45 protein-coding genes (1 of these 45 cut by a window edge) are annotated in these 48,117 nt (G+C 68.1%); 25 read left to right on the forward strand and 20 right to left on the reverse strand.

The genetic code is table 11. From position 1 onward, the window contains the following. Nucleotides 1-198 carry the end of a bifunctional 3-(3-hydroxy-phenyl)propionate/3-hydroxycinnamic acid hydroxylase gene (locus D5S19_RS31335; RefSeq protein ID WP_120026956.1) on the forward strand. The gene continues 1,332 nt to the left of window position 1, outside the view, so the window shows 198 of its 1,530 coding nt (coding positions 1,333-1,530); the start codon falls outside the window, past its left edge; it ends in the stop codon at nt 196-198. 320 nt (nt 199-518) lie between these two features. Here D5S19_RS31335 and D5S19_RS31340 read toward each other — a convergent pair whose 3' ends face one another. The 4 genes from D5S19_RS31340 to D5S19_RS31355 all read right to left on the reverse strand — a co-directional run bounded on the left by D5S19_RS31340 (nt 519) and on the right by D5S19_RS31355 (nt 4,667). Then, complete coding sequence (locus D5S19_RS31340; protein ID WP_120026957.1) at nt 519-1,448, reverse strand: quinone oxidoreductase family protein; 930 nt, start codon at nt 1,446-1,448, stop codon at nt 519-521. Nucleotides 1,449-1,502: 54 nt separating this feature from the next. Then, entirely contained in the window at nt 1,503-2,504 is a 1,002-nt protein-coding gene (locus D5S19_RS31345) for a fumarylacetoacetate hydrolase family protein (RefSeq protein WP_120027002.1), read from the reverse strand. A gap of 27 nt (nt 2,505-2,531) precedes the next feature. Beyond that, the gene (locus D5S19_RS31350) at nt 2,532-3,503 is read right to left on the reverse strand and encodes an aldo/keto reductase (RefSeq protein ID WP_120026958.1); all 972 of its coding nucleotides are present in this window, start codon (nt 3,501-3,503) and stop codon (nt 2,532-2,534) included. Between the two features lie 186 nt (nt 3,504-3,689). After that, complete coding sequence (locus D5S19_RS31355) at nt 3,690-4,667, reverse strand: LysR family transcriptional regulator (protein ID WP_120026959.1); 978 nt, start codon at nt 4,665-4,667, stop codon at nt 3,690-3,692. 127 nt (nt 4,668-4,794) lie between these two features. Between D5S19_RS31355 and D5S19_RS31360 the strand changes: the two genes are divergently transcribed. The 5 genes from D5S19_RS31360 (at nt 4,795) to D5S19_RS31380 (ending at nt 12,070) form a co-directional block, all read left to right on the forward strand. After that, on the forward strand, nt 4,795-6,294 hold the full coding sequence (locus D5S19_RS31360; RefSeq protein WP_120026960.1) for a CoA-acylating methylmalonate-semialdehyde dehydrogenase: 1,500 nt from the start codon (nt 4,795-4,797) through the stop codon (nt 6,292-6,294). Between the two features lie 5 nt (nt 6,295-6,299). After that, nucleotides 6,300-7,466, forward strand: coding sequence for an iron-containing alcohol dehydrogenase (locus D5S19_RS31365; protein WP_120026961.1), 1,167 nt, complete (start codon nt 6,300-6,302; stop codon nt 7,464-7,466). A 321-nt stretch (nt 7,467-7,787) separates the two neighbouring features. Continuing rightward, nucleotides 7,788-8,834: an amidohydrolase family protein gene (locus D5S19_RS31370; protein WP_233574279.1), complete on the forward strand. Its 1,047-nt coding sequence runs from the start codon at nt 7,788-7,790 to the stop codon at nt 8,832-8,834. A gap of 959 nt (nt 8,835-9,793) precedes the next feature. Beyond that, nucleotides 9,794-10,933, forward strand: a complete 1,140-nt coding sequence (locus D5S19_RS31375) for a cytochrome P450 (protein WP_199730810.1) — start codon at nt 9,794-9,796, stop codon at nt 10,931-10,933. A 9-nt stretch (nt 10,934-10,942) separates the two neighbouring features. Continuing rightward, nucleotides 10,943-12,070, forward strand: a complete 1,128-nt coding sequence (locus D5S19_RS31380; protein ID WP_120026964.1) for a type III polyketide synthase — start codon at nt 10,943-10,945, stop codon at nt 12,068-12,070. Nucleotides 12,071-12,185: 115 nt separating this feature from the next. Here D5S19_RS31380 and D5S19_RS31385 read toward each other — a convergent pair whose 3' ends face one another. Genes D5S19_RS31385 through D5S19_RS32235 form a run of 3 tightly spaced genes read right to left on the reverse strand, consistent with a single transcriptional unit; the run spans nt 12,186 to nt 15,293 of the window. Beyond that, complete coding sequence (locus D5S19_RS31385; protein ID WP_120026965.1) at nt 12,186-13,529, reverse strand: MFS transporter; 1,344 nt, start codon at nt 13,527-13,529, stop codon at nt 12,186-12,188. Between the two features lie 49 nt (nt 13,530-13,578). Next, on the reverse strand, nt 13,579-14,346 hold the full coding sequence (locus D5S19_RS31390) for an MBL fold metallo-hydrolase (RefSeq protein WP_158605690.1): 768 nt from the start codon (nt 14,344-14,346) through the stop codon (nt 13,579-13,581). Beyond that, nucleotides 14,343-15,293 (reverse strand): MBL fold metallo-hydrolase, encoded by a 951-nt coding sequence (locus D5S19_RS32235; protein ID WP_158605691.1) that lies wholly within the window; start codon nt 15,291-15,293, stop codon nt 14,343-14,345. Before D5S19_RS32235 ends, D5S19_RS31390 begins: the two co-directional genes overlap by 4 nt. Before the next feature lie 484 nt (nt 15,294-15,777). Between D5S19_RS32235 and D5S19_RS31395 the strand changes: the two genes are divergently transcribed. The 7 genes from D5S19_RS31395 to D5S19_RS31425 all read left to right on the forward strand — a co-directional run bounded on the left by D5S19_RS31395 (nt 15,778) and on the right by D5S19_RS31425 (nt 21,727). Beyond that, complete coding sequence (locus D5S19_RS31395) at nt 15,778-16,776, forward strand: amidohydrolase family protein (RefSeq protein ID WP_199730811.1); 999 nt, start codon at nt 15,778-15,780, stop codon at nt 16,774-16,776. Continuing rightward, nucleotides 16,773-17,105 (forward strand): NifU family protein, encoded by a 333-nt coding sequence (locus tag D5S19_RS31400; protein WP_120026968.1) that lies wholly within the window; start codon nt 16,773-16,775, stop codon nt 17,103-17,105. The genes D5S19_RS31395 and D5S19_RS31400 overlap by 4 nt, the downstream gene beginning before the upstream one ends. Further along, nucleotides 17,095-17,529, forward strand: coding sequence for a GlcG/HbpS family heme-binding protein (locus D5S19_RS31405; RefSeq protein ID WP_120026969.1), 435 nt, complete (start codon nt 17,095-17,097; stop codon nt 17,527-17,529). Before D5S19_RS31400 ends, D5S19_RS31405 begins: the two co-directional genes overlap by 11 nt. A 91-nt stretch (nt 17,530-17,620) precedes the next feature. After that, nucleotides 17,621-18,430, forward strand: a complete 810-nt coding sequence (locus tag D5S19_RS31410) for a Crp/Fnr family transcriptional regulator (protein ID WP_267901185.1) — start codon at nt 17,621-17,623, stop codon at nt 18,428-18,430. 52 nt (nt 18,431-18,482) lie between these two features. Next, a complete protein-coding gene (locus tag D5S19_RS31415; protein WP_120026971.1) occupies nt 18,483-19,682 on the forward strand; it encodes a CaiB/BaiF CoA transferase family protein in 1,200 nt (399 codons plus the stop codon). 16 nt (nt 19,683-19,698) lie between these two features. After that, entirely contained in the window at nt 19,699-20,607 is a 909-nt protein-coding gene (locus D5S19_RS31420; protein ID WP_120027003.1) for a hydroxymethylglutaryl-CoA lyase, read from the forward strand. A 406-nt stretch (nt 20,608-21,013) separates the two neighbouring features. Continuing rightward, nucleotides 21,014-21,727 (forward strand): tyrosine-type recombinase/integrase, encoded by a 714-nt coding sequence (locus tag D5S19_RS31425; protein ID WP_120026972.1) that lies wholly within the window; start codon nt 21,014-21,016, stop codon nt 21,725-21,727. A 203-nt stretch (nt 21,728-21,930) separates the two neighbouring features. On the opposite strand, the gene D5S19_RS31430 is transcribed toward D5S19_RS31425, so the two are convergent. The 4 genes from D5S19_RS31430 to D5S19_RS31445 form a co-directional block, all read right to left on the reverse strand. After that, nucleotides 21,931-22,377: a DUF1636 family protein gene (locus D5S19_RS31430; protein ID WP_120026973.1), complete on the reverse strand. Its 447-nt coding sequence runs from the start codon at nt 22,375-22,377 to the stop codon at nt 21,931-21,933. A gap of 49 nt (nt 22,378-22,426) precedes the next feature. Continuing rightward, nucleotides 22,427-23,713, reverse strand: a complete 1,287-nt coding sequence (locus D5S19_RS31435) for a metal-dependent hydrolase family protein (RefSeq protein WP_120026974.1) — start codon at nt 23,711-23,713, stop codon at nt 22,427-22,429. 104 nt (nt 23,714-23,817) lie between these two features. Beyond that, the gene (locus D5S19_RS31440) at nt 23,818-24,579 is read right to left on the reverse strand and encodes an alpha/beta fold hydrolase (RefSeq protein ID WP_158605693.1); all 762 of its coding nucleotides are present in this window, start codon (nt 24,577-24,579) and stop codon (nt 23,818-23,820) included. Between the two features lie 49 nt (nt 24,580-24,628). Beyond that, complete coding sequence (locus D5S19_RS31445) at nt 24,629-25,513, reverse strand: fumarylacetoacetate hydrolase family protein (RefSeq protein WP_120026976.1); 885 nt, start codon at nt 25,511-25,513, stop codon at nt 24,629-24,631. A gap of 183 nt (nt 25,514-25,696) precedes the next feature. Between D5S19_RS31445 and D5S19_RS31450 the strand changes: the two genes are divergently transcribed. From D5S19_RS31450 to D5S19_RS31490, 9 genes are all read left to right on the forward strand, one after another. After that, nucleotides 25,697-26,359, forward strand: coding sequence for a FadR/GntR family transcriptional regulator (locus D5S19_RS31450; RefSeq protein ID WP_158605694.1), 663 nt, complete (start codon nt 25,697-25,699; stop codon nt 26,357-26,359). A gap of 622 nt (nt 26,360-26,981) precedes the next feature. Further along, entirely contained in the window at nt 26,982-27,137 is a 156-nt protein-coding gene (locus D5S19_RS33460; protein WP_233574280.1) for a DNA methyltransferase, read from the forward strand. Further along, nucleotides 27,134-28,180, forward strand: coding sequence for a DNA-methyltransferase (locus D5S19_RS31460; RefSeq protein ID WP_120026978.1), 1,047 nt, complete (start codon nt 27,134-27,136; stop codon nt 28,178-28,180). The genes D5S19_RS33460 and D5S19_RS31460 overlap by 4 nt, the downstream gene beginning before the upstream one ends. 128 nt (nt 28,181-28,308) lie before the next feature. Beyond that, a complete protein-coding gene (locus tag D5S19_RS31465; protein WP_120026979.1) occupies nt 28,309-29,124 on the forward strand; it encodes a DNA-methyltransferase in 816 nt (271 codons plus the stop codon). Next, the gene (locus D5S19_RS31470) at nt 29,121-29,348 is read left to right on the forward strand and encodes a MerR family transcriptional regulator (protein WP_120026980.1); all 228 of its coding nucleotides are present in this window, start codon (nt 29,121-29,123) and stop codon (nt 29,346-29,348) included. Before D5S19_RS31465 ends, D5S19_RS31470 begins: the two co-directional genes overlap by 4 nt. A 152-nt stretch (nt 29,349-29,500) precedes the next feature. Beyond that, nucleotides 29,501-29,869, forward strand: coding sequence for a hypothetical protein (locus D5S19_RS31475; RefSeq protein WP_120026981.1), 369 nt, complete (start codon nt 29,501-29,503; stop codon nt 29,867-29,869). Continuing rightward, nucleotides 29,869-30,201 carry a hypothetical protein gene (locus D5S19_RS31480; RefSeq protein ID WP_120026982.1) on the forward strand — a complete coding sequence of 111 codons (333 nt, stop codon included), beginning with the start codon at nt 29,869-29,871 and terminating at the stop codon, nt 30,199-30,201. The genes D5S19_RS31475 and D5S19_RS31480 overlap by 1 nt, the downstream gene beginning before the upstream one ends. Then, complete coding sequence (locus D5S19_RS31485; RefSeq protein WP_120026983.1) at nt 30,195-31,013, forward strand: site-specific integrase; 819 nt, start codon at nt 30,195-30,197, stop codon at nt 31,011-31,013. The genes D5S19_RS31480 and D5S19_RS31485 overlap by 7 nt, the downstream gene beginning before the upstream one ends. Before the next feature lie 320 nt (nt 31,014-31,333). After that, nucleotides 31,334-31,972, forward strand: a complete 639-nt coding sequence (locus tag D5S19_RS31490; protein ID WP_120026984.1) for a hypothetical protein — start codon at nt 31,334-31,336, stop codon at nt 31,970-31,972. Nucleotides 31,973-32,286: 314 nt separating this feature from the next. Here the strand turns inward: D5S19_RS31490 and D5S19_RS33690 are convergent, their stop codons facing one another. Continuing rightward, a complete protein-coding gene (locus D5S19_RS33690) occupies nt 32,287-32,418 on the reverse strand; it encodes a hypothetical protein (RefSeq protein WP_267901186.1) in 132 nt (43 codons plus the stop codon). On the opposite strand from D5S19_RS33690, the gene D5S19_RS34285 reads away from it, so the two are divergent. Then, nucleotides 32,356-32,559 carry an IS3 family transposase gene (locus D5S19_RS34285; protein ID WP_407641806.1) on the forward strand — a complete coding sequence of 68 codons (204 nt, stop codon included), beginning with the start codon at nt 32,356-32,358 and terminating at the stop codon, nt 32,557-32,559. The genes D5S19_RS33690 and D5S19_RS34285 overlap by 63 nt on opposite strands. Here D5S19_RS34285 and D5S19_RS31500 read toward each other — a convergent pair. The 8 genes from D5S19_RS31500 to D5S19_RS31530 form a co-directional block, all read right to left on the reverse strand. Continuing rightward, a complete protein-coding gene (locus D5S19_RS31500; RefSeq protein ID WP_233574281.1) occupies nt 32,549-34,708 on the reverse strand; it encodes a DEAD/DEAH box helicase in 2,160 nt (719 codons plus the stop codon). The two genes, D5S19_RS34285 and D5S19_RS31500, sit on opposite strands and share 11 nt — an antisense overlap. A 4-nt stretch (nt 34,709-34,712) precedes the next feature. Then, on the reverse strand, nt 34,713-36,053 hold the full coding sequence (locus D5S19_RS31505; protein WP_120026987.1) for an ATP-binding protein: 1,341 nt from the start codon (nt 36,051-36,053) through the stop codon (nt 34,713-34,715). Further along, the gene (locus tag D5S19_RS31510) at nt 36,050-38,413 is read right to left on the reverse strand and encodes a tellurite resistance TerB family protein (RefSeq protein WP_325050338.1); all 2,364 of its coding nucleotides are present in this window, start codon (nt 38,411-38,413) and stop codon (nt 36,050-36,052) included. Before D5S19_RS31510 ends, D5S19_RS31505 begins: the two co-directional genes overlap by 4 nt. Before the next feature lie 129 nt (nt 38,414-38,542). After that, a complete protein-coding gene (locus D5S19_RS32240) occupies nt 38,543-38,710 on the reverse strand; it encodes a hypothetical protein (protein ID WP_158605695.1) in 168 nt (55 codons plus the stop codon). 59 nt (nt 38,711-38,769) lie between these two features. Beyond that, nucleotides 38,770-40,116 carry an AAA domain-containing protein gene (locus tag D5S19_RS31515; protein WP_120026988.1) on the reverse strand — a complete coding sequence of 449 codons (1,347 nt, stop codon included), beginning with the start codon at nt 40,114-40,116 and terminating at the stop codon, nt 38,770-38,772. Beyond that, nucleotides 40,106-41,638 carry a hypothetical protein gene (locus D5S19_RS31520; protein WP_120026989.1) on the reverse strand — a complete coding sequence of 511 codons (1,533 nt, stop codon included), beginning with the start codon at nt 41,636-41,638 and terminating at the stop codon, nt 40,106-40,108. Before D5S19_RS31520 ends, D5S19_RS31515 begins: the two co-directional genes overlap by 11 nt. After that, nucleotides 41,635-42,774, reverse strand: coding sequence for a hypothetical protein (locus D5S19_RS31525; protein ID WP_120026990.1), 1,140 nt, complete (start codon nt 42,772-42,774; stop codon nt 41,635-41,637). The genes D5S19_RS31520 and D5S19_RS31525 overlap by 4 nt, the downstream gene beginning before the upstream one ends. Nucleotides 42,775-42,812: 38 nt before the next feature. Further along, nucleotides 42,813-43,667 (reverse strand): hypothetical protein, encoded by an 855-nt coding sequence (locus D5S19_RS31530; protein ID WP_120026991.1) that lies wholly within the window; start codon nt 43,665-43,667, stop codon nt 42,813-42,815. A 124-nt stretch (nt 43,668-43,791) separates the two neighbouring features. Here D5S19_RS31530 and D5S19_RS31535 point away from each other — a divergent pair, with 124 nt between their 5' ends. Both D5S19_RS31535 and D5S19_RS31540 read left to right on the forward strand, forming a co-directional pair. Further along, nucleotides 43,792-45,114 carry a metallophosphoesterase family protein gene (locus D5S19_RS31535; RefSeq protein ID WP_120026992.1) on the forward strand — a complete coding sequence of 441 codons (1,323 nt, stop codon included), beginning with the start codon at nt 43,792-43,794 and terminating at the stop codon, nt 45,112-45,114. After that, on the forward strand, nt 45,111-48,050 hold the full coding sequence (locus D5S19_RS31540; protein WP_120026993.1) for an AAA family ATPase: 2,940 nt from the start codon (nt 45,111-45,113) through the stop codon (nt 48,048-48,050). The genes D5S19_RS31535 and D5S19_RS31540 overlap by 4 nt, the downstream gene beginning before the upstream one ends. Nucleotides 48,051-48,117: the final 67 nt, after the last annotated feature.

Raw genomic sequence — 48,117 nt, forward strand, 5'->3', positions numbered from 1 at the left:
GTGGTCAGTGCCTCCTCCGATGAGTTCGCGGCATGGCTCTCGCGGCTCGGCGTGGGCGCGGTCCTGATCCGGCCCGATCGCTATGTGTTCGGTACTGCGAACAGCCCGGCTGAGGTGCGAGCATTGATTTCGCGCCTTGAGGCGCTCATTCAGGAACCGCAAGCCGCGCTCTTTGCCGACGTCGACTCGGCCACCTGAAGTCAGCGTGGCGTCGCGGGTCTCACCGGGACCGGATCGCGGTGAGACCCGTTGGCCGGTGGGCGTTGCGCGGTGCCGTCGTGCGTGATCGGCGCACTCCGACCGCAACGACAACGAATCCACCACGATCAGGATCATCGCTCACCGGCGACCGATCACAAGACGGGCCTGCCACCTCACCGAGCGCGGTGAGGCGGCAGGCCCAGCTCTGTGGGGAGAGCAGCTCTTCCGACGCCGCGCCAGCCGGTCCGCAACGCCATATGCGGGCCGGATCGCCGAAGACGAAGCGATCCGGCCCGCATATCGCGGCGTTCCGGCATTCAGAAGGTAATGACGAGCCGTCCGCGGAGGCCGCCGGAGTCCATGCGCTCGTAGGCCTCCTGGGCGCGTTCCGGCGGATAGGTGCCCGCGATTCGCGGTACCAAGCGCCCGGCTGCCGCCTCGGTGGAAATCAGCTCCAGCCAGTCGGTGTTGGGCAGCGCCGTGGTCACCCTTACGGGCAAGACGCGAACCCCGCGCTCCGGGTCGTCGCCGTCGTCCCAGCCGCGCACGACGGCGATCCCACCGCCGTCGCGAACCGCCGGTAGTGCTGCGCGGGTCAACTGCGCGGTGTCGAACACCGCGTCGACGCCCTCGGGGACCAGCCGCCGCACATCGGCGCCGAAGCCGCCGCCGCGCGAAACCACATGATCGGCGCCGAAACCGGCCACCAGTGCCGCATCCTCGGGCTTCGCGTCCGCGATGACCACCAGGCCCTGACGTTTGGCCAGCGGGATGGCGTAGGACGCCAATTGTCCCGCGCCACCCGTCACCGCGAGCGTCGCGCCCGGCGGCAGGTCGAGCAGACGCAGTCCCTCGAGTGCGGTGAGCCCGTTCATGGGCAGGGCCGAGGCCGCTGTCGGAGCGAGCCCGTCGGGGATGGGCACGACGGAACAGGCCGGGACGACGACAAGCTCGGCCTGAGCGCCGCCCTCGGGCAGGCGTGCGTTGATCGCAGCCATTACCGCGTCCCCGACCGAAAGCCGGTCGACGTCAGGACCGATCGACTCGACAGTCCCCGCCGCATCCATTCCCGGAGTAAGCGATGACTGTGGTCCGGCGGGGGCGAATGTCCGCCACATGAGGGTGTCGATGGGATTGACCGCGGCCGCGCCGACGCGGAGCCGGATCTCTCCCGGACCGGCCGCGCGGACCTCCTTGTCCTGCACGGTGATGGGACCGCCGGCCTCATGGATGGTGACTCCGCGCATCTGTGCTGCCTTTCGCTCTCTCGCGTTTTCGACCTGCTCGCGGCAAAAGTTGTTCTAGCGCAAGGCTTCGACGTCGATGACGCGGGTGGGACCGGCACCCTTGCGGCCCACCCGGTTGCGCAGGACGCCGATGCCTTCGGCTTCGAGTTCGACCACGCACCCCTCGGTGATCCAGCGGTCCATCTCGGCGCCACAGCCTCGCCCGACCGTGCCGCTCCCGAGCAGGTCGCCCGGCCGCAAGGTCTCCTCCTGGCTGGTCCATTCGATGATTTCCTCGAAAGAGAAGTGCATCGCGCCGAGCACGCCGCTCGACCACACCTCGCCGTCGATTCTGGCTTCCAGATGGGCGGTGTCGCGGTCGAACTCGTCGGGCGTGACAATGCAAGGCCCGATGGAGCTCCCGAAATCCTTGCAGATGCCCGGACCGGTGCCGATGCTCATCTCCCTGGCCTGGAGATCGCGCGCGCTCCAGTCGTTGTACAGGGTGTACCCGAGGATGTGCCGGCCCGCGTCCTCGGCCGAAATGCGTCGCCCGGGGGTCCCGATCACCGCGCAGATCTCGAGTTCGTAGTCGAGTTTGTCGGTGTAGGCCGGCCACGGCACCGTGTCGTCCGGACCGTAGATCTCGTCGACGTTGCCCTTGTAGTGCGCCGGGATGTGGTACCACTCGTCGGCGATCGAGTCGATCAATCCGGCCGTGACACAGTTGCGGAGATGTTCCTCGACGACCAGATAATCACGCAGGCTGTTGGGCCGGGGCAGTGGTGACACCAGCTGCACTTCACCGGCCGGGTGGATGATCACGTCATCACCCTGGTGTTCATCGCCGGCCGCGACCGCGTGCTCGGTGGCCGCACGCGCGATCTCCATCGCACGGTCTCCCGCCCGGATCAGCGTGAGCAGCTGTGAACCGCCGTCGGCGGAGCTACCGGCGAGCGGCTCGCCCCCGCGCGCCGCGATGGCATGGTCGATGTCGACCACCACACCGTCTCCCAGAACCCCGGCACGCAGTACGGGCCGGCCCGGCCGATTGGCCGCAAAGGTCACGAATTTCATGCCCACCTCGCGGGACTGATGGATCGTTCAGAATGGATTTTCCTCGCTGGCGTCACCGGAACCCGCGGCGAGCCTGCGCTTCGCCTCGGCATAAAGCTCGGCCGGAAGCGGACCCCGCGACGCGATCTCGGCGTTGCTCAGGAAATGCGCGAAGCTGCTCGTGCCGACGATGGCACTCGACAACGCCGGATGGCTGAGCGTGAAACGCAGAAGGAATTCATGGCGGCTCATGTCGCCGGGAATGATGTCGTCGAGCCCGGCCGCGTTCCAGACGTCCTTTGCCGGTGCTTTGGCGCCGCTCAGGCTCAGCGGCTCGACGCTCCAGCTCTTGTCCTCCGACGCGGTCCCGCGGGCCGTCCCGCCCCGGATGAGGATGCCCGCACCGGCCTGCGCCGCCCGCACCATGTAGGGCTCGTGCTCGTCCTGGAGTGCCGAGTAAGGGATCTGGAATACGTCGAAGACGCCCATAGCGATGTGATCCGGAAGGTGGGGAAGAATGCCCGACATTCCGATGAACTGGACTTTTCCTTCAGCACGGAGCTTCTCCAGCTCCTCGATCGTGCCATCCGATTCCAGCCGCGTCCTCGCCGGGGACATATGCACCTGGAGCAGATCCAGGTGGTCGGTCCGAAGGCGGCCGAGACTCTGCTCGACACCTGTCCGTATGCGGTCCGCGGTGTAGTCGTGCGCGGCGCCCACGGCCGGCGGATCCCAGCCAGGCTCGATCGTGAGCGGACAACCGCATTTGGAGGCCAGGAAGAACTCGTCACGCCGGGAGCCGAGATATCGTCCGAGGAGCTCTTCGCTACGGCCATAGTCAGCCGAGGTGTCGATGAGGCTGACCCCGGCGTCGAGCACCTCGTTCAGGAGCCGCCCCGCGTCCTCGTCGCTGATCGCCGGCCCTCCCATGGCATCCGGCCCACGCAGTTCCATGGAGCCGTACCCGAGGATGGACACCTCGACGCCGGTGCGCCCGAGGACTCTGGTGGGGATCGTCATTGAGTATCTCCGTTCTCGGGCGTGCCGGCGGGATCCGCACCGCGGTGCGTGGCCGCTCTTCGACCAGGCGGCGCGCTGTCGGCGGGCACGGCGAACGCGGCCGGTTGCACGGCCTCAGTATCGACGTCACCCGATTCCCTCGACTACGTCCTGACGAGACCAAGAATCATGAGATCGGCTGTCCCGTCACGACGAGGACGTTCTCTCGGTGTGGGGGAGCGACCCCAGGCCCAGTGTTCGCCGCAAAGTACCTGGCGCCGGCGGCGTTCCCAGGGCGCCCAGGAGGTCGTGGTGTCGTGCGGCCACGATCTCTTCGAGGACGTCGACGACGGCGCGCACGCGGTCGAGCCGGGCCAGTTCGCGGGGGACGGCGAGCCAGTAGCTGCGGCTGAAGGTGAGGTCGTGGGAGAGCACCGGCACGAGGCGCCGGTCCTGGCTGCCGAGGTAACGGGGAAGCAGGGCTATCCCGAGTCCGGCGACGGCCGCTTGCCAGTGACCGGTGACGCTGTTGGCCTGGATCGAAACCCGTTGGTCGGGGAGCAATTCGTTGAGCAGGCGCAAGGGAGCGATGTCGAGGAGATCGTCGACGTACCAGATCAGCGTCTGGTCGCGCAGATCCTTGCGGCGCTCGACGGGCCCCTTCTCTGCCAAGTAGGACCGGCTGGCGTAGAAGCCGAGGATGTAGTCGGTGAGCTTGCAGTACAAGGCGTGCCGTCGTCGCGGTTCTTCGAGGGTGACCGCGACGTCGAACTCGCGCATGCCCAACGGGACGTTTCGGGTCGACGTGACGATCTGCACGTCGAGACGGGGATGCCGGTCTCGCAGCGGCCCCAGTCCTGGTGCGAGCAGGAAGGCGCCGAACGCATCGGGCGTGGCGATGCGGATGGTGCCGTCGAGCTGCCCGGTGCCGGCCGCACCGAGTCCCGAAGCGGCGGTGACCGCGGCCTCGACGGCCTCGGCGTGCGGCAGGAGCCGGTGGCCGGCCTCGGTGAGGGTCCAGCCGGAGGGGTTGCGGTCGAAGAGCCGGTGGCCGAGGGCGCGTTCGAGCTTGCCGACCTGGCGGCCGACCGTCGTGTGGTCGACCCCGAGGGCGTCGGCCGCGACGGTGAGCCGCCCCCGCTTCGCCACCTGCAGGAAATAGCGGAGACCGTCGGCGGATGTCATGGTCCCGACCCTACAAAGGTAAGTGCAGATTTGCACACATGCCTGCGCGATTGGTCCTTGCCTGTGCGTTTCTGCGGGGCGACGCTCGTAGCCGATCCCCCTGTGACCTCGCGAAGGAGCCTCACCGTTGAGCAAGCGCATCACCCATTGGGTTGGCGGCAAACCGTGGACCGGTCCGGCTCATCGCCAGGGAGAGGTGTTCGATCCCGCGCTCGGCACGGTCACCGCCCACGTCGATCTGGCTTCCGTCGAAGAGGTGGATGCGGCCGTTGCCGGCGCGGCCGCCGCGTTCACGACGTGGCGGTCTTCGACGCTCGCCAAACGCACGCAGATCTTGTTCGACTTCCGCACGATTCTCCGGCGCCGTCGCGACGAACTGGCCGCCGCGATCACGGCGGAGCACGGCAAGGTGCTCGACGACGCCGCCGGGGAGATCGCCCGCGGGCTCGAGGTCGTCGAGTACGCCTGCGGCCTGTCCGCACAAGTGAAAGGCGGGTTCTCGGAATCGGTCTCGACCACCGTCGACGTCACCGCGATCCGGCAGCCGGTCGGGGTGTGCGCGGTGATCACCCCGTTCAACTTTCCCGCGATGGTGCCGCTGTGGTTCACGCCGATCGCCATCGCCTGTGGGAACAGCGTGGTGCTCAAGCCGAGTGAGAAGGTCCCCTCGGCCGCGCGGCTGCTGGCCGAGTGCTGGGCGGAGGCGGGGCTTCCCGACGGGGTGTTCACCGTGGTCAACGGAGACGCGGTCGCGGTGAACCGCCTGCTGGAGCATCCCGAGGTAGCCGCGGTCAGCTTCGTGGGCTCGACGCCGGTGGCGCGGCACGTCTACGAAACGGGTACCCGCAACGGCAAACGGGTGCAGGCGCTCGGCGGGGCGAAGAACCATATGGTGGTGCTGCCCGACGCGGACCTCGACGGCGCCGCGGACGCGGCCGTGTCCGCCGGGTTCGGTTCGGCCGGGGAACGGTGCATGGCGGTGTCGGTGCTCGTCGCCGTCGACTCCGTGGGAGATGCGCTGGTTTCGCGCATCACCGAGCGGATGGCGGCACTGCGGTACGGCGACGGCCGGCGCGGCTGCGACATGGGCCCGCTGGTGACCCGCGCCCACCGCGATCGCGTCGCCTCCTACCTCGATGCCGGGGTCGAGGCCGGAGCCAAGCTCGTCGTCGACGGAAGGCAAGGCCGGCCCGACGGCGAGGACGACGGCTTCTGGCTGGGCCCGAGCCTGTTCGACGAGGTCCCCACCGAGTCCTCGATCTACCGGGACGAGATCTTCGGGCCGGTCCTGAGCATCGTCCGGGTGCCGACGTTCGACGACGCGCTCGACCTGGTCAACGCCAGCCCGTACGGCAACGGCGCGGCCCTGTTCACCGAGCACGGCGGCCTCGCCCGGCGTTTCCAGAACGAGGTACAGGCCGGCATGGTCGGCATCAATGTGCCGATCCCGGTGCCGGCCGCCGCGTACTCGTTCGGCGGGTGGAAGGCTTCGCTGTTCGGCGACACCCACGCCTATGGCGATGAGGGCGTGCGCTTTTACACCCGCGGCAAGGTCGTCACCAGTCGCTGGCCGCAACGCTCGGCACCCCGGGCCGGCGTCGATCTCAGCTTCCCGGGCCACGGGTGAGTCCGATGACCGACACTGCTTCCGTTGCCCTGCCCCGAATTCTCCGCGTCGGCGGTGGCTGCTCGATGGAGTTGGCCGAGGTGCTGGAGTCAGCCGGGCTCGCCCGTCCCCTGATCATCACCGACCCGTTCCTGGCCGCCCAGCCGTTCCTGGCCCGGATCACCGCCCGGCTGGCCGAAGCCGGGATCGAGGCCGAGGTGTTCTCCGAAGTGCGCCCCGACCCGACCACCGACTCCATCGACCTCGGCGTGCGCGCGCTGCGCCGGGGCGAGTTCGACTGTGTCGTCGGCATCGGCGGCGGCAGCCCGATGGACACGGCGAAGGCGGTGGCATTGCTGGGATCGCGCGGCGGCGCCATGCGCGACTACAAGGCACCTGCCGTCACCGACGCGCCGACGCTGCCCGTCATCGCCATCCCGACCACGGCCGGATCGGGATCGGAATGCACCCGCTTCACGATCATCACCGACAGCGCGACCAATGAGAAGATGCTCTGCGCCGGCCTGGCATTCCTGCCCGCCATCGCCTTGATCGACTACACGCTCACGATGCGGATGCCGCCCCGGCTCACCGCCGACACCGGTGTCGATGCCCTCGTGCACGCGGTCGAGGCATACGTCAGCCGCAAAGCCAACCCCTTCACCGACGCCCTCGCGCTGACCGCCATGCGGACGCTGTTCGCCAACCTGCGCGTCAGCTATGCCGAGCCGGCCAACGAGCAGGCGCGTGCGCAGATGATGATCGCCGCGACGCAGGCCGGTATGGCGTTTTCGAACTCCAGCGTCGCACTCGTGCACGGGATGAGCCGCCCGATCGGCGCGCACTTTCACGTCGCGCACGGCCTGTCCAATGCCATGCTGATGCCGACCATCACCGCGTACTCGGTGGACGCCGCCCCCGACCGCTACGCCACCTGTGCACGCACGGTCGGGGTGGCGAGCGCGGACATGACCGACAGCCAGGCCGCGCGACGACTGGTGACCGCGTTGCACGACCTCAACGCCGATCTGGAGGTCCCCGGCCCGCGCCGGTACGGCATCCCCGAGGACAGCTGGCGGGAATCGATTCCGGTCATGGCGAAACAGGCCAAGGCCTCGGGTTCGCCGGACAACAACCCTCGTGTCGCCTCGATCGCCGAGATCGAAGATCTCTACCGGTCGCTCTGGAAATGACCGCGGGTACGCGGCCCTGTCCTGGCTCGCCATGAACCAGGTGCTGGCTCTTTCCCGGGTTGTCGACGATGCTCGTCCCGACGACTGGCCCGGCCCCGACCCGTGCCGAATACTGCCTGATCAGGAGTGAGAGCGATGGCCTACGAACCCGAGGTGATCACGAGGACCTATGACCTCGTGATCCACAATGCGCACGTCTTCGACGGCCACAAGGTCCACACCGGGCTGCGCGATGTCGCCATCAACGGTGGCGAGATCGCCGCCGTCTCGGCGGAACCACTGAGCGGCACAAAGGAGGTCGACGCGGCCGAATCCTGGGTGATGCCCGGCCTGATCGACACGCACCTGCACTTCTACGACGTCCGTGCGGTGTCCGATCCGGAATCGATGCGGGCGTTCGAGGAGAACGAGCTTCCCGGACGGCTTGACTTGTTCCTTCAGCACGGGGTCACCACCATCAAGTCGGTGGGCGATCCGACCGGGGGAATACTGGAGACGCGCGCCAAGATCGCCGCGGGCGCGCTGCGGGGCCCCCGGCTGCTGGCGACCGGTTGCGGCATCACCGTACGCGACGGGCATCCCGCGTCCACCATCTTCAGCGGCAATGCCTGGGCACGTGCCCGGTTCACCGGCGAGATCGACAGCGTGCAGCAGATGCGTGATCTGGTGCATCATCTGGCCGACCGGAAGGTCGATGCGATCAAACTCCTGTCGGAAGGCGCTTGCGCGTCCCACGGTTCGCCGAAGTATGTCTGGCACAATGCCGCCTTTCCGGATCCTGTCGAGCTTGTGCGGCTACCCCTCGATTTCCTTCGGGCGGGCATCGAAACCGGGCACGAGCGAGGTCTCAAGGTGACCGTTCACACGGCCCAGCAGGACGCGGCACGGGAAGCGCTCGAGGCCGGCGCGGACGGCCTGGAGCATGGTGTCACCGTCGAACCGATTACCGATCACGCGCTGATCGATCTGATGCTCGAACGCGACATCGTCTACACGCCAACGCTCTGGATTCACGACGCGATCCATCCGGACGCCCGCGGCAACGTCAAGAAGGTCGCCGACGCCGGGGTGCGCATCGCGCTGGGCAGCGACACCTTCTGCGGCCCGGGCCGGTTCGGGGCGAACACGCTGGCAGAGGCCGAGTTGATGGTCGCGGCGGGGATGACACCCATCCAGTCGCTGGTCGCGGCCACCAGCGGCGCGGCGCGGCAGTGCGTCCGCCCCGACCTCGGCACGGTGGCGCCCGGCAAACGCGCCGACCTGATCATGCTGGCCGCCGATCCCACCCAGGACATCGGCAACCTCCGCGAACTCGGCATGACGATCCTGAATGGCGAGATCGTCGTCGACAGGCGCCACAAAGGGTGAACGACCAGCTGGCTGCTCAGCCCCGTCGGCCGCCCAGTGCGTCGAAATCGATGTCATCCTCGTGAACATCAATCTTCGCTTCGGGAACCAGTCGTGACCTATTGTGCCCGAGCATGATCCGCTGCGGTAAGCACGGTCATGGAATACTCCCTTTTTTCTGTTCGTGCGCTCTTCGTCGAGGCTGTGCAACGGTTCCGATGTCGCCCGTTGCATTCGGACTGAATTGTCCCCCAAATCATCGGGAAATCGCACAGGCAGCGCCGCCACTCCGATTCCCCGCCGGCGCGCGAAGATCACCATCCTGTTGACCCGTCACTGACCGCAAGTGAACGACGCTGCACCACGGCTCGGCCCCCACCGGCGGTCACCCCATCTGTCACCGCAGACGAGGCCCTGAGCGCGAGCCGTCGCACGGATCGCGGTGCCGGCAATCGCAGTGCGCCCGTACCACGACGCGCTCAGAAGACGCCCGAACGAGGCGAACAGCTCACACCGAGCCGGTGAGCGGTGGCGTGTCCGGGAGGACCGCACAGGCCTTGGCGGTCGGTAGTCAGGGCTTGCCCCTTTCGGACTGCGCGATCACCACTCCGCGACAGCATCCGCAGCGAACCGGGCACGCATCGTAGGATCGCCCGAATCAGGATTCCTCCGTTCGTCCGTTTCACCTGCGGGACGGGAAGGGCGCCACGGATTCGCGGACCGCGAATCGTAAATGCGGCGTAGCGCTGAGGGAAGTCACGCCCGAATGGTGATGGCGGGCGTGCGGACCGGCGCCGCCGAATGCGTGGGCACGGGTGATCTCTTACGAGTGATCTTCTTTTGATCGAGGCGGCTCTGTACCGGGCGAGGGATACGCTGGCAGGTGCTGCATGATCGGCGGGAGTATTCCGATGACTGCTATAAACACCGGGCAAACGTGTCCATTCCGACACGATGACGCTCTGGAGCCCGATCCGTTCATGACGCGGATGCGGACCGAGGCGCCGGTGGCTCGGGTGCACATGCCGTACGGAGCGGGTCCCTGCTGGCTGGTGACCCGCTACGCCGACGTGCAAACCGTGACTTCCGACCGGCGCTTCAGCCGGGCCGCGCTCGTCGGCCGGGACTTCCCGCGCATCACCCCGGCCCCGATCGCGCAATCCGAGGCGATCAACCTGATGGACCCACCGGCGCTCAACAGGGTGCGCCGGCTGGTCGTCAAAGCGTTCACCACTGCCCAGGTCGAGGCGTTGCGCCCCTGGACCCAGCGCACCACGGACCGGCTGCTGGACGGCATGGTCGAGCGCGGCGCGCCTGCCGATGTCGCCGCACACCTGGCCGGCGAACTGCCCGTGATGACGATCAGCCAGATGATGGACGTACCGGCGGCGGACCGGTCGCAGTTGCGGCGCTGGGCCATGGCCATGATGTCCATGAGCGCCGAGGACACGTCCTCCGCGGCCGCCGCCAAGACCGCGCTACGCGGCTATTTTGCCGAGCTGACCGCCGCGCGGCGCCGCAACCCCGGCGACGATCTGATCAGTGCGCTGGCGACCGCGAGAATCGGCGAGGACGCCCTCGGCGCCGACGAACTGGCCGTGCTGGCGATGCTGCTGGTGGTGACCGGGCACGACACCACCACCTACAACATCTGCAACATCGTCTACACGCTGCTGACGCACCCCGCCCATCTGGCGCACCTGCGAGCGCGGCCCGGCCTGCTGCCTCAGGCACTGGAGGAGCTGCTGCGCCACATCCCCTTCCGGCAGGGGGTCGGCATTCCCCGGGTTGCTTTGGAGGACGTGGAACTCGGTGGCCAGGTCATCAAGGCGGGCGACATCGTGCACGTGTCGTATCTGACCGCCAACCGCGACGAACTCGCCTATGAGCGGCCGGACGAGCTGGACTTCGAGCGGCAGTCGCCCGCCGGGCACATGACCTTCGGCTACGGCAGTCATCACTGTCTGGGATCCCACCTGGCCCGCATGGTCCTGCAGGTGTCCATCGGCACGCTGCTCAGCCGTTTCCCGGGGCTGAGCCTGGCCGTGCCACAAGACGAGGTGCGGTGGAACACCGTGTCCATCTGGCGCTACCCGCTGGCCCTGCCAGTGACCTGGTAGGGGCCGGACATGGCCACCTTGTGCCGGCCGGCCATCGCCGTGCCCGAGTACGTCATCACCCAGGAGCAGACCCTCGACCTGGCGCGGGAGCTGCACGCGGACCACCCCCAGCTGGATCTTGCGCTACGCCTGATCGCCAACACCGGAGTGCGGACCCGCCACCTGGTGCAGCCCATCGAAGACACCCTCCGCCACCCCGGCTTGACCTCGCGCAACGCCCGTTACGAGGCGGAGGCCAAAGCCCGGGTACCCGAGGCCGCGTACCGCGCCCTGGCCCACGCCGACCTCGCCCCCCGCGACATCGACATGATCATCTATGTCTCCTGCACCGGCTTCATGATGCCCTCGCTGACCGCATGGCTCATCAACACGATGGGTTTCCGGCCGCAGACTCGGCAATTGCCGATCGCCCAGCTCGGCTGCGCCGCCGGCGGCGCAGCCATCAACCGCGCCCACGATTTCTGTACCGCCTACCCGCAGGCGAACGTGCTGATCCTGTGCTGTGAATTCTGCTCACTGTGCTACCAGCCGACCGACCTGGCGGTGGGCAACCTGCTGTCCAATGGCCTTTTCGGGGATGCGATCGCCGCCGCGGTGGTCCGCGGCCAGGGCTGCCGAGGTGTCCGGCTGGACCACAACGGCTCCCACCTGGTACCCGGCACCGAACAATGGATTTCCTACGCGGTCCGCGACACCGGCTTCCACTTCATGCTCGACAAGCGGGTACCCGGCACCATGGCCGACCTCGCCCCCGCCCTGCGTGAGATGGCCGGATTGCGCGGCCAGGATATCTCCAGGCTCGCCTTTTACATCGTCCACGCGGGCGGGCCCAGAATTCTGGACGACTTGTGCACGTACCTGAAACTGCCACCGGCGATGTTCCGTTACAGCCGGGCGACCCTCACCGAGCGCGGCAACATCGCGAGTGCCGTCATCTTCGACGCCCTCGACCGCTTCTTCGACGCCGAAAGCGTCAACCACGCCGACCAGGGAATCATTGCCGGCTTCGGTCCTGGCATCACCGCCGAAATCACCCTCGGCACGTGGACCGCGACCGGAGAACCAGTCCTTCCGGTCCAGGCACGCGAAACGACTAGGCAATCCAGCACGAACGAACCAGCCGCAACGCGGGCATGATGTCCTCCCGGAACCTTCGAGAAGATAGGGCGTGTCCGCGGGTGGACGTCGCCCCGGGCATGATCAGGTCTGGCGCGGGGCCGGCCTCGGCTGCGGCGAGGGACGCGCAGTTACTTCACAGCGCGGTCGCCTCGGGCTCGGGGGTCGACAGCGCTGTGGCCTGATCGCGATCGCGCGACGCTGCCGGGAAATGCCGAGCGGCGACAAGGACCACGAAAGCACCCACGAGGAATGCAGCGCTGAACAGATAGAAGCCGGTCGTGTTCGAAACGGTGCTTCCGCGCAGCCAGCCGAACAGATATGGGCCGACGAATCCACCGAGCAGGCCGAGGCCGTTCACCAGCGAAAGGCCCATGGCGCGCACATTCGGTGCGAGTGTGGAGGCCGTGACGGCGTGGTAGAGGCCGATCGCGGAGTAGGACAGTGCGATCCCCGCGGCCAGGGCGACGAGGCGCGCGGTCGCGGAACCGACCTCGAGTGCGACGAAAAGGGCCACTCCGGAGCCGAGCAGGAGTCCGAACAGATGCCACCGGCGATCGCCGGTCATGACCGAGGTGCGGCCGAAGAAGATCATCGTGATGAGGGCGACGAGATACGGCAGCCCGGACACCAGCGCGACCTGTGCGGAACTCAGGTGCGAGAAGCCCGATTTGACGATCTGGGGCAGGAAGAAGATCAGTCCCCAGAAGCCGAGGTTGACCGAGAAGTAGACGCCGCCCAGGATCCATACCCGTCGCATGCGGATGACGCTGGCGAAGACCGTCGAAGAAGCGCCCCTGCCCGCGAGGTCGACGGTCGCGTCGTCCTGCTCGTTGCGGTCGAGCAGCCAGCGGCGGTTCGCGTCGGGCAGCCAGCGAGCCTGTTCGGGGCCGTACGGCACGAGTCGCGCTACGAAGGGTGCGATGATCACGGCAGGGGCACCCTGCAGGACGAACAGCCACTGCCAGCCGACAAGGCCTACCCAGTCGATCTGCAGCATCCCGGCGGCCAGGGGCGCCCCTACGACGGAGGCCATCGCCGAGGCAGCGGCGATCTTCGCGGTCGCACCCGCGAGGTCATTGCGCGAGTAGAACCGCGCCATACACGTGTACGCGGCCGGAATGAACGCCGCCTCCGCAGCGCCGAGCAGGAACCTGAAGAGGATGAACAGAGCGGGGTTGGGGACGAAGGCGAGGGTCATGCACGACAGACCCCACAGTCCGACCATAGCGGCGAGCCAGCGGTGCGAACGGAATCGTTCGAGGATGTGAGCGTGCGGCAGGCCGCACGCTGCATAGCCGATGAAGAAGATTCCGGCCGCCAACCCGAAGACCGTGCTGGAGATGCCGAGCTGCCTGTTCATGTCCAGCGCTGCGAAACTGACGTTGGATCGGTCGATATGCGAGATGAGCGCGATGCCGAACAGCACCGTGAGGAGGCGTCGGTTGACGATCGTGCGCGTACGACGGTGTACGTCCATGGGTTCCAGCCTTCAGGTATCGGTGAAAGGATAGATGCTCGGGGCTGGCTCAGGCGTCGGCACCGGCTCGGAATCCTCGCTTTACCAAGGGAAGGGTCTGAGGTAGCGAGGTAATGGGCAGGCCATGTGTGGGGCCTACGAGGGTGACGTCGAGGTCGGCGATGAGCCGGTCGAGTTCCACCAGATAGGGCTCGACGTCGGTGAATCTGGTCCAGTGGAGCGCGAATTCGGCGAACAGCGCGGTCATCGCCGGGACGTCGAGGGTCGCCGCCTCCTCGGCGACGAGCCCGCAGTGGCCCTCCTCGTGGAAGTGGCTGTAAGCGAACCCGTCACCGGGAAACAGCGCGCGGGTAAGGGTGTCGAAGCCCCAATACGTGGTGATCAGGTCCCGGATGACGCCGGGCGTGATGCGGAACGATCTTCCCCCGAGATCGAATTCGGCGCTCGTCCCGACGAGGTGCAAACGCTCGGCATGCCGGGGAAAGATCTGGTCGAGGTCTTCGACGCCGCCGACGGCGACCGCGTCCGGGAACTTCTCGAGGAAACGCCCGAGCCCACCGGCGTGCGGAGTCTCCTGGTGGGTGACGAACAGGTACTCCAGGGGAGCGACCGCACCCGAGGCGAGCAGCTCGTCGATCTGTCGCCCGAGCATCGGCAGGTCGGCGGGGAACCCGGTCTCGACGAGCACGGAGCGATCCTCACCCGACACGATGTACACCGAGTTGTAGGCATGGTAGGTACGGCCTGCGTGCTGCGTCTTGATGCAGTCACCGAGCCAGTACAGGCCGGGACCGAGCCGGCGTGGCAGGGCGGTCATCGTGCCACCTTTCCGCCGGCCACGGTGGCCGCTCGTGCGAAGGGATAACCACGCGGTTCGGTGCGGAAGCGGTGAAGAGCCGCCAGGAGCAGTTCGACGTGGCGTTGGACGACGCCTGCCCCGTCGAGCACAGCGCCGTGGGCAGGGCATATGCGCTCGACGTCGTGACAGGCGAAGAACTGTTCGAGCCATTCGCTGATCGGCCGGGTATCGGCGCCGGGAAGCCACCAATAGCGGGTCCGGACGAGATGCCGGCACACATCGTCGACCGTTATGGCGTCAGACCCTGCACTGACCGTCCACGCATCACCACCGGAGCCCACGTCGCCGGCGTAGGAGAACGCGTCGGAGGTGAACACGGAGCCGGTCAGCGGGTCGTAGAGCCAGTGGGTGGTGAGCAGCCGAAGCAATGGCTGGACGGCTTCCACCGTCCGGCCGTCGCCGAGGGAAATGCCTGCCTGGGACGGCATTCGCTGGTAAACGGCATCCTGCAGCGCGCCGGGCGAGGTTGGTTCCGGGTGTACGTCGAACCACCCGAGCCCGTCGACCTGTGCGCCGAAAATGGTCTCGATCGGAAACTTGGCGGCAACCGCGACCATGTTCGCGATCGAGTCGAATTCACCCATGCGCAGCGCGGCAACGCACAGAGCGCTGGAGCCGGGCAGCGTGTCCGCGAGCCAGCTCAGGACCAGGTCCTGGGCGGCCACGGGCCCGGTATCGACCAGCAGCGAACGCGCCGCGTCCGTCAGCAGGTAGACGTTGGTGACGGCGGCCGTTCCCGCGGTGTCACGGGTGGCGGCCGGGATGGCAGGTGACTGCGCGGCCTGTGATCGATGCGCGAGATGCGCGACGTGCAGATGCGCGCCGAACGAGCGCGTGAAGCCAGCGTTGATGATCTTCCTCCCGTCGATGCGAAGAAGCAAAAAGTCCAGATCGTATACAATCATCGAAAAGTGGCCGGCTTACCGCCGGTCGTCGCCCCTGGTTCTCCGCGACGGATCAGTCAGGCGGATCAGGCTGGGCCGCAACGCCGGTCAGGAACTCCGCTCATTGTGTCCCGGGTCCCCCTGCGTGTCGGTCTAATGCTTGACATTGCAGGTTATGTGCAGTTCAAGAACGGGTTTCAGCGTTGCAGGCACGCGATGGCCGCAGCCGTACGCGAGTGCTTGGGTCGCGGGTTCGCGGCCGGTGGGGCCGGGGCGAGATCGCCCGGCGGGGGCCGGGAAGTCAGTCCGGCGGGAGTATTGACATCGGAGCAGGAGACTCGGATAGTGTACAATCACTGGTTGAGTGGTCGGCGCGGTGAGCAATTACCTCAGCCCCCGGCAGTCACGGCAGTCTTGTCCTTCAGTGCCGCACCGGGAGTCGGATGACTCGGCCGGCGGCCGACACGCGAAGAACCCAGAGAGGCGCTCTTATATGCGTGATGGAATGTTCGTGTTCGATAATGTCGTGCATATGTATGACAACAAGCCGGGCAATATCGGCCCCCGGGGGGAGCAGGTCGCGCGGAACCTGCACGGTTTCGGCGTGGTTCTGTCCAATGAGAAGTACCCGGCCAATGATCATTTTCTCGACGAGGAGCTCAGTGTCGAAGAGGCTGGGCGGATTCTGTTCGAGGAGTCGCAGACCGACATCGCGATGGCGCAGACGGTTCCGCTGTTCGGCTGGTGGAAGGACGGTTTCTCGCCGGCGCATCGGCAGTACGCGTTGAAGGAGGCGTTTCCCCATCGCGTGCTGTTCTGCGGCGGGGTCGACCCGTTGTACCAGGGTGTCGAGGGTGCGATGAAGGAGATGACCAGGCAGGCCGAGGAGTGGGGTGCGGTCAGTTTCAAGTTCTATCAGGCGCATGACAACTCGCTGAGCTGGCGGATCGACGACCGGCAGATCGCGTATCCGTTGTGGGAGAAGGCGCTGGAACTGGGTATCACCAACGTCCAGTTCCATAAGGGCGTTCCTTTCGGTACCGAGCGCATGGAACACATGAACCCCACCGATCTGCAGCAGGCGGCGATCGATTTTCCGGAGTTGACCTTCGTCATTCACCATCTCGGGGATCCCTACATCGACGAGTCGATCAGCATCGCATCGCGTAACCAGAACGTATGGCTCGCGTTGTCGGCGTGGATCAACATCTATCCGATCATGCCGAGGGAGGCGCTCAAACGGCTGGGCAAGGCGCTGATGTATGTCGGTCCCGACCGTCTGCTGTGGGGTTCCGAGGCGTTCGTGTGGCCCAATGTCCAGGGCTACATCGACTTGTTCGCCGAGCTGGACATGCCGCGGAACCTGCAGGAGGACTACGGCTTCCCGCGGATCACCCGCGACGCGAAGCGGAAGATCTTCGGCGAGAACTATGCGCGGCTGCTCGGTATCGATGTCGGTCAGACCCTCAAAACCATCTATGGCAGCGACGAGCGGCAGCCATGAGTTCGTTACTGCCCGACCTCCAGCACCGGGTGGACGCCGCCCTGGAGGCCAACGTCAGCCGGTTTCTCGACTCGCACGGCGGTGCGGTCGCCAGTGCGTCGATCACTCCGGAAGGCGATGTGAGCCTGCGCTTCGATGGCGCCTGCCAAGCCTGTCCCGCTGTCGCGGCCACCTTTTACAGCAAAGTGGCACCGATCGTCCGCGCTGTTCCCGGCGTGCGTTCGGTGAGCGCTCCCAACGTCAACGTATCCGAAGCGGCCGTCAACCGGATTCTCAGCCTGTCCGCACCGCGGCGCCGATCCTCCGGAGGTGGAGACCATGCTCGCTAGCCCGACCTTCGACCAGCCGGCCATCAGCGCCGAACTCGCTCAACGAATCGTCAACGCCGCCGCGGCGGCGTCCGAGGAACACGGTCAGGCGAGCACGATCGCCGTCGTCGACCCAGCGGGAATCCTCAAAGCCTTCGTCCGCATGGACGGGGCGGCGCTCCTGACCGTGCAGATCGCGCAGGACAAGGCATATACCGCCGCCGCATTCGGCCTCGCCTCCCATGAATGGCACGACTTCATCAAGGACGACGCGCCGCTGGCCGACGGCATCGTGCACACGCCGCGACTCGTCGTTTTCGGTGGTGGGTACCCGGTGAAGGTCAACGGAGCTGTCGTCGGCGGCATCGGTGTGTCCGGGGGCCACTACACCGATGACATGAAGATCGCGACAACCGCGCTCGAACAAGCCGGATACCCGATCTGAGACAAGCGGCACCAGCCGCGCACGCGGCGCACAATGAAGCGGCGGGATCCGAGCTGGGCCGATTTCGCAGGGACGCCTGCAGGAGGTGCGTGTGAAGCCGTTCGTCGATTCACGTGGGTCCGACATCGCACCCTACTTCGCACACTGTCCGACCGCGACATACCAGCCGAGGTCGGTGGTGTTCGACGTCGAACGGGCGCAACACGAAACCCTCCTCATCGAACACGGCGTCACCCGGGTCACCACCTGCCATCCGGGAGGTGCTGAACGGCTGCTGTTCTACAAGGGAACCGGGTGCGTGCTCGGCGACACGGTGATTTTCGGTGAACCGGGCAACCTGCCGGCGAGCGCGCGTGCGGTGGCGATCACCGAAGTGGTCGTCCGGGTGATGCCGCGTCGCGAGTTCGAGCGTCTGTGCATGTCCGAGCCGAACCTGGTCTACGCGTTGCTGCAGCGTGCCCACCGCAAGATCGCCAACCTGATCGAGCAGGTCGGGCTCGCCGCGTTCTCGGACACCACGACGCAGACCGCCGCACTTCTGCACGCACTGTGGGCGGAAAGCGGGCGCGCCGACGCTCCGCCCGAAGTCAATCGATTGCTGCATTTGACCCACCAGGAGATCGCCAGCGCTACCGGCCGTACCCGGGTTTCGGTCAGCTACGCCATGAAACGGCTCGAGAATGCGGGCACGATCGCGCTGCACCGCGGCTGGATCGAGGTACTGGATGCAGCCGGCCTGCAGCGCGCCGGAGAATCCGGGCTGCCTCCGCAGACGGCGGCAGCCGCAGGGGCGGGCCGGACGGGTTGGGCGAGCACCGGCGCTCGTGGCCCGGACGAAAGCTCCGATAAACGTGGCGGTACGCGCGGGAATGAGAGTCAACCCACCCGGCCTGACCGATGATGGCCGCTCCGTCACTACGAATCGTGGCGATTGGCGTGAAAGGACGGACAGCATGACGAACCCACCCGGTCCACTCAGTGACATTCGGGTGATCGAGATGGGACAGCTCATTGCCGGCCCGTTCTGCGGTCAGCTGCTCGGTGACCTCGGTGCCGAGGTGATCAAAATCGAGCAGCCGGGCGCCGGGGACCCGATGAGACACTGGGGCACGAAGAACGACAACGGCGACTCGCTGACCTGGCCGGTGATCGCCAGGAACAAGAAGTCGATCACCAGCGACCTTCGCCGCGCACGAGGCCAGGAGGTAACCCGGAAGCTGCTGGCCACCGCGGATATTCTGATCGAGAATTTCCGGCCCGGAACGCTGGAGCGCTGGAACCTGGCCCCGGAACGGCTCTGGCTTGAGAACCCTGCCCTCATTGTCGTCCGGGTCAGTGGATTCGGTCAATCCGGTCCGTATGCCGGTCGTGCCGGTTACGGGTCGATCGGGGAGGCCATGGGAGGCCTGCGCCATTTGATCGGTGAACCGGACCGGCCCCCCGCACGGGCCGGAGTCAGCATCGGCGACTCGCTGGCCGGCACCTACGCCGCCCTCGGTGCACTGGCAGCACTGCATACCCGGAAGTCCACCGGGCGCGGCCAGGTGGTGGACTCGGCGATCTACGAGGCGGTTCTGGCGATGTCGGAGGCACAGCTCACGGAGTGGGATGCGGTCGGCCATCAGCGAGAGCGGACCGGCGCGATCCTGCCGAATGTCGCTCCCAGCAACGTGTACCCCACAGCGAAGGGGGCCGAAGTCCTCATCGCGGCGAACCAGGACACGGTGTTCCGCCGGCTCGCCGCGGCGATGGGACGCGCCCAGCTGGCAGCCGATCCTCGGTATGCGACCCACGATGCCCGAGGCGAGCACCAGGCAGAGCTCGACCAGCTCATCGCCGGCTGGTCGCGTGAGCTGGACGCCGACACCGTGCTCGAGATGCTGCACGAGGCCGGTGTACCGGCCGGAAAGGTCTACCGGGCGGAGGACATGTTCGCCGACGAGCATTTCGCGGCTCGCTCGGCGATCACCCACGCGCGCAACAGGCGAGGCGAAGAATTCGCCATGCAGAACGTCGCTCCTCGCCTGTCCGGTACTCCGGGCAGCGTCCGCTGGGCAGGACCGGACCTGGGCGAGCACACCGACCACATCCTCACCGAGCTCGGCCTCGGTACCGCCGAGATCGCCTCACTTCGTGCGACAGCAACGATCTGACCCGGAGATGAAGACCATGTCGCTCGTTTTGCCGGACGAAGTGGACATCCGCGAAGTCGGTATGCGTGATGGCCTCCAGCTCGAAAACCCCATCCCGACCTCGACCAAACTCGAACTCCTCGACGCGATCGTCGATGCCGGCGCACGGCGAGTGGAAGTCACCTCCTTCGTATCCCCGGAGGCGGTTCCTGCCCTCGCGGACGCGGATCAGGTCGCGGCCGAGCTCGGACGCTGGCCGGGGGTACGGTTCTCGGCGCTCGTGGCCAACACTCGCGGTGCGGACCGCGCCGTGGACGCCGGGGTCGCCAACCTCGAATATGTCATCTCGGCCTCGGACGCCCACAGCAAGGCCAACACGGGTAAAATCACCGCGGATGCCACGGACGCGATCGGCCAGATCGCCACACGCGCGCACAAAGCCGGTGGGGACGTCGAGGTCATCGTGGGCGTCGCGTGGGACTGCCCCTTCGAGGGGCGAACCCCACCCGCTCGAATCCTCCAGGTGGTGAAGGCCGCGGTCCGCGCCGGCGCGGACCGGCTCTGCCTCGCCGACACGATCGGCACCACGACTCCGGCGCGCTTGCTGAGCCTGCTCGGTGAGGTCGCACGCGCCTGTCCCGGCATCGAGATCGGCATCCACCTGCACGACACACGGGGGGCCGGGCAGGCCAATGCCCTCGCGGCCATACTGGCCGGCGTTCGGCAGCTGGATGCCTCGGTGGGAGGACTCGGCGGATGCCCGTTCGCCCCCGGCGCCAGTGGCAACATCGCGACCGAGGAGCTGGTGTACTGGCTCGGAGAGTCCGGTGTCCACACCGGACTCGATCTCTCCGGACTGCATCGCGCGGCCACGATTGCGGAGAACGCCGTCGGCCACGAGCTGACAAGTTCCCTGCACCGCGCGCTCAATCGGAGATCCACATAGGACGGAGGTCGGGCCTTTCACAGGTGGCGGAGGCGCGTGCGGTGGACTGCCGATGTCCTCCAGTACGGCAACCGCAGTTGTGCTCCAGTGGCGTGTCGTGGTCATGAAGACGTCCGAGGCGACGGGGCTGTGGTGGTGCGATCTCGATCTCGACGCCGGAGTATTGCAGGTTGTCGCATCAGGTCCAGGACCGTCGCGGCCGGGTGGTGGTGTGTTCGCCGAAGTCCGGCGCGAGCGTGCGCACGGTGGTGTTGGACCACGGTCACGTGACGGCGTTGCGGGCGCTCCGGTCGCAGGTGCTGGAGGCCGCACGCGGCACTGCGATCACGTTGCGAAAGCAGGGAAAGGCAAACAACGCCGACACGGACAGGGACGCCGCCGCCGGGACAAGGCGGCTTAGACCAACGTGCACGAGCGGGTCACCGGGCCGCCGCTGCCGCACCTGTTCCAGCGCACGATCGGCTGGCGGCGGGAGATCATCGGCCCCCGCGTGCTCTACCGCCTGCTCCACGAGACCCTCCTGCGGGCCGGGCTGACCGATCGCGCCGGCCAACCGCTGCGCTACACCCCGCAAGACTTCCGCCGGATCTTCGCCACCGACGCGGTCACCGGCGGCCTGCCGGTGCACATCGCTGCCAAGATCCTCGGTCACCACAACCTCGCCACCACCCACGCCTACCTCGCGGTGTTCCAGGCCGAACTGATCCGGTCCTACCGCGCGTACCTGAACACCCGACGCGAGACCCGCCCACCCGCCGAGTACCGCGAACCGACCACCCAGGAGTGGACCCAATTCCAGAAACACTTCGAGCTGCGCAAGGTCGAGCTGGGAACCTGCGGCCGTCCCTACGCCACCCCCTGTGCGCACGAGCACGTGTGTGTTCGATGCCCGATGCTGCGGGTGGCCCCGACTCAACAGGCCCGACTGGCGGAGATCGCTCGCAATCTCGCCGATCGGATCGCCGAGGCCAAGACCAACGGCTGGCTCGGCGAGGTCGACGGGCTTCAGGTGAGTCTGGACCACGCTGCCCAGAAACTGGCCTCGCTCGACCGCCTCGCCCGCACCGGCGGTCGTGGTCCGGTCGCGATCGGGATGCCGGTGATCCCGTCGATTCGCTAACCCGCGCTCGGAGCGGGAACCGCCGTACAGGGCGATCCCGGTGCCGGGTCTGCTGTGGGGTCGGCGGCGCGCAGCCGCCGACCGCCGCGTCACCGCACTGCGAGTCCGGGCGAGGCGCACGGTCTGACCTGGCCCAGAACTGACCGCTGGTCAGACGCCTGACACGCCGTCCTGGACGTGGCGGAGCTGGGCGAAATCGTCAGCTACGCCGCTGATCGCGGAAGCCGCTTGAGGGTGACCGAGCTGATCCGGCTGGCCAGCGGGTCGGGCACCTCCCAGTCGTCCGGTTCGCCGCTGTCGGACTCCGCGTAGGCGCGCACGGCCTCAACCAGTGCCGCGGCGTGCTCGGGGCGCAGTCCGCTGAATCGCACGCGAGCTTTGCCCGGCTCGTCGACCGCGGCAACACCGTCTACTGGGCATCCGCCCAGGCACTGCACTGACCGCAGATCGATTCCGGCCCGGTCGGCTTCTTCGTTCAGGTGGTGCTGGAGATCCCGACAGAACTGCCCGGCGCGTCGGGTGTCGTAGCGCGGACAGGTTCGACAGATCAGCAAGGGCAACGGGTTCCCCCCTCGTGCAATGCGTCCCGGCCAACAGCGGATACGTACGATCGGACCGGGTGGTCGGACACCGCGACCGGTGCCCGGCAACCCGAGCCCGTACCCAGCGGCGAGCTGGCTGGCAGGCTGGTTGAGCGGGTCAGGCCGTGGCGTTCTGGTTGCGGTCCGGGCTGCCCGGCAACGGCGGAGTGTCCGCGGTGGCCTCGCTGGCCTGCTTGTGGAACACGCCGTCCTTCATGATGTAGTTGATTTTGCTGTGGTCCTGCAACACGGTGATGTCGGCCAGCGGGTCACCGTCGATGAGCAGCAGATCGGCCAGGTAGCCCGGCTGTACCTTGCCCAGCTCGTCGGGCCGCAACATGATTTCCCCGCCCCACGCGGTCGCGGAGAGGATCGCTTCCATCGGGGTGAAGCCGAGCAGTTCGACGAAGTGATGAAGGTCGCGGGCGTAGGTGCCGTGCGGGGTCCAGGCGAATCCGTAGTCCCCGCCGGGCAGCACCCGGATACCGCGACGGTGCATCTCGCGCAGGCCCTCGATGGCCTGGTCGAGTTCTTTCTTGTAGCCCACGGCCTCGGCGGCTTCCTGCGGGAACCCGAAATCGGCCGCCTCGTAGAGGGTGGCGATGAGCCAGTTGATGCCGGGCGCGACGAACACCCAGTCCTTGTTGGCGTCCAGCATCTCCATGCCCTCGGCGTCGGTGAAGCTGGCGTGATAGATCACGTCGACATGGTGACGCACGCACATCTTCACGCTCTCGGCGCTGCGGGCGTGCGCGCAGACCCGCTTGCCGCGCCGGTGGGCTTCGGTGACGGCGGCGGCGGTTTCCTCGTCGGAGAAGTAGGTGTCCTCGGCGCGCTGGGTGCCGGTGATCTCCTCGCCGGTCATGGACAGCTTGATCTGGTCCACGCCGATGTCGATCAGTTCGCGGACGGCTTTGCGCATGCCTTCGGGGCCGTCGGCGAACTTGGTGATGCCCTTGACCAGGGCACCGCCGGTGACCGCGATCTCGGGGCCGTTGGCGAGGTAGCGGGGGCCGGGGATGCGCCCGGCGTTGATCGCGTCCCGGCAGACCACGTCGAGGCGGTCCTTGGCCGAGGCGGCGCCCAGGCACATGGTGTAGCCGGAGTCGATGTAGGTCTTGGCTGACTCGATCGCGAACAGCAAGTGTTCCTCGACCGGCAGTGCGCCGAGACCGTCGAGGTCGGCGGAGTTGTTCCAGGTGAAGTGGGTGTGCGCGTCACACAGCCCAGACATCAGGGTCCGGCCACGGCCCTCGATGACCCGCGCGTCGCGGGCCGAGGCGGGGTCGACAGTCCCGACCGAGGCGATGCGGTTGTCCTCGACCAGGACGTCGCCGGGGTAGGGATCGGCACCGGTGGAGTCGAGAATGGACACGTTGCGGAACAGGATTTTGCTGGCGGACACGGTGCCTCTCCTCTGCGTTGAGGTCGTCGAGAACGGTCGAAAGTGGTCGGGGACGGTGATGCGGGGCAGTGAGCGCGCGACGGTCGCGCGACGGCGGTGCGGGTCTAGAGGAACTTGGTCAGGTGCTCGGTCACCTTGGCTGCCGCTTCCAGCACGGTCCAGTGCCCGATTCCTGCAATCACCTCCACCACCGTGTCGCCGTGCGCGTTAGCGAGGTCGTGGCTGACCTGCGGGGGACCGACTTTGTCCGCCTCGCCGGTGATCAGCAGCAGCGGCAGCGCGGGATCGATCGGGCCGGGGTCGGTCGCGGCGGCGAGCGCTTCGCAGTTGCGGGCGTACCCTTCCGGGTCCTGCCGCATGATCAGTTCCCGGACGAACGCGGCGACCTCGGGCTTGTCCGCGCGGGTGGCCGCGGACAGGGCGTTGGCGACCACGCCGGGCGCGACTGCGGCCGTGCCCTCGCGGCGCAGCAGCGCCGCGCGGTCGCGTTGCGCCTGCCGCGCCTGCTCGCCAGGGACGGCGACCGCGCCCAGCAGCGTCAGGGAGGTGACCATGTCCGGGTGGCGGGCGGCGAAGGCGCGCACCACCAGCGTGCCCATGGAATGACCGACCACCGCGGCCGAGGCGACACCAGCCTGGTCGAGCACGGCGGCCAGATCCTCCGCGTGCGACTCGATGCTGATGTCCTGCGCCAGTGCCGACCGGCCGGCTCCGGCCGAGTCCACCCGGATGACGGTGTGCGAGGACGTCAGGGCCTCGGCCTGCACCTGGTAGAAGTTGGACGTGCCGCCCAGGCCGTGCACGAACAGCACGGCCGGTCCGTCGCCCTCGATCTCGACGGCGAGTTCCCTGCCGTTGATCTTCACGATGCTCCTCTTGTCCGCTGCGGTGATGGGCTTGTGGTGGCCAGGCCGCTCAGGCGACCCGGTTGCGCTGAACACCGAGCCCGGTGATCGCGATCTCGATCACGTCGCCGGAGACCATGAACTTCGGCGGCTCGAACCCGATCCCGACCCCGGCAGGCGTGCCGGTCGCGATGATGTCGCCCGGCAACAAGGTGATTCCGGCCGAGATGGTCGCGATCAGCTCGGGAATGTCGAAGATCAAGTCTTTCACCGGTGCGGACTGCCGGGCTTCGCCGTTGACCCAGCTCTCCACCTGCACGGCGGTGATGTCGTCGATCTCGTCGGCGGAGACCGCGTAGGGGCCCATGGGGCAGTGTGTGTCCAGCGACTTCCCCAGCAGCCACTGCTTGTGGTTGCGTTGCAGGTCCCGCGCGGTGAAGTCGTTGATGATCGTGTAGCCCCAGACGTGTTCGAACGCTCGCTCCCGGCTGATCCCGCGCCCGCCGGTGCCGATGATCACGCCGAGTTCGGCCTCGTAGTCCAGCTCCGAGGTCACGCCCGGGTGTGCGGCGATGTCGTCGAAGGGGCCGGTGACCGAGGTGGTGGCCTTGGAGAACACCACCGGATACTCCGGCAGTTCCTCGGAGCGGTCGGGCTGGTCGTAGCCGCTGCGGCCGAACTCGGCGACGTGGGCCCGGTAGTTCTTGCCGACGCAGAAGATGTTGCGGCGCGGTACCGGGATCGGCGCGACCAGGCGCGCCGACTCCAGGGGGTGGGTCGCCACGGCGGGCGCGTCGGCGATCAACCGGGGTACCCACTGCGCCCAGTGCTCGATCACCTCCAGCACGCCGGCCCCGGCGGGCAGCAGGTCGCTGACATCGCGGACGTGTCCCTGTTCGGCGTCGACGACGCCGATGCGATGCTCGTCCGCGACGGTGAACGTGACCAGCTTCATCGGCACACCAATCTGAACCAATCGGACCAGTAGGGTTATGCGCAACCGTACGCGCTCGTCACGACGGTGTCGAGTGCCACGTTAAGGGGCATGTACTATTGGTCTCGATTGGTTTCAGAGTTGGTTTCAGTGCTGGACCGGCTGGTGGAAACCAGCGGCGGAACGGGTGGGAAAGGGGAGGGCATGGCAACGGTCGAACAGTCCTTGCGCACGCTGCTGGCTGAGGGCACCCAGGACGGCAGCCTGACGGCGGGATCGAAGCTACCCACCGAGCGGGAGCTGGTCGCGCGGCTGGCCGCGCCGCGCTCGGCGATCCGGCGTGCCCTGGAGGTCCTGGAAGGCGACGGCGTGATCATCCGGCACGTCGGTCGCGGGACGTTCCTGACCGAGACCGCGCTTCAGCAGGTCAACGGGGCCCCGGCCGACACGAGCCCGGCGGAAATCATGCAGGTTCGGCTGCTGCTGGAGCCGCAGATCGCGACCTTGACCGCGCGGATCGCCACCTCGGTCGACCTGGAGGAGATCGGGCATTGCCTGACACAGGGAGGTGGCGCGGACACGTTCGAGGGTTTCGAGTCCTGGGATGCGCGGCTACATCGCAGCATCGCCCAGGGCGCCCACAACGGCCTGTTGATGAACATGTTCGACGTGCTCAACACCGCACGGGCACTGCCGGTCTGGGGCAGCCTGAAACGGCGGACCTCCACACCGGAACGGCGCCGGGCCTACCACGAGGAACACACCGCGATCGTGGACGCCCTGCGCGACCGCGACCCCGACGGGGCGGCGACCGCGATGCGCCAGCACCTCGAACACGTCTCCGACACCCTGATCGGCCGCCACTGACCGCAGCGGTTCGACTCCAAATCGGCGGCGGGACCGCCCCGGACTGCATGCGGACGGCCAATGGCGGAGAGCCCGGCTCAGCTCAACCCGAACTCGTGCTCCAGCATCTTCGCTGTCATCTCAACCGTGATGTTATTAGCCAGCCGACCCGCTGGCCCGCGCTGATCAAGCTGCCAGCCGAGGACTATTGGCCGACGGCCTGCGTGTGCTGGCCTGGATAGTCGCGAGTGAACGAAGCACGAGATGCTTATGGTCGTGGGGGCACAAGGTTTGTCCGGCCTAGCGGACCGGCAGACCGATACCTCAGCGCGAGCGGCGACGGCGGGAAGACCCTCTGCCGAGGCTGCGCTCGAACACTTCGACCATCGCTATCAGCGCGGGAAATCCTTGTCATACAAAGTATCGCGCAAGCCGTGCTGATCTATTCGGTCTGGTAACTGGTCGTCGTACCGCTTGGTATGCGGGGCGTCCGAGGCTGTCACCCGGTTGAAATCCACCTAGTCCAGTTAAGACTGTCGTGCTCCCTCTGCGTGCTCGGCAGCCGCGCGGATCTCCTGCGCGCCGCACGCCTTCGGCCGGACCTTGCGGCCGCTGCATCGCGGCCGGATGCCCGGACGGCGGTGTGGTGCTCGACCCGTTCAGCGGTGCCGCCACCACCGGATTGGCCGCGCGCCAGCTCGGCCGCTGCTACCTCGGCATCGACCTCAATCGCGAGTTCCACGACATCGGCCTGCGCCGCCTTGGCCTGTCCGCACAGGACATCGGGAGGGCCGCGTGACCACCTTCGCCGCCCACTCCCGTGAGGACGACGCTGTTACGCTGGTGACTGCCGACGCCGAAGCCGGGATCCGGAACCTGCCCGAGGATTCGGTGGACTGTCTGGTCACTAGCCCGCCCTACTGGCGGCTGCGCGACTACGCCCCCGACACCTGGACCGGCGGTCGACCCGGCTGCCGGCACCGGCCGGCCAGCCTCCGCGCCGTGGGTGCCGGGAGGTGGCGGTGCCGAGACTGCGGGGCCCGGCGCGAGCATCATCCGCAGATCGGGCTGGAACCGACCGCAGAGGACTACATCGAGACCCTGCGCGCGATGTTCTCCGCGGCCCGGCCGGTGCTCACCCCGCGCGCCACGGTGTGGCTCAACGTGGGTGACAGCTACTCCACCAATTCCGATGGCTACTGGTGCACCGCTCCCGGTCAGGCTGGCCAGCCGCATTACCGGCCACGAGCGGACGTGCCGCACAAGAATCTGCTCGGTATGCCGTGGCGGCTTGCGTTCGCGCTGCAGGACGACGGGTGGATTTTGCGGTCGGCGATCGTCTGGCACAAGCCCCACGCCACGCCCACCCCGATCTCCGATCGGCTCGCGACCCGGCATGAGATGCTCTTCCTGTTTGTCACGCAGCCGGACTACTACTTCGACCTCGACGCGATCCGGCAGCCTTACACCGGCGACCGTGCCCTGTCCCGCCGCGCCCACTACGGCGGCACCAAGCCGAACACTGCCCGTGGAACCTGGCCCCGCACACCCGCCGACGGGCAGCGTGGTCGCAATCCCGGCAACGTGTGGGCTATTCCGCCCGACCGCACCCGCGTCGGGCATCCCGCACCGTCGCCGGTGGAGATTCCGCGGCGCTGCATCGCGGCAGGATGTCCGCCCGGCGGTCACGTCCTCGACCCATTCAGCGGCGGCGGCACCACCGGCGTCGCCGCTCGCGTGCTCGGCCGGCGTTTCACCGGCATCGACACCCACCCCGCGTACCACGAGCTCGCGCTCCGGCGCATCACCGACGCCGGCCAGTCTGCGGGAGGGACGCCGTGACGGACGAAGGCATCGTGCTCGCCGGTCAGCGTTGGGATGGCGTTGTTCAGGGCGCGCCGGCCGAGAACGCCACGTCGTCTTGTCGCACAGGGCAGGTGGGCAGTCGTGGGCCGGCGGGAGTGCGAGCGATGAGCGGGTCGGTGCGGGTGTGCGTGGGGGACGCCGCGGAGGTGGTGGCGGGCATGCCAGGCGGGTCGGTGGATTGCGTGGTGACGTCGCCGCCGTATTGGGGGCTGCGGGACTATCGTGTCGCGGGCCAGCTCGGGTCGGAGTCCACTGTGGACCTTTATGTGGCGCGTCTGGTCGAGGTGTTCGGCCGGGTGTCGAGGGTGCTGCGGCCGGGCGGGACGGCGTGGCTGAATCTGGGGGATTGTTTCGGCGGTTCGTGGGGGAATTACGTGGCGCGCGGTTCGGTGGCGCGGACGGCGGCGGCGCGGGCGGCGAGCCGGTATGGGGTGCATCGGCCGCCGCAGTCGGCGTTTCGCCGCAAGGATCTGGTGGGGGTGCCGTGGCGCGTGGCGTTGGCGTTGCAGGAGCGGGGCTGGCTGGTGCGGAACGCGGTGGTGTGGGAGAAGCCGAACGCGCGGCCGGAGAGCGTGCGGGACCGGCTCGCGCAGCGCCACGAGACGGTGTTCCTGCTGACCCGGTCACCAGAGCATTGGTTCGCGCCGGAGTCTGATCTTGGCGAGGCCTGGCCGGATGTGTGGCGGGTGCCGACCGGGCGTTCGGGCACGGGGCATCCGGCGGCGGGGACGGTGGAGATCGCGCGGCGTTGTGTGCGTCTGGGGTGTCCGCGCGGTGGAGTGGTGCTGGATCCGTTCTGCGGCAGTGGAACGACGGGGATCGCGGCACTGGAGCGCGGGTGCTCGTTCGTGGGCGTGGATCTGGATCCTGCGTGCGCTGGTCTGGCTCGGCGGCGGCTCGCGGAAGTGGCGGCGTCGTGACCGCGCAGGAGCCGGTGCCGATGACGGCGGCGGAGGTGGCGGCGTTGCCGGCGGTGGTGGATCTGATGACGGCGGCGCGGGCACTGCGGATCGGGCGCACGAGCGCGTACGCGCTCGCACGCAACGGGGACTTCCCGTGCCCGGTCCTGCGAGCGGGAACCGGATGGAGGGTCCCGACGGCGGGGTTGTTGCGGGTGCTCGGTCTGGAACCGCCGACGACGTAACAGGTTCTGCGGCGGGGTCGGTTCGTCGTTTCGGGTGATCCGACCGCAGCTCGGGCTTCCCCGAGGGGTGGTCGCAGCGCGAGCATGTTCTCCCCAGCGGTCGGATCCGCTGGTTCCACAGGAGACCTTGCGACGAGGGGATGGTGTGTGGGGTGACCGAGGGGTCGGTGTACCGGACGTGCAATTGCCGGGACGAGAACCGGAAGCCGTTGGGCAGCGCGTGTCCGAAGCTGAAGAACTACAAGCACGGCCAGTGGGGTTTCCGCGTCGAGCTTCCGGCGGACGCGGCGGGGCAGCGCCGTCCGCGACGGCGACGTGGGTTCGACTCGGCCACCGCAGCGGAGAACCAGTTGGAGCAGGTGCGGGGGTTGCTGGCGATCGCGGACGAGGACGACGTCGAGTTGCGGCGCGACATCGGCGACGTGATCGCCTTGGCGTTCGCCAATCGTGAGCGGTTCCCGGACATCGACGAGATGCGGCGTCTGGTGCGGGCGGGCGCGGACGTGACCACGACCCGTTGATGGCCGAGGAGTTCACGGGGTTCCTGGCGGCGAAGAAGCGGAAGGTTTCGCGCAACACCTACCGGTCCTACGAGTCGCACGTGCGGCTGTACCTCGGGCCGCATCTAGGACAGGTGCGGCGGCGGAAGCTGCGGGTGCGGCATCTGGACGCGATGTATGACGCGATCGCCGAGCACAACGAGCTGATTGCGGTCTACCGCGAGAGCGGTGACCCGCGGAAGGTCGCGGCGGTGAAGTGGCAGCGGCCGGTCGGGCCCACGTCGATCCACCGGATCAACGGGACGTTGAAGACGTGCCTGAACCGTCCGGTCAAGGAAGGGCTCTGGTGGTGAACGTGGCGTCGCTGGTGGAATTGCCTGCTGCGGTGCGGTGGACGCCGTTGGTGTGGACGGCGGAGCGGGTGCTGCAGTGGCGGCGGACGGGGCTGATTCCGTGCCCGGTGATGGTGTGGACCCCGGAGCAGACCGGCCGTTTTCTCGACGTCGCGGTCAACCATCCCCTGTATCCGTTGCTTCATCTGATCGCGCACATCGGGTTGCGGCGGGGTGAGGCGTGCGGGCTGCGGCGTTCGGAGATCAGCTTTGCCACGGGTGAGGTCCGGGTGTCGAACCAGATCGTGCAGTGGGGTTGGGAGACGGGGGAGTCGTCGCCGAAGACGGACGAGTCGGTGAACGCGGTCGCGATCGACCAGGACACCGCCCTGGTGCTCGCACAACATCTGGCCGTGCAGGACGCGGACCGGGCGCGTCTCGGACCTCAGTGGAAGGAACACGACCTGGCCTTCACCCAGTGGGACGGGAGCCCGCTGCATCCCGCGTCTGTGACCGACGTGCTCTACGACCTGTCCCGCCAGGCCGGGCTGCCGCCGATCCGGCTGCACGATCTCCGCCACGGAGCCGCGACACTCGCCCTCGCGGCCGGTGTCGATATGAAAGTGGTGCAGCGGATGCTGCGGCACTCCTCGATCGCCGTCACCTCCGACACCTACACCACGGTCCTGCCGCAGGTGGCGTTCGCGGCAGCGGAGGCGACGGCGGCGATCATCCCGCGGCAGTCGGCGCGAAGTCTCGGGCTCGCCAACGACCACAATGGACAGTCCCGAACCGGAAGAAACCCCTCCAGAAAACCAAAATCCCCAGGTTGACGAGAGTCATAACCTGGGGAGTGAGGGTGCGCCATCAGGGACTCGAACCCCGAACCCGCTGGTTAAGAGTCCACGGTTGGACCTGCCGGGCGGTGTCGAGTGATGTCGGACAAGACCTTTTCGTGTGGTCGCGGTGCTTCGGTGGTGTCGTGCTGTGTCGGCTGCTGTCGTCGTGTGGTGGAGGTCTCGGGCTCGCCTCGGGCTCGCAAATGTCGGGTCGTGTCGCGTGGTCCGGTCCCGGTCTGGCACCGCGTTTTGAGGTGGTTGTCGTGACGGGGTCAGGGGTTCGGCGTGATCCGGTCGTTTCGGCGGTGAGCGTCATGGTCGGCGTTGTGGTTGGGCTCACATTCACGTTCGGCTTCGGGAACGTGCTGGCGCTTGCCCTTCGGTTAGGCGTTCCGGTCTGGGTGGCACCGTTGGTTGCGCCTGCGGTTGATCTGACGGTGGTGGCGTTGCTGGTCGCAGTTCGACGATTGTCGGCATGCGGGGCTTCTCCAGCGACCATGCGGTCTGCGCGGCGGTTGCTGGTAGGTGCGAGTGTGGTGACGCTGACGTTGAATGTTGCTGAGCCACTGGTGGCTGGCGAGGTCGGCAGAGCGTTGTTCGATGCGGTGGGGCCGTTGTTGCTCATTGGCTGGTCTGAGGTCGGCCCGGGTCTTCTGCAAGCTCTTGTCGACGTGCGCGGGGAAGTCGACCGGCGTCCCGGTGTGTCAGTGGCTGATCGCCATGAGTCCTTGTCGGAGGACGCTGGTGGGAGAACAGATGGGCTCGATCCTGATCTGGTGGAGCGGGCACGACAGGTTGACGCGGAGCATCGTGCGCGGCATCAGCGTCCGGTCTCGGCGGAGGTGCTGCGGAAGGCGCTGGGGGTAGGGGCGAAACGCTCCCGGATGTTGACGCGAGTGGTCCGCGAGGAGTGGTGCGACGGGTCTGCGTCGGCTCCGGCGGTGGTCGCCTGAGCCTAGCGGGTGTCCGTTGTCGTGGCCGGTCATGTCGGGCGGTTCTGGCTGGCTGCGGCTTCTGTCCGCAGCGCGTTCGCGAATCGGACGGTAGTCGTTCGTTGAGTTCGCCCGCGACGCTCTGGAGACGGGGATCTGGGCGAGAAAACGATCCGGACAAGGACGTCGCCGGCCTCGTCCACCATTCCGACCGCGGAGTTCAATATCGAGCCATCCGCTATACCGAGCGCTTAGCGCAAGCCGAAGTCGTCGCCCCTGTCGGCTCACGCAAGGATTCATGCGACAATGCGATGGCCGAGGCATTCAACTCGCTATTAAAGGGTTAATTGATTCATAATCCTATCGTCCGCGGCCGCGGCTGGCAATCCGTCCGCGATGTCGAGATCGCCGTCGCCGAATACGTCGACTGGTACAACCATCGCCGCATCCACCGCGAGCTCGGCCACCTCACCCCAGCCCAGACCGAAGCCGACCAACGAGAGTCACGCTACGATCAACCCCGCGAGCCTGCCCGGGCTCGGTGTCAGACAACGAGACCTGCACCAAATCCGGGGCGAATCAAGACATCGGCAGCGGTCAGCTTGTGAGAAGCCGGGCAGTTTGGACAGCTCCCGGGCAGTCGAGGACGGCCGACTCGAACTGATCGCAGAGAAGCTCCTCGCTCAACCATCTGTCGAACTTCTCGGTCGCCTTGCTCTCGATCTTGCGGGCGAGTTCGTGCACGTCGGGCGCAGGCCCCTTTGCCACCTTTGCCAACGCGGTCAGCGCCGCTTCGCGGGGCGTGCCGACCAGCCGAATGGCGGCTCCGTCGACTGCGGCTTCCAACCTGGACGCGTTAAAGATCGCTGCGAGAGTGTGCAGCTGGCGGTCGCCGGTCCACGGGAACAGCAGCGTGTCGGAGCCGTCGGTGATTGCCGGACGACTGTCGAGTTCGAGGGTCGCGTAGTCCCTCCGGGCTTGCTCGAGCAGCGTTCGCGACTGCTGGTCGAGGTAGGCAGGAGCGTGGTCGCCTTCGAGGAGTGTTCGCATCTTCGCCCGGACTTCGCTGTGCACCAAACCGCCGGAGTCGCCGAGGTTCGGGGGCTTGCCGCCGGGTGCCGGGGTGAGCTGGACGACTTTGTCTTCTTCATGGACCGAGACGACACGCCACCGTTGACCGGCGAAGACCAGTAATAGGCCCTCGTACAGGGGGAAGTCGATCGGCATAGTGCCGAGCTGCCGTCCACCGTGAACGAGGCGGTACTCCTCTGGCGTTTGGAAGGCGGCATAGAACGTGTAGTGATTGACGGTCGGCTCTCCGCGTCCACCGAGCAGCAGGGTGTCGTCGCCGGCTTGGGTGAGCACGTCTTTGGCACCGAGTGTGCGGAGCAGGTCAGCGAACTGTGCTGTGGTGACGGCCGAGAACGGGCTTCCGCGTCCGCACAACACCCGATATGCCTCGGCCGGCTTGGCTCCGCCGTGCTGGGCGATCAAGGAGAGGAGCTGCTGGATCAGCGTGGACAGGTGAAGGCGGGACGGCTCGGGCGGCTCGCACCAGCGTTCGAGCAGCAGATCGATCGACGCGATCGTCTGTACCAGGGGAAGCTGGAGGCGGTCGAGGAGCGATGTCTCGGCGTCGATCGCGACGGTGGCGTAGTAGACACGGAGGACCGCCGGCTGGTCGCGACGGCCGGAGCGGCCGAGCCGTTGCCGCAACGAGGCGACCGAAGGTGGCGGGCCGATCTGCGCGACCTGGGCGATGGCACCGATGTCGATACCCATCTCCAGTGTCGTCGTGCAGACGGCGGTGGTCGGCTTGGTCGGGTCTTTGAGCATCGCTTCGACGTCTTCGCGGAGCTCCTTGGCGAGATTGCCGTGGTGCGCGTGAAACTCGTTGGGGATCCCTGCGGCCGAGCTGCGGTCGGCGAGTTCAGCCGCGTACAGCTCGACGCGAGACCGCGCGTTGGCGAACACCAGGTTGGTCCGGCCACGCAGGTTCGCGAACAGGTGGTCGGCGATGCGGCGAACGGCCATGCCCGCGTCCTCGTCGGTGTCCGGTCGTTTGTCGACGTAGCTGCGCAGTTGTAGCCGCAGTTCCTGACCGGTCGCAGCGGATTCGAGGATCGTGACTCGGTCACTGTGGTCCGGGCGGAGCTGATCGGCGGCCAGCGACATATCGCCCAATGTCGCGGACAGGCCGACCCTCGGTACGCGTCGCCTTATGGCAATTTCGAGGCGGTGCAGCTGCGACAGCAACTGAGCACCGCGCTCGGTGCCCAGGAACGAGTGCAGCTCGTCGACGACCACGTACTGCAGTGCCTCGAACAGCCGTGGGATCTGCGTTCCGCGGAGGACGAACATGGCTTCCAGCGACTCCGGGGTGATCAGCAAGATTCCAGACGGATCGCGCAGCAAGGCCTGCTTGCGGGTGCCTGCGACGTCGCCGTGCCAGCGGTGGGTCCGGATTTCGAGGGCTTCGCACAGCTCCTCAGTTCTCCGGAACTGGTCGTTGATCAATGCCTTGAGCGGCCCGACGTACAGCGCCTGGATGCCCGGGCCGCGGTGGTCGGCGAGCTTCGAGCAGATCGGCAGGAACGCCGCCTCGGTCTTGCCTGCGGCAGTCGCGGCGCCGATCAAGACATCGGTGTTGCCGCCCAGGATGGCGGGAATGGCCGCGTCTTGGACGTCGCGCAGCTCGCTCCACCCTTGCTGCCATACCCACCTCTGCGCTTTCGGGTGTAGTAAGCCGAAGTTCACGGCCTCAGATGCGGAGGCTGGTGAGTTCATCGGTGCCGTTCGGGTCCGAGGTGTCGAGTTCGTCGGGCAGCGGCTCGAGATCGGGGTTGGTTTCGGTGTCGATCGAGACGTTGCCGAGCAGCTGCCGCCAGTCGGTGCCGGGGTTCTGGTCGAGCACGGCCAGGAGGTTGACGAATTCCTTGATGGTGTTGCGAGGGGTGCGGAAGTACGCGTCGCCGATCCGGCTGGCGCAGTGCTGCATGAACGCGGCTAGCGCTTCGTCCGGGACGAGATAGGTAGCCGGGTCGCCTGCGGCGTAGACGTGGCGCAGGCGTTCGAGCAGTACGTGCATGTCTTCGGGGGTCAGGTTCGCCAGCCGCAGGACGGGGCCGGAGTAGTCGACCAGGCCGCCGACGGCGAAGTTGTTCTCGGAGAGACGGCTGCGGAGCGCTTCGTAGCCGTAGAGCCCGCGGCGGGTGTCCATCAGCATTTCCGGGGTGCCGCCGAAGCAGAAGCCCAGGCCTTCGACGTTCGCTTGGAGACAGTCGTTGACGATCCGCAGTACCTGCTCGTAGTTCGACTTGCGGGCGCCGGTGTGGGCGAGTTTGTAGAGGTTGACCATCTCGTCGAGGCAGACGAGCAGGCCGGAGAAGCCGGCGAGCCGGACGAAGCGGGCGATGAGTTTGAGGTGGTCGTAGAAGCTGGAGTCGTCGACGATGGTGCGCACGCCCAGCGCCGCACGGGCGTCGGTGCGGGTCGCGAACTCGCCGCGCAGCCAGCGGATCGCATCGGACTTCAGCTGCTCGTTGCCAGTGTCGTGCCCCTTCCAATAGGCGGCGATTACCTGCGCGAAGTCATAGCCGCCGACGCTTTCCGACAGCAGTTCAAGGCGGCCTGCGATCACCGTGGCGGGCGAGGTCGCGGCGCTGGTGGACTCTTGGATCGCCGAGGTCACGAACCGCTCGACGATGCTGGGCAGGGCGTTCCCGTCCGGTGTGGAGCGAGTGGCGATGTTGCGCATCAGCTCGGCGTAGAGCGAGCGCGCCTGACCACCGCTGGCGTGCAGCCGACGGTCGGGGCTGAGGTCGGCGGCGGTCGTGACGAGCTTGCGCTCGGCGGCGATGGAACGGACCAGGTTCAGGAAGAAGGTCTTGCCGGCGCCGTATTCGCCGATGACGAAGCGGACCGCGGAGCCGCCGTCGGCGATCCGGGTGATCTCCCGGCTCATCGCCGAGACCTCGGCCGCGCGTCCGACCTGGATGTACTGGAATCCGGCGCGGGGCACCACCCCGGATCGCAGGGAGGAGATGATCGTGTCCCGGTCGCGGGGGCGCAGGCGAGCGGGCTTCGGGGTGGGTGTGGTCATCCGAGCATGTCCTTCACGATGTCCTGGTTGATCTCGATGGGGTCGGAGCCTTCGCACAGCGGCTCGTCGGTGCGGTCGTAGGCTGCCTCGTTGAGGACTTCGAGGGCACCGTCGGGCAGCAGCCCCGCCTCGGCGGCCAGCACGTCGAATTCGGCACGGCTCCACATGTCCTGTTCGACGAGCCGGTGGAACAGGAGTGCGTGCGGGGAATCCAGCCCGCCGACTACTGCGTCTACGGGAGCGGGCGGTGGAGGAGCGGGTTTGTCGTCGGCAAAGATTTCGGCGAGTTCGGCAGCGACCTGCACGGACTCGGCCCTCGTTCGTGCGAGCCGTTCCGGGTCGAGGGTGAGCGTCGGGGTTCCCGCCGGACTCGGCGATGGAGCCGGGATGGTGCGGCCGGACCGCTGTGCACCGGGGATCCGAGTGCTGGTCAGCTCGTCCGCCGACGTGGCGGCGGCGTGGAGCGTTCCGTATACCTCGCCGGGATCGAGGCCGAGGGTGGTAAACAGCCGCTCGAGGGTGCGGATCTCGTCTGGGGTGACCTGGCCGTCGGCCGCTGCGATTGTGGTGAGCAATCGCCCGACCGCGGCCTTGCGCGAGGTCGGGAGGGATTCCAGACGCCGGCGCAGGACCGCGGGGGTGGGTGGTTTGGTCAGGACGAGTGCGGCGTGGGCGTCGAGCCGGAGTTGCTCGTCTTCGCTGAGGTTGAGGTCGTCGATCGCCAGTTCCCGAAGTGCACGCCGCTCTGGTTCGCTTACCGTGCCGTCCGCGGCGGCGGCGAGCATGCCGAGGTTGATGATCGCGAGCGCGGAGGCGTACTCGGCGCTGGGGGCAGTGACTGGGGGATCCGCTCGCCGGAACAACACCACCGATGACGTCGGGGTCGGCGTGTTCCCGCCGAACCGCACGTCGGGTTCGATGCCGAGGCCGCGGTGTTCGAGCAGTTGAGCCACGGCGACGGCGTCGGACTTGGCCAGTTTGCCGGTCTTAGTCGGCCATCGCGAGATCAGCTCCTGGGCCGAGGTGACCCCGCGGCCGTCGCTGCCGATGCTCTGCGTGGCCCACGACCACAGTGCCTCGGTTTCCGGGGTCGGCTTATGGGTGACGCCCTCCGGCAGGAGCGCGATGGCCGCGGGTGAGCCAGTGCCGTCGGGATTGCGGCCGAGGTAGCGGCTGTAGGCGTCGAGATCGCTGGTCACCCCCTCGACGATGTCGCGTAGCTTGGTGATCGGGCCGGTCAGCTTGCCGACATCGGGCAACTTCGTGTTCTCGAGCGTGACGTGGCCGTGGAAGCCACTACTGGCCGCGTAGTAGCCGACGGCCAGGCGAGGTTTGTTCGGCTTGACGACCATTCCCTCGCCGAACTTGGCGTGGTACCGCTTGGTGAACAGCTCCTGGAACTCGTGTGCGCAGCGCACCGCCGGCGTGCGGAGGTGGGCGTCGGGATGGTGGCCGTACCAGGACAACGCCCAGTCCGCCGGGACCGGATGTTCGTCGACGGCCAATTGCGCTAACCCGATTTTGAGCTCGACGGGCAGCTCGTGGCTCCATTCGGGGACAGGCGGCGCCGCGCGGTCGTACCGCACCGTCGGGTCGAGAAGGGCGACCGCGTCGAGCAGTCCTTCGGCGTAGCCGCGGAAGGAGCGATTGCCGTGGTAAATCCGGAGCAACCGGCGGACTTCAATCACCAACGTTGCGAACTCCGCGTCGGCGTCGTCGATGTTGGGGAGCTCGGTGAGCAGGCGACGTTCGAGACCGTAGAAGTACAGGAACACATAGCCGATGTAGGCGTTCGCGTTCGCGCGACCACCGGCCAGCCAAGAGAGGTAGGCCCCACGAGCTCGTGGGGATATGTCGGCGTAGCTAGGCCAGTAGTCCATCGACTCGCCCGCCCAGTCCGGGTTGCGCAGGTCCACTGGCAGGCCCGGGTCGATCAAGGCGGGTTCTGTTCCGATCCTGGCGGCGTCGGGCATGCCGGTGCCCACGTAGAGCAGACCACCCCGCAGCGTCGTTCCCGCGACGACAACATCCTGGCCTTGGGGAAGCCACCGGTGAGCGGGACGGGTACGGGCCGATCGGCTCGGCGCCGAAGCCGCGTTGGCGGCACGCTGTGAGGTGCGCCGGTCAGGTTGGCGAGGAGGTGCGGCCCGGTGAGCAGGTGCGAGTGCTGGAGGCCGGAGAACTTGCGCCGTACTCGGGCGGCGATGCTCCTGGTCGGGCCCCTGCGGTGCCGATTGCCAGTGCGGAGGCACAGCTGGCGGAGGCGCCTGCCGGAACTGCGGAGGTTCTGCCGGTCTCTGTGATGCTCTGGAATCGGACGCTCGCCAGGCTTTCCTGACCAGCAGGATCACGATGGCCACCGCGATCAGGAGGATGACCAGCGCTGCCAAAGAAACCCCCTCGATCGCACGCTTTGAGGCGACATACTGCTTCGTTCCTGGTGAAGGATCGTTGTTTGCCGAAGGGGAGTTACCGACTTGATCGAATCGTCACTTGAGGGGTTCGGCGCGAGTTGGAAATTCACCTATCAGAGACTCTGCTTTCGGCTCCGGCTCAGGTGCGCCGGGGCTACGGGTGTCGAGCCTGCGGGCCCGGCCGTGAAGATCGGTGATGTCCAGCAGTTCGGTGAGGTCTTCACCGTGGATGACAGCCACCATGGTGTGATCCTGCCAAAGAATTCATCGGTCGTTTCCTTGCTGCGCCTCCGCATGCGGAGTCACCCCAGGACGCGATGCCGTTCGAACGTGGCCATCATGACTTGGTTCGCCTCCCAGCCGTCCGGGAACTTCGCGGGCACCGACAGGTGAACGGCGTCCGTCGACGGGTGGCTGTCCAGCAGGTCGCTGATCCCTTCGCGGGCGACGACGATGCAGGCCTGCCGGTGGCGAGAGGTGAGGACGCACAACCGGCCGGTCTCCAGGTGGAACGCAGTGGCGTCCCGACGCCCCGACAGCGGGTGCACGATGATCACGATCTCGAACTCGCGGCCCTGCAGGCGGTTGGCTGTGTCGACTGCGACACCGGACGCGCCCGGCCGGCCGGTGCGGGCGAGCGCCAGCCGGACCAGGTCGGCCTGGTCGCGGTGGGCGACGCCGATGGCGATGTCGCCGGGTTCGAGAACCCGTCCGTCGCGGTGGCGTTCACAGGTCGCGACCGCGCCGCGGTCGAGGAGGCGGGCAGCGAGGTTCGCCGCGGTCTGGATCGTCTCGGCGTCGGTGCGGGGGACGTGCCGCCGTGGCAGTTGGTGCAGTGCCCAGCCGGTGGTGAAGGCCATCGCCAGGGTCTCGTCGAGCGTGGAGCCGCCGAAGGCTCGCGTGCGGAATTCCAGGGATCGCGCCTCTCGGCCCGTCCCCGCGGTGAAGCCGGTGAACGGGTAGAACGCCGTCGAAACGGTGGCGGCGGCGGTCGCCGGCAGGCGCCAGGAGACCGGCAGGCGGTGCACCGGGGTGTCCGGGTTGTGCTCCAGCATCACGGTGACGCCGTTCTGCGTCGGGTCGTGAGGCAGCCCGACCCACCGTTCGGTGCCCACGATGGCGAACGGGTCCAGCTGACCGGGGTCGCCGACGAACAGGCCGCGGTCGAAGCGTTCGACGATCTGCAGCAGCATGTCCGAGCGCATTTGGTACGACTCGTCGAGGATCGCCCACCCGAACGTGGCGTGGCGGACCGTGGCCCACTTGGCGGAGGTGCCGACGACGATCCGGCAGCCGGCAAGGTCGGCCACGCGGGTCGCGACGGTCGTGTTCGCGAGGGCGGCGACGGCGGGCGGCGCGGTGTAGGTGGACGCGCTGAGCCGGCCGATCATGAGGTCCGGGTGGGCGGTGGCCAGCCGGATGACCAGGTCGTCGACCTGGTTGTTGGTCTGGGCGACGATGATCGGCCGCTCACCGCCGCCGACGAGGTCGCCGGCGGCCCGGACCACCAGCGTGCTCTTGCCGGCACCGGGTGGCGAGTCGACGACCACCGCCCGGTGGCCGCTCTCCTCGAGGTCGGCGAGGATCGCGGTGGTGGCCGCGTCGGCGGCCGAGGCCGGGTCGAAGCCCGGGTCGCACTCAGGTGTCATCGCCCCACTCCTCGGCAGCGGCTGCATCGTCCGCGGCAGGATTCGCGGCTTCGGAATCCGCCGCATCGCCGGCGTGCGTCCAGGGGATCCGGCCCGGCTCCGGGAACACCGGGGCCGGGCGCCAGCCGGGGTCGGGCAGGTAGGCGACGCGCTGCCCGGCGGCGGGAACGGTTCCCGGCTTGGGTACGCAGGCGCGGCCCATTCCGCCCGTGATCTCCACCGTGACCAGGCTCGCCTCGCCGTCGCGGACGGTGGAGACGATCACGGCCTTGTGGCCGGGCGGCATCGTGGGGCTGATCAGCTTGGTGTCGTCGGCCAGCCGGACGGGATCCAGGGTGCGCACGGTGACCCGTGGCCTCGGCACCCGCCGGTTCGACTCGGTGGTCACGACCCGGTCCGGCTCGGCCATGACGATTGCTCCGGCGAAAGCTTCACCGAGACTGCGCCGGTCGGCGAGGACGTAGGGGTCGTCGAACGCCATTTCGGCCTCGAAGTCGGCGAGCGCGCGCTCGAGCCGGCTCAGCCGCCGGGCGGCGCCGATGGCACCGTCCCGCTTGGGCTGTGGCCGGGCGTCAGGAGATTCCTGGTAGTCGGAGTAGTCGGTGAAGAGGCCGCGGTCGCGGTCGAAGCGGCTGGCCGCACGAGGCGCCTCCGGAACGTTGCGCAGCAGCGAGACGGCGCTCCACATGAGACGCCAGGTCGGTTTGAGCTGCTCGCCGATCAGATCTCGAAGGTCGGCCTGGGCGTTGGCCAGCGCCTGCTGGTCGCCGGCCGCCCGCGCGGAGTCGAAGCGCCGGATCGCGGGAGCGAGGTAGGTGTTGTCGAACTCCGGTGACGTCGCGGGCCCCGCGGGCGGGCACACCATGGGGTTCTCCGCGTCGGCCATGGCCTGCTCGACGGTCAGGCCGTCAGGGGGCGAGATCCAGGCCATGATCGAGGCCAGGTTCTGGTCCTCGAGCGTGCTCTGGCCGGTGGCCCAGTGCTCGCCGAGCAGGCCGGTCACCGGCAGCAGCATCGAGGTGCCCGCCTGCTCGGCCGTTTCGACCAGGAACGTCAGCCACTTCCCGAGTTCGGGGACAGCCGCGGGCACCGGGTACGGACCGGTCGTGCGGCGGAACCGGCACATGCGGCCCAGGTCTGCCAGCGCCTTGATGCCGCCGCGGTTGGGGACCAGGATCTGGGGAGCCGCGGTGTACCGGGAAGGTCGTTCCTCGCCGCGGGACGGGAGGTCGCGGCGGTCCTGGCGGCAGGAGTCGATGTAGTCCAGGACGATCCGGCCGAATTCGGCCGCGAACGCGAACCGCTGGTCGCGGTTGCGCGGCTGGCCGACGACCAGCAGGACCGGCGACCTCCGGGCGGCGCTGACCATGACCGCCAGCGGAGTGCCCGCCTCGCCCGCCATGGTCAGCGGTACCACCACCAGCGGCCGGTCCGACAGGTGCCGGTGCCGGAACCGGGTCAGGGGCACCGCCTGCATCTCCTCCATCGCCTCGAGGTGCGCCAGCGCGGACACCCTGCTCATCGGGCGTCCCCGGACTCGAGCAGCTCGGTCCGCAGCCGTGCGGCGTGCCGCAGCGCGATGGCCATCTCGACCTGGTCGTCGTCCGGTGTCAGCGTCCCGCGGGCAAGGCCCAGGGCCATGGTCGCGGTGTCGATGCCGCCGAGGTGCTCGCGTACTTCGGTCCCGAGCACGTCCAGCGACGATTCGGCCCGTGCGCGAGAACGGCAGTAGAACGCCATTTCGCAGTGGTTGAGGCAGTCCGGTCGGTAGGTGGCGGGTACCTGGTCCAGTGCCTCGGCCAGCTCCTGGGCCGGCCGACGCGGGCGACCGGTGTCGTCGGCGGCGAGGTCGAAGGTTAAGCCCTCGGGCAGGAGGTCGACCAGGTCGGCGATGCGCTCGATCCGGGCCAGCTGCCGGGTCAGCGTAGCGACCTGCTTCCGGGCGTCGACGAACGCACCGGTCGGCCGGTTGGTGAAGTCCTTGGGGGCGACCAGGACGATCGTGTCGGAAACGGCTTCGGGGCCGACATCGGCCTCGGCGAGCATGGCCCGCAGCGCGATGATGTAGGCGCACGCCTGGGTCGTCGCCGCCCGTACCTGCGCCGGGTCGGCCTGCCCGTCGACGATCGGGAAGCTTTTGATCTCCACGATGTGGAAGCGGTCGCCGATGCGGAACGCCACGAGGTCCGGCTCGAGGAACACCGGGTGCCCGCCGACGGTGAGCCGCAGCATCGGGTGGTCGTAGAGGGTGTCGCTGCCGCGTCCCTGGGCGGCACCGGTCAGCAGGTGTGCGGTCCGGGCGTGGCGGGTCTCGGGGCGGCCGTCACCGCCGACGTCGTTCAGATCCTGGTACCCGACCTCCGGCAGGGTGAGCTGGAGGGTCTCGCGCAGGACGCGCAGCAGCTCCGCGCAGCCGTTGGCCTTCACCATGGCCTCGAAGGTGTTGCCGCGGACGATGGCGAACGAGGACTGGCCGAAGGGGCTCGGGTACCCGGCGTGGGCCGCGATCGCGGCCTTGTCGGAGCCGGAGGCGTCCAGCACGGCCCGCAGCATGCAACGGGGGTTGTTCTCCAGCGCGGCCAGGGTGCGGGCGTTGTGGTGCACACGAGGTGCGGAGCCACGCAGCACGTCCAGGCGCTGGTCGGGAGCAGCCTTCACAGTGGTTCGTTCCTTGCGGTGGTGCGGGTGGGGCGGGGTCAAGCTTCGGTCTGACGAGCTTTGACATCCTGCAGCGACGCGCCGAACAGCTGCTGGGCGTCGCCGAGCTGCTTGCGCGCACGCTGGGCGGCCGCGGCCCGGGTGGCGTGGTCGGTGTCGGCGTGCACGGCCAGTTCGGCGTGGGCCGCGGCGATCACCCGGTCCGGGTCCGGTGTGCCGGCTCCGGCGGCCGGTTCCGCGCTCGTCGCGCCCGGGATGTTCACGGCGAAGCGCCAGAGCAGGCGCTGCGCCGCCGGACGCGGCTCGGTTTCCGGCGAGGCGGCGATGCCGCGGATCGCCTCGGCGATGCGGATGGCGCCGCCGAGGAAATCGGCGCGCGGGGACAGCGGGCCGATGATCCGCTGTTCCAGCGGCCAGGTGCTGATCGTGACGAGCGCTCGCGCGGGCGAGAGCAGGTCGTGGGTCAGGGCGGGGCACAGGTAGTACGGCCGGGCACCGGGTGCGGCCCGGTAGGAACGCTCCTCGTCGCGGCGTAGGCTGGAGAGTTTGGCCGCGGACAGCTCCCCGGGGAAGAAGGCCTCGTGGACGCCGACGATGAGCTTTGGTGCGGCGGGGGTCTGCAGCAGCATCAGTGCCCGGTGGGCATGTTCGCGCGCCGGCAGCATCGCGCCCCGGGCCGCGGGCGGCCCCGGCGGCACGTCGTCCGGCTCGGCGACCGCCGGTGCGGCCGCGTCCTCGTCGGTGTCGAGGAGGGCGTCCCAGGCGCGTTCGGCGCGGCGAAGCCGTGTGCGCAGCTCCGCCGCCCGCTCGGAGGCGCCGGCGGTCGCCGCGTCGCGGATCGCGCGGCGCAGTTCGGCGATGTTCTTCTCCAGTACGTCCAGGGGATCGCTCATGATCGAAGAGTACCAGACTTCCAGAATTCTTCCAGATATTTCCTGAGATGTCGTGTACGGTGTGCGGTGTCACACCCACAGACGCGGCCTCGGCCGACGCCGTTACTCCCCGGGGAGGCATCCCGTGACGGGACGCGTGTTCCACACCTCCGACTGGCACCTCGGGCGCCAGATCGGCCGCCACCGGCGCGACGCCGAATTCGACGCGGTTCTCGCCGAGATCGTCGACATCGCCGCGGACTTCGCCCCGGACCTGATCGTGCACAGCGGCGACCTCTTCGACGGCCCACGCCCGAGCCTGGACGACATCCGCCGGGCCGCCCACGCACTGCGCCGGCTCGGGGACATCGCTCCGGTGGTCGTCGTCGCGGGCAACCACGACACCCGGTACGTCCTGGGACACCTGGAGTACTTCCTCAACGACATGGGCCACCGGCCGGATGACCAGGTCCGGGTGCGCTTCGCCACCGACGCCCGCCCTGGCGGGCTGCTGCTGACCGAATTCCCCGCATCCGGCGGAGAGCTGACCCTGCGCGTCGGCACCCTGCCGTACCTGCACCCCAACCGGTTCACCTACGACTTCGCCGATCCCGCTGCGGCGACCGCCACCTACGCCGAGCGGATTCGTGCCGTCCAGGCCGACGTTCACCGGCGCCTGGCCGCTGGTCGCGGCCCGCGCGACCTCCTGATCTTCGCCGCCCACCTCTTCGTAGAGGGGGCCACGCCGTCCTACTCCGAGCGGCCGGTCTCGATCGGCTCCGACTACGCCGTCGCCGCCGAAGACCTGCCCGGCGTCGACTACGGTGCCCTCGGCCACATCCACCAGCCCCAGCGCGTCGGACGAGCCGGCTTCCCCGCCCGCTACGCCGGCAGCCCGCTGCAGCTGGACTTCGGTGAGACCCGTGACACCAAAAGCGTCGTCCTGGCCGAGCTCGCCCCGGGCAAGGAGCCTCGGATCACCCTCGAGCCGCTCACGGGCGGACGCCGTCTGGTCCACCTGACCGGCTCGCTGGAAGAGATTGCCCAGCGCGCCGACCGGGTCGGCGATGCCTGGGTGAAGGCCGTGGTGAACGTCGAAGGACCGACCGTGTTCCTCCCCGAGGCCTTGGCCAAGCTGCTGCCGCGGGCGACGATCGTCGACATCGAGGAACGCCGTCCCGGTGCCGCCGTTCAGGTCCTGGATCGGGCGACCTCTGTCGCGGACCTCCCCGGCGTCGACGAGCTGATGCGCGAGTACCTGCCCGGCCGCGGCACGGCCGGGGTCGCGCTGGACCACGTCATGGCCACCTTCGCGGACCTGCAGGCCGAACCGGATCCCGCTGAGCCGGTTCCCTGCTGCGAGGAGACGTTGCTGACCGCCGCCATCGCCGGCGAGGCCTTCGACGGCGTCGACCGGGCCGGTCTGCTGATCGGCGACGAGACCGCGGGAGCGGAGGAGCGGCGATGAAACCCATCGAACTGTCCTTGACCGGCTTCCGCAGCTACCCGAGTCCGGCCACGGTCGACTTCACCGGCCGGAACCTGGCCGCCGCGGTCGGCGATACGGGCGCCGGGAAGAGCAGCTTGCTCGACGCGATCACCTATGCGCTGTTCCGCAAGAGCTCCTGGGACGCCAAGGAACCCCGGCAACTCATCGCCGACCGCGCCCAGGCCATGAGCGTCAGCCTCACCTTCCTGCACAACGGGCACCGCTGGCGGGTGGACCGCACGATGCACGCCACCAACGCGAACGCCGGGCGGCACCACCTCACCAACCTCGACACCGGCGAGGAGGTCGACAGCGCCGGCGCGGTCGACGCCCGGATCAAGGCCGTGCTGCAGATGGGCTACGACACCTTCCTGCGGGTCGGGCTGCTGCCCCAGGGCAAGTTCGACCAGCTCCTCACGGCCGCCGCGAAGGAACGCACCGCGCGACTGCGGGAGCTCTTCGGAGCCGACGCCCTCGAGACCATCCGTGAGGGCGCTGTCCTCCGGCATTCGAGCCTGAGCGGATTGCTGGCGGAGGCGAAGGGCAAACGCTCCGGCATGCCCGAAGATCCCGCAGGTGCCGCCGAGGTGGCCGGAGCAGCGGCCAAGGCCGCCGAGGAACGCGTCGAACGCCTGGACTCCGCCATCGAAACCGTCTCCGCGCTGCAGAAGCTCGTGTCCGAAGCCACAGCGGCCGCGGCTGCAGCTGACAACGCTGCGCGGTTCCTGGCCGAAAAGGCGGTGCCCGACGCCGAGTCCGTTCTGGACGCGCTCGAGCCGGTTGCCGCCGACATCTCCGCACGCCGCGGATTACTGAACTCGCGAGCCACCGCGGCCGCTGCGCGGGACGGCGTCCTGACGTCGCAAATCGAAGAGATCGAGGACCGTGGCGAAGGACATGACGAACTCGTCACGGCCGCCGCCGTCGTGGCGAAGCTCCCGGGGCAAGCCGGGGAACATCGTGCCGAGCGCGATCGGCTCGTCGCCGAGAAAGCCGAACTCGCGGCCGAAACCAAAGCCATCACGGCAGTCGCGGCTGACGTGACGCAGCGTACCGAGCTGGCCAAGCCGCTGACCAAAGCGTCCGAAGCCGCCGTCGACGTGAGCAAGAGACTGCAGGCCAAGGGCGTTGACGTTCGTACTCACTTGGCCGAAGCGACGGCGGCCGCGCAGCAGGTCGCCCGTACTGCGCTCGCACACCGCACCGCCGTCAGTGCCGTCGACCTCGCGCAGCAGGCCGTCGCGCCGCTAGACGAAGAGGTCCGCGGTGCCGAAGCCGAGGTCGAGGCCGCGGAGCAGCACCTCGACGCTCTCAAGTTGCGCGACCGGGCCGCTTCGGTCGCCGCCGAACTCCACGCCGGTGACGACTGTCCCGTGTGCCGGCGCGCACTCCCCGCCGGTTTCGAACCGGCCGCCGGGGCGGGTGAGGCCGACCTCAGCGCGGCGAAGGAGCTGGTGCGCAAGGCAAGGGTGAATGCGAAGAGCGCCGACCGTGCGCTCGCCGACGCCCGCGGCGCGGTCACCACGGCGGAGACGGCCGCGTCCGGCCACGCGAAAGACCACCGGAAAGCCGAAGAGAACCTGCAACGCGCCACCGAGAAGGTGCTGAAGGTTCACGTGGAGTTCGCTTCTCTTGCCGTCGAAGCCGAAGAATCCTTCGACGCCCAGGCCGCGTCAGCGATGTTGACCGAGGCCACCACGGCACTGGCCACCCACTCGGACGACAGCACGCTCGACCCGTCGAAGCTCGTCGAACCCGTCTCCGCTGCGCTCGCCAGGTGTGAGCACGCCGCCGCGACACGTGCGGACCGGCTGCGTACTGAAGCGATCGAGGCAACCGCCGCGCTCGACGTCGAACGCAAGGCGCTGAGCGGCCGGAAGGAGATCCACGCAAAGGCGGTCAAGACCGCCAAGGCAGCGTCGGTGCGGCACTCGCGCGCAGTCGACCGGATGACCGAGGACATCGACGCTCTGCCAGCCCGGATCCGGCAGGTTCTGCCTGGCAAGGCGATCGACGTCGGTGCCGAGGTCGCCGCCGAGGTGGCCGGAACCATTGCCGCGGGGCTGGCGGAGATCAAGGACCTGCTTGCCGAGCAGAAGTCGGTGCGCACGGAGCAGAACACGGTCCTCAAGCTCCAGCGTGCACTCGACCAGGAGGCCGGCAAAGCCGTGGACGAGCCGCTCACCCGCCTTCGCCACCGCCTGGACGGGTGGGCGGACGCGGCGGTGCAGGCCGCGGCCCAGCTGCCGGATGCCGATGGGAACCGGCTGCCCGAAGCTCCGGCGGAGCCGGGAATCACGGAAATCCGGACGTTCGCCACGGCGCTGTCCGCGGTCACTGGTGCCCTGCGGAGCGAATTGACCAAGGTCGGTGCCGCTCATTCGGTTCGGGCGGCTGAAGCGGCTGCCGGACTCAGGGCACAGGCCGCGGTGCTGACCGACGTCGAGGGAGTCGATCCCGCCTGCTGCCTGACGGACTCGTCGCACCTGCACCCGCTCGTCGCGGCTCGCGCCAAAGCCGAAACCGAAGCCGCGAACCAGCGCAAGCTCCAGGGCAGAGCCCAGGACCTGGTCAAGCCCGCCGCCGATCTGGACTTCGCCATCCGGGCGGGACAGGCACGGCTGGCGGCGCTGGACGTGCTGCGCCGCGAGCTCGTCGAAGCCAAGTTCCTCGGCCACCTGACGGGACTGAACACCCGGGCGCTGCTCGGCATCGCCAGTGACCTGCTCGGGCAGCTGACCGACCTGCGGTTCGGTTTCGCCGGCAGCTTCGAGATCGTCAGCCGCAACTCCGGCGTCGTCCACGCCGCGAACCGGCTCTCCGGCGGCGAAAAGTTCCTGGCGTCCCTCGCCCTGGCGCTAGCCCCGTATTTCGCACATGGGGGAAGGTGGGGTGATCGGGGCTTTCGTTCTTGATCATCATAGGGTCGCGGTCCATGCGAGGACAGCGGGTCGCTTATGGACGCCCGAGTGTGGAGAAGTT

The organism is Amycolatopsis panacis (genome assembly GCF_003600245.1).
In the GTDB taxonomy this organism is placed as follows: domain Bacteria; phylum Actinomycetota; class Actinomycetes; order Mycobacteriales; family Pseudonocardiaceae; genus Amycolatopsis; species Amycolatopsis sulphurea.

Coding starts and splice junctions, on each gene's coding strand:
- D5S19_RS31395 (WP_199730811.1), top strand. CDS start 15,778: ATGTTCGTGTTCGATAATGTCGTGCATATGTATGACAACAAGCCGGGC.
- D5S19_RS31350 (WP_120026958.1), bottom strand. CDS start 3,503: ATGACGATCCCCACCAGAGTCCTCGGGCGCACCGGCGTCGAGGTGTCC.
- D5S19_RS31415 (WP_120026971.1), top strand. CDS start 18,483: ATGACGAACCCACCCGGTCCACTCAGTGACATTCGGGTGATCGAGATG.
- D5S19_RS31380 (WP_120026964.1), top strand. CDS start 10,943: ATGGCCACCTTGTGCCGGCCGGCCATCGCCGTGCCCGAGTACGTCATC.
- D5S19_RS31400 (WP_120026968.1), top strand. CDS start 16,773: ATGAGTTCGTTACTGCCCGACCTCCAGCACCGGGTGGACGCCGCCCTG.
- D5S19_RS31520 (WP_120026989.1), bottom strand. CDS start 41,638: ATGAGCAGGGTGTCCGCGCTGGCGCACCTCGAGGCGATGGAGGAGATG.
- D5S19_RS31340 (WP_120026957.1), bottom strand. CDS start 1,448: ATGCGCGGAGTCACCATCCATGAGGCCGGCGGTCCCATCACCGTGCAG.
- D5S19_RS31505 (WP_120026987.1), bottom strand. CDS start 36,053: ATGACCACACCCACCCCGAAGCCCGCTCGCCTGCGCCCCCGCGACCGG.
- D5S19_RS31405 (WP_120026969.1), top strand. CDS start 17,095: ATGCTCGCTAGCCCGACCTTCGACCAGCCGGCCATCAGCGCCGAACTC.
- D5S19_RS31355 (WP_120026959.1), bottom strand. CDS start 4,667: ATGACATCCGCCGACGGTCTCCGCTATTTCCTGCAGGTGGCGAAGCGG.
- D5S19_RS31420 (WP_120027003.1), top strand. CDS start 19,699: ATGTCGCTCGTTTTGCCGGACGAAGTGGACATCCGCGAAGTCGGTATG.
- D5S19_RS31465 (WP_120026979.1), top strand. CDS start 28,309: ATGAGCGGGTCGGTGCGGGTGTGCGTGGGGGACGCCGCGGAGGTGGTG.
- D5S19_RS31540 (WP_120026993.1), top strand. CDS start 45,111: ATGAAACCCATCGAACTGTCCTTGACCGGCTTCCGCAGCTACCCGAGT.
- D5S19_RS31450 (WP_158605694.1), top strand. CDS start 25,697: ATGGCAACGGTCGAACAGTCCTTGCGCACGCTGCTGGCTGAGGGCACC.
- D5S19_RS31515 (WP_120026988.1), bottom strand. CDS start 40,116: ATGACACCTGAGTGCGACCCGGGCTTCGACCCGGCCTCGGCCGCCGAC.
- D5S19_RS32240 (WP_158605695.1), bottom strand. CDS start 38,710: ATGGTGGCTGTCATCCACGGTGAAGACCTCACCGAACTGCTGGACATC.
- D5S19_RS31390 (WP_158605690.1), bottom strand. CDS start 14,346: ATGACCGCCCTGCCACGCCGGCTCGGTCCCGGCCTGTACTGGCTCGGT.
- D5S19_RS31365 (WP_120026961.1), top strand. CDS start 6,300: ATGACCGACACTGCTTCCGTTGCCCTGCCCCGAATTCTCCGCGTCGGC.
- D5S19_RS31385 (WP_120026965.1), bottom strand. CDS start 13,529: ATGGACGTACACCGTCGTACGCGCACGATCGTCAACCGACGCCTCCTC.
- D5S19_RS31480 (WP_120026982.1), top strand. CDS start 29,869: ATGGCCGAGGAGTTCACGGGGTTCCTGGCGGCGAAGAAGCGGAAGGTT.
- D5S19_RS31445 (WP_120026976.1), bottom strand. CDS start 25,513: ATGAAGCTGGTCACGTTCACCGTCGCGGACGAGCATCGCATCGGCGTC.
- D5S19_RS31370 (WP_233574279.1), top strand. CDS start 7,788: ATGCCCGGCCTGATCGACACGCACCTGCACTTCTACGACGTCCGTGCG.
- D5S19_RS31490 (WP_120026984.1), top strand. CDS start 31,334: ATGGTCGGCGTTGTGGTTGGGCTCACATTCACGTTCGGCTTCGGGAAC.
- D5S19_RS31345 (WP_120027002.1), bottom strand. CDS start 2,504: ATGAAATTCGTGACCTTTGCGGCCAATCGGCCGGGCCGGCCCGTACTG.
- D5S19_RS32235 (WP_158605691.1), bottom strand. CDS start 15,293: ATGATTGTATACGATCTGGACTTTTTGCTTCTTCGCATCGACGGGAGG.
- D5S19_RS31530 (WP_120026991.1), bottom strand. CDS start 43,667: ATGAGCGATCCCCTGGACGTACTGGAGAAGAACATCGCCGAACTGCGC.
- D5S19_RS31375 (WP_199730810.1), top strand. CDS start 9,794: ATGACGCGGATGCGGACCGAGGCGCCGGTGGCTCGGGTGCACATGCCG.